Annotated in this window: 50 protein-coding genes and 1 tRNA gene (2 of these 51 only partly in view); 21 read left to right on the top strand and 30 right to left on the bottom strand. The window is 70.8% G+C overall.

Features of this window, described 5'->3' with window-relative positions; translation table 11 throughout:
• A protein-coding gene (locus ABH920_RS37000; RefSeq protein ID WP_370353934.1) for a hypothetical protein crosses the window boundary here: on the top strand, window positions 1-155 show its end. It extends 517 nt beyond the left edge of the window; only the last 155 of its 672 coding nucleotides appear in the window; the start codon falls outside the window, past its left edge; the stop codon is at window positions 153-155.
• 95 nt (window positions 156-250) lie between these two features.
• Here the strand turns inward: ABH920_RS37000 and ABH920_RS36995 are convergent, their stop codons facing one another.
• Window positions 251-937, bottom strand: a complete 687-nt coding sequence (locus ABH920_RS36995) for a YoaK family protein (protein WP_370353933.1) — start codon at window positions 935-937, stop codon at window positions 251-253.
• A gap of 90 nt (window positions 938-1027) precedes the next feature.
• Between ABH920_RS36995 and ABH920_RS36990 the strand changes: the two genes are divergently transcribed.
• Both ABH920_RS36990 and ABH920_RS36985 read left to right on the top strand, forming a co-directional pair.
• Window positions 1028-1291, top strand: a complete 264-nt coding sequence (locus tag ABH920_RS36990) for a hypothetical protein (protein WP_370353932.1) — start codon at window positions 1028-1030, stop codon at window positions 1289-1291.
• 60 nt (window positions 1292-1351) lie between these two features.
• Window positions 1352-2359 (top strand): DUF4389 domain-containing protein, encoded by a 1008-nt coding sequence (locus ABH920_RS36985; protein WP_370353931.1) that lies wholly within the window; start codon window positions 1352-1354, stop codon window positions 2357-2359.
• 5 nt (window positions 2360-2364) lie between these two features.
• Here ABH920_RS36985 and ABH920_RS36980 read toward each other — a convergent pair whose 3' ends face one another.
• Window positions 2365-2556, bottom strand: coding sequence for a hypothetical protein (locus ABH920_RS36980; RefSeq protein ID WP_370353930.1), 192 nt, complete (start codon window positions 2554-2556; stop codon window positions 2365-2367).
• A gap of 108 nt (window positions 2557-2664) precedes the next feature.
• Here ABH920_RS36980 and ABH920_RS36975 point away from each other — a divergent pair, with 108 nt between their 5' ends.
• Window positions 2665-3561 carry a helix-turn-helix domain-containing protein gene (locus tag ABH920_RS36975; protein ID WP_370353929.1) on the top strand — a complete coding sequence of 299 codons (897 nt, stop codon included), beginning with the start codon at window positions 2665-2667 and terminating at the stop codon, window positions 3559-3561.
• Between the two features lie 112 nt (window positions 3562-3673).
• Here ABH920_RS36975 and ABH920_RS36970 read toward each other — a convergent pair whose 3' ends face one another.
• The 6 genes from ABH920_RS36970 to ABH920_RS36945 all read right to left on the bottom strand — a co-directional run bounded on the left by ABH920_RS36970 (window position 3674) and on the right by ABH920_RS36945 (window position 12538).
• The gene (locus tag ABH920_RS36970; RefSeq protein WP_370353928.1) at window positions 3674-4495 is read right to left on the bottom strand and encodes an NAD-dependent epimerase/dehydratase family protein; all 822 of its coding nucleotides are present in this window, start codon (window positions 4493-4495) and stop codon (window positions 3674-3676) included.
• 15 nt (window positions 4496-4510) lie between these two features.
• Window positions 4511-5491: a 5-dehydro-4-deoxyglucarate dehydratase gene (locus tag ABH920_RS36965; protein ID WP_370353927.1), complete on the bottom strand. Its 981-nt coding sequence runs from the start codon at window positions 5489-5491 to the stop codon at window positions 4511-4513.
• Window positions 5492-5499: 8 nt separating this feature from the next.
• The gene (locus ABH920_RS36960; RefSeq protein ID WP_370353926.1) at window positions 5500-6333 is read right to left on the bottom strand and encodes a carbohydrate ABC transporter permease; all 834 of its coding nucleotides are present in this window, start codon (window positions 6331-6333) and stop codon (window positions 5500-5502) included.
• Window positions 6330-7274 carry a carbohydrate ABC transporter permease gene (locus tag ABH920_RS36955; protein WP_370353925.1) on the bottom strand — a complete coding sequence of 315 codons (945 nt, stop codon included), beginning with the start codon at window positions 7272-7274 and terminating at the stop codon, window positions 6330-6332. The genes ABH920_RS36960 and ABH920_RS36955 overlap by 4 nt, the downstream gene beginning before the upstream one ends.
• A complete protein-coding gene (locus ABH920_RS36950) occupies window positions 7271-8617 on the bottom strand; it encodes a sugar ABC transporter substrate-binding protein (RefSeq protein ID WP_370353924.1) in 1347 nt (448 codons plus the stop codon). The genes ABH920_RS36955 and ABH920_RS36950 overlap by 4 nt, the downstream gene beginning before the upstream one ends.
• A 171-nt stretch (window positions 8618-8788) precedes the next feature.
• Window positions 8789-12538 (bottom strand): fibronectin type III domain-containing protein, encoded by a 3750-nt coding sequence (locus ABH920_RS36945; RefSeq protein ID WP_370353923.1) that lies wholly within the window; start codon window positions 12536-12538, stop codon window positions 8789-8791.
• 172 nt (window positions 12539-12710) lie between these two features.
• Here ABH920_RS36945 and ABH920_RS36940 point away from each other — a divergent pair, with 172 nt between their 5' ends.
• The 3 genes from ABH920_RS36940 to ABH920_RS36930 all read left to right on the top strand — a co-directional run bounded on the left by ABH920_RS36940 (window position 12711) and on the right by ABH920_RS36930 (window position 15778).
• On the top strand, window positions 12711-13571 hold the full coding sequence (locus ABH920_RS36940) for an IclR family transcriptional regulator (RefSeq protein ID WP_370353922.1): 861 nt from the start codon (window positions 12711-12713) through the stop codon (window positions 13569-13571).
• A 198-nt stretch (window positions 13572-13769) separates the two neighbouring features.
• Window positions 13770-15224 carry a sugar porter family MFS transporter gene (locus ABH920_RS36935; protein WP_370353921.1) on the top strand — a complete coding sequence of 485 codons (1455 nt, stop codon included), beginning with the start codon at window positions 13770-13772 and terminating at the stop codon, window positions 15222-15224.
• A gap of 68 nt (window positions 15225-15292) precedes the next feature.
• Window positions 15293-15778 (top strand): DUF2000 family protein, encoded by a 486-nt coding sequence (locus tag ABH920_RS36930; RefSeq protein ID WP_370353920.1) that lies wholly within the window; start codon window positions 15293-15295, stop codon window positions 15776-15778.
• A gap of 63 nt (window positions 15779-15841) precedes the next feature.
• On the opposite strand, the gene ABH920_RS36925 is transcribed toward ABH920_RS36930, so the two are convergent.
• Window positions 15842-16213 (bottom strand): ArsR/SmtB family transcription factor, encoded by a 372-nt coding sequence (locus tag ABH920_RS36925; RefSeq protein WP_370353919.1) that lies wholly within the window; start codon window positions 16211-16213, stop codon window positions 15842-15844.
• Between the two features lie 217 nt (window positions 16214-16430).
• Between ABH920_RS36925 and ABH920_RS36920 the strand changes: the two genes are divergently transcribed.
• Together ABH920_RS36920 and ABH920_RS36915 are read left to right on the top strand one after the other, a co-directional pair.
• Window positions 16431-17825 (top strand): MFS transporter, encoded by a 1395-nt coding sequence (locus ABH920_RS36920; protein WP_370353917.1) that lies wholly within the window; start codon window positions 16431-16433, stop codon window positions 17823-17825.
• 107 nt (window positions 17826-17932) lie between these two features.
• A complete protein-coding gene (locus ABH920_RS36915; RefSeq protein WP_370353916.1) occupies window positions 17933-19297 on the top strand; it encodes a DUF2252 domain-containing protein in 1365 nt (454 codons plus the stop codon).
• 31 nt (window positions 19298-19328) lie between these two features.
• Here ABH920_RS36915 and ABH920_RS36910 read toward each other — a convergent pair whose 3' ends face one another.
• Together ABH920_RS36910 and ABH920_RS36905 are read right to left on the bottom strand one after the other, a co-directional pair.
• Window positions 19329-19844, bottom strand: coding sequence for a hypothetical protein (locus ABH920_RS36910; protein WP_370353915.1), 516 nt, complete (start codon window positions 19842-19844; stop codon window positions 19329-19331).
• Between the two features lie 128 nt (window positions 19845-19972).
• Window positions 19973-21475 (bottom strand): MFS transporter, encoded by a 1503-nt coding sequence (locus ABH920_RS36905; RefSeq protein ID WP_370353914.1) that lies wholly within the window; start codon window positions 21473-21475, stop codon window positions 19973-19975.
• Between the two features lie 207 nt (window positions 21476-21682).
• Between ABH920_RS36905 and ABH920_RS36900 the strand changes: the two genes are divergently transcribed.
• From ABH920_RS36900 to ABH920_RS36880, 5 genes are all read left to right on the top strand, one after another.
• Window positions 21683-22567: a helix-turn-helix transcriptional regulator gene (locus ABH920_RS36900; RefSeq protein WP_370353913.1), complete on the top strand. Its 885-nt coding sequence runs from the start codon at window positions 21683-21685 to the stop codon at window positions 22565-22567.
• 65 nt (window positions 22568-22632) lie between these two features.
• Window positions 22633-23211, top strand: a complete 579-nt coding sequence (locus tag ABH920_RS36895; protein WP_370353912.1) for a hypothetical protein — start codon at window positions 22633-22635, stop codon at window positions 23209-23211.
• 42 nt (window positions 23212-23253) lie between these two features.
• On the top strand, window positions 23254-25590 hold the full coding sequence (locus ABH920_RS36890) for a ThiF family adenylyltransferase (protein WP_370353911.1): 2337 nt from the start codon (window positions 23254-23256) through the stop codon (window positions 25588-25590).
• A gap of 29 nt (window positions 25591-25619) precedes the next feature.
• Window positions 25620-26318, top strand: coding sequence for a hypothetical protein (locus tag ABH920_RS36885; protein ID WP_370353910.1), 699 nt, complete (start codon window positions 25620-25622; stop codon window positions 26316-26318).
• 60 nt (window positions 26319-26378) lie between these two features.
• Window positions 26379-26981, top strand: a complete 603-nt coding sequence (locus tag ABH920_RS36880) for a hypothetical protein (protein ID WP_370353909.1) — start codon at window positions 26379-26381, stop codon at window positions 26979-26981.
• Between the two features lie 57 nt (window positions 26982-27038).
• Here the strand turns inward: ABH920_RS36880 and ABH920_RS36875 are convergent, their stop codons facing one another.
• Entirely contained in the window at window positions 27039-27998 is a 960-nt protein-coding gene (locus tag ABH920_RS36875; RefSeq protein ID WP_370353908.1) for a glycosidase, read from the bottom strand.
• A 466-nt stretch (window positions 27999-28464) separates the two neighbouring features.
• Here ABH920_RS36875 and ABH920_RS36870 point away from each other — a divergent pair, with 466 nt between their 5' ends.
• Window positions 28465-29235, top strand: a complete 771-nt coding sequence (locus tag ABH920_RS36870; RefSeq protein WP_370353907.1) for an MHYT domain-containing protein — start codon at window positions 28465-28467, stop codon at window positions 29233-29235.
• Window positions 29236-29368: 133 nt separating this feature from the next.
• On the opposite strand, the gene ABH920_RS36865 is transcribed toward ABH920_RS36870, so the two are convergent.
• The gene (locus ABH920_RS36865) at window positions 29369-31675 is read right to left on the bottom strand and encodes a glycosyltransferase (protein ID WP_370353906.1); all 2307 of its coding nucleotides are present in this window, start codon (window positions 31673-31675) and stop codon (window positions 29369-29371) included.
• A 655-nt stretch (window positions 31676-32330) separates the two neighbouring features.
• Here ABH920_RS36865 and ABH920_RS36860 point away from each other — a divergent pair.
• Window positions 32331-32954: a hypothetical protein gene (locus ABH920_RS36860; RefSeq protein WP_370353905.1), complete on the top strand. Its 624-nt coding sequence runs from the start codon at window positions 32331-32333 to the stop codon at window positions 32952-32954.
• 144 nt (window positions 32955-33098) lie between these two features.
• On the opposite strand, the gene ABH920_RS36855 is transcribed toward ABH920_RS36860, so the two are convergent.
• Both ABH920_RS36855 and ABH920_RS36850 read right to left on the bottom strand, forming a co-directional pair.
• Window positions 33099-35000 carry a hypothetical protein gene (locus ABH920_RS36855; protein ID WP_370353904.1) on the bottom strand — a complete coding sequence of 634 codons (1902 nt, stop codon included), beginning with the start codon at window positions 34998-35000 and terminating at the stop codon, window positions 33099-33101.
• Window positions 35001-35045: 45 nt separating this feature from the next.
• Window positions 35046-35765, bottom strand: coding sequence for an SDR family NAD(P)-dependent oxidoreductase (locus tag ABH920_RS36850; protein ID WP_370353903.1), 720 nt, complete (start codon window positions 35763-35765; stop codon window positions 35046-35048).
• 65 nt (window positions 35766-35830) lie between these two features.
• On the opposite strand from ABH920_RS36850, the gene ABH920_RS36845 reads away from it, so the two are divergent.
• Window positions 35831-36328 carry a MarR family winged helix-turn-helix transcriptional regulator gene (locus tag ABH920_RS36845; protein ID WP_370353902.1) on the top strand — a complete coding sequence of 166 codons (498 nt, stop codon included), beginning with the start codon at window positions 35831-35833 and terminating at the stop codon, window positions 36326-36328.
• 48 nt (window positions 36329-36376) lie between these two features.
• On the opposite strand, the gene ABH920_RS36840 is transcribed toward ABH920_RS36845, so the two are convergent.
• Complete coding sequence (locus ABH920_RS36840; protein ID WP_370353901.1) at window positions 36377-37972, bottom strand: LCP family protein; 1596 nt, start codon at window positions 37970-37972, stop codon at window positions 36377-36379.
• A gap of 84 nt (window positions 37973-38056) precedes the next feature.
• Complete coding sequence (locus tag ABH920_RS36835; protein WP_370353900.1) at window positions 38057-40345, bottom strand: AAA family ATPase; 2289 nt, start codon at window positions 40343-40345, stop codon at window positions 38057-38059.
• 171 nt (window positions 40346-40516) lie between these two features.
• Here ABH920_RS36835 and ABH920_RS36830 point away from each other — a divergent pair, with 171 nt between their 5' ends.
• Window positions 40517-42055 carry a hypothetical protein gene (locus ABH920_RS36830; protein WP_370353899.1) on the top strand — a complete coding sequence of 513 codons (1539 nt, stop codon included), beginning with the start codon at window positions 40517-40519 and terminating at the stop codon, window positions 42053-42055.
• 86 nt (window positions 42056-42141) lie between these two features.
• On the opposite strand, the gene ABH920_RS36825 is transcribed toward ABH920_RS36830, so the two are convergent.
• The 6 genes from ABH920_RS36825 to ABH920_RS36800 all read right to left on the bottom strand — a co-directional run bounded on the left by ABH920_RS36825 (window position 42142) and on the right by ABH920_RS36800 (window position 48963).
• Window positions 42142-43065 carry an undecaprenyl-diphosphate phosphatase gene (locus tag ABH920_RS36825; RefSeq protein ID WP_370353898.1) on the bottom strand — a complete coding sequence of 308 codons (924 nt, stop codon included), beginning with the start codon at window positions 43063-43065 and terminating at the stop codon, window positions 42142-42144.
• A gap of 209 nt (window positions 43066-43274) precedes the next feature.
• Window positions 43275-43877 (bottom strand): hypothetical protein, encoded by a 603-nt coding sequence (locus ABH920_RS36820; protein WP_370353897.1) that lies wholly within the window; start codon window positions 43875-43877, stop codon window positions 43275-43277.
• 97 nt (window positions 43878-43974) lie between these two features.
• Window positions 43975-45723, bottom strand: a complete 1749-nt coding sequence (locus tag ABH920_RS36815) for an MFS transporter (protein ID WP_370353896.1) — start codon at window positions 45721-45723, stop codon at window positions 43975-43977.
• 162 nt (window positions 45724-45885) lie between these two features.
• The gene (locus tag ABH920_RS36810; RefSeq protein ID WP_370353895.1) at window positions 45886-47355 is read right to left on the bottom strand and encodes an NAD(P)/FAD-dependent oxidoreductase; all 1470 of its coding nucleotides are present in this window, start codon (window positions 47353-47355) and stop codon (window positions 45886-45888) included.
• A 119-nt stretch (window positions 47356-47474) separates the two neighbouring features.
• Window positions 47475-48590: an AI-2E family transporter gene (locus ABH920_RS36805; RefSeq protein ID WP_370353894.1), complete on the bottom strand. Its 1116-nt coding sequence runs from the start codon at window positions 48588-48590 to the stop codon at window positions 47475-47477.
• A 70-nt stretch (window positions 48591-48660) separates the two neighbouring features.
• Entirely contained in the window at window positions 48661-48963 is a 303-nt protein-coding gene (locus ABH920_RS36800) for a co-chaperone GroES (RefSeq protein ID WP_370354006.1), read from the bottom strand.
• Between the two features lie 142 nt (window positions 48964-49105).
• Between ABH920_RS36800 and bcp the strand changes: the two genes are divergently transcribed.
• The 3 genes from bcp (at window position 49106) to ABH920_RS36785 (ending at window position 50749) form a co-directional block, all read left to right on the top strand.
• Window positions 49106-49594, top strand: coding sequence for a thioredoxin-dependent thiol peroxidase (gene bcp / locus ABH920_RS36795; RefSeq protein ID WP_370354005.1), 489 nt, complete (start codon window positions 49106-49108; stop codon window positions 49592-49594).
• Between the two features lie 40 nt (window positions 49595-49634).
• Window positions 49635-49708 (top strand) — tRNA-Leu (locus ABH920_RS36790).
• Between the two features lie 102 nt (window positions 49709-49810).
• Window positions 49811-50749, top strand: coding sequence for a DUF4190 domain-containing protein (locus ABH920_RS36785; protein ID WP_370353893.1), 939 nt, complete (start codon window positions 49811-49813; stop codon window positions 50747-50749).
• A gap of 81 nt (window positions 50750-50830) precedes the next feature.
• On the opposite strand, the gene rdgB is transcribed toward ABH920_RS36785, so the two are convergent.
• The 7 genes from rdgB to ABH920_RS36750 form a co-directional block, all read right to left on the bottom strand.
• A complete protein-coding gene (rdgB, locus tag ABH920_RS36780; RefSeq protein WP_370353892.1) occupies window positions 50831-51448 on the bottom strand; it encodes an RdgB/HAM1 family non-canonical purine NTP pyrophosphatase in 618 nt (205 codons plus the stop codon).
• 67 nt (window positions 51449-51515) lie between these two features.
• Window positions 51516-52112 (bottom strand): hypothetical protein, encoded by a 597-nt coding sequence (locus ABH920_RS36775; protein WP_370353891.1) that lies wholly within the window; start codon window positions 52110-52112, stop codon window positions 51516-51518.
• An 80-nt stretch (window positions 52113-52192) separates the two neighbouring features.
• Entirely contained in the window at window positions 52193-52924 is a 732-nt protein-coding gene (gene rph / locus ABH920_RS36770; RefSeq protein ID WP_370353890.1) for a ribonuclease PH, read from the bottom strand.
• A gap of 173 nt (window positions 52925-53097) precedes the next feature.
• Window positions 53098-53589 (bottom strand): indole-3-glycerol phosphate synthase, encoded by a 492-nt coding sequence (locus tag ABH920_RS36765; protein WP_370353889.1) that lies wholly within the window; start codon window positions 53587-53589, stop codon window positions 53098-53100.
• 43 nt (window positions 53590-53632) lie between these two features.
• Window positions 53633-54406, bottom strand: a complete 774-nt coding sequence (locus ABH920_RS36760; RefSeq protein WP_370353888.1) for an MBL fold metallo-hydrolase — start codon at window positions 54404-54406, stop codon at window positions 53633-53635.
• Window positions 54403-55293, bottom strand: coding sequence for a glutamate racemase (gene murI / locus ABH920_RS36755; RefSeq protein WP_370353887.1), 891 nt, complete (start codon window positions 55291-55293; stop codon window positions 54403-54405). Before murI ends, ABH920_RS36760 begins: the two co-directional genes overlap by 4 nt.
• A 507-nt stretch (window positions 55294-55800) precedes the next feature.
• Window positions 55801-56665, bottom strand: the 3' portion of a protein-coding gene (locus ABH920_RS36750) for a 3-methyladenine DNA glycosylase (protein WP_370354004.1). 104 nt of this gene lie beyond the right edge of the window; only the last 865 of its 969 coding nucleotides appear in the window; its start codon lies off the right edge, out of view — the gene reads right to left on this strand; it ends in the stop codon at window positions 55801-55803.

Genomic DNA, 56665 nt, shown 5'->3' with positions numbered 1-56665 from the left:
AGACGCTGCGCGGGCAGCGGCCGGAACCGCTGCCGCCGCGGATGCTGTGGGTGCGCGGCTGGGCGGTGCACGACCTCGGCGCGGCCGTCGTCGACGGACGGTTCACGGCCGAGGTGCCGCGGGAGCTTCGGGCGGCGCTGGCGCAGCTGAACTAGAGCAACGGAAAGCAGGAGCACCGGCACGCAGGAGCAGCGGAAGCAGCGCCGCACCAGCCGCGCCCCCTACTCCACCCGCACCAGCCGCAGCCCACTCACTCCACCCGAGCCAGCACCGCCGTCACGACCAACAACGCCAGCGCCAACCCCAGCGCCGCGCTGATGCTCTGGTGCAGCACCAGCAGCCCGCCGCACAGCGCGCCGGCGAAGATGCAGCACAGCGACAGCAGCCGGCGCATCGTCGGCTTGCCGAACGGGTCCGCGGCGATGCCGGTGACCGTCATCGTGAGCACCGTCGTGGTCAGGTCCGGGACGGCGAGCTTGCGGACCACCGCGTTCTGCACGCCGAAGCCGAAGGCCAGGATCGCGGTGAGCTGGACGTGCGTGGAGGTCTTCGCGTCGTCCTCCAGCGCGGCGATCAGGAGCGCCACCGCGACGAACGCCGCGTGCGCCGCCACCGCGTTCGCCAGCCGGTGGTGCTCGTCGTCGCCGGGGGTGCGGCGGGCCAGCCGGGTCTCGGTCCAGGCCCCGGCCGCGAAGCAGGCGATGGCCAGGCACGGGGCCCAGACCGTCAGGCCTTTGGCACCGGCCAGGGCGAAGCCGAGGAAGACCACGTTGCCGGTCATGTTGGCCACGAAGATGTGGTTCAGGGCCAGGTAGCTGACGGCGTCCACGACGCCGGTGACCAGCGTGGCGACGATCAGCGGGCCGGGGAGGACGCCGTGTTTGGCGGCCCCTCCGTCGTAGAGGCGGTCGGACAGGCGCAGCAGAGCGGCTTTCACGGAGGTGATTAGACCAGATGCCTGGCATCGCGGCCCCCGGTCGGGGACGTGTCCCGTTCACGGCGCGCGCGGGCGGGTATGGGTCAGAACGTGACGAAAGGAACAGACAGCTTCGCCTTCCCCTCCGGCGGGACCGTCGTCGAACTCGCTTCCAGCGCCGAATGCCCGCCCGAGATCCGCGAGCGGGCGCTGCGGGCGCTGGCCGCCCGGGCCCGCGACGCCGCGGACGCCCGGCTGCTGATGGAGGCCCTGGGCCTGGTGGCGACGCCGCCGCGGCTCCGGCCGACGCGGCGCCGGGGCCGCTCTGTCATCCGTTCGGTCGGCAGCGGAGGTGACGGCACGGCACCGGAGTGATCCTGGGGGCCTGTGGCGCGTGTCCGCGCGCCGAGCCCGAAGAAGGAGGCCCGAGGCCAGATGAGCGACCAGCTGCCGCCGGCCCCTCCGCCCCCGCCGGAGGACCCCAACCAGCCGCCCTATGGACAACAGCCTCCGCCGTACGGGCAACAGCCTCCGTATGGCCAGCAGCCGCCGCCCTACGGCCAACAGCCGCCTCCTTACGGCCAACCACAGCAGCCGTACGGCCATCCCTACGGCCAGCAGCAGGGCTATCCGCAGTACCCGCAGTATCCCGGCGGCGGGGATCCGTACGCCGGCATGCAGCGCGAGCCGGAGGTCCAGCTGGACGTCCACGGCCTGCGTCCGCAGAAGCGCTGGACGGTGCTGATCCGGCTGATCCTGGCCATCCCGCAGCTGATCGTCCTGTACTTCCTGCTGCTGGCCGGCTTCTTCGTGCTGATCGTGGGCTGGTTCGCGGCGCTGTTCACCGGCCGGCTGCCGGCCGGGATCCGGGACTTCCTGATCGGCATCGTGAAGTACCAGGTGCGGGTGCACGGCTACCTGTTCCTGCTGGTCGACGAGTACCCGCCGTTCGCGTTTTTCGAGGCGCCGGGCTACCCGATCCAGGTGGACGTACCGGAGGCGACGCGGCTGAACCCGGCCGCGGTGTTCTTCCGCATCATCCTGATGATCCCGGGCTGGATCGTCACGTCCGTGGTCGGCGAGGGCGCGGCGGTCGTGTCGTTCTTCGTCTGGATCATCATGCTGTTCACCGGCGTCCAGCCCGAGGCCGCGTTCGGGGCGACGAGCGCCATGCTGCGGTTCGAGACGCGCTTCATGGCGTTCTCCGGGATGCTGACGCCGACGCAGCCGAAGGGCCTGTTCGGCGACGTGCCCGGGGCCTCGGGCGAGGCCGACCGCCGCTCGCCGACGCGGCCGCTGTTCATGTCGAGCAACGCCCGGACGCTGATGATCGTGATGATCGTGATCGGGGTCATCGCCGCGATCTCCAACAGCGTGTGGAACTCCGACACCAGCAGCTCGAACAGCGGCAAGGCCCCGTACACCGTGTCGCAGCAACGGTAGTCGCCTCAGCGGCGCATCCGCATATAGAGCTCGCCGAGCAGACCGCCGACCAGGGCGGCCAGCGCGGCGAGCTCTATAGCGCTGCCCGCCACACTCCCCCGATACCAGCCACACATCCGCTGCGCCGCCGTCGAGACCGCACGCCCGAGCAGGGCGACGACGACACACGCCGCGACCGCCACAAAGATCACCACCACGGCCACCTCCTCCTCCCCAGGCTGACGCAGACCCCGCACCCCGACCAGGAACGCGCGCCGGAAGTTACGCGGACGATTAGCCGCACGTCAGCCGGGCAGACTGCCGCTGTGGAGGAGGGGGACGGCCACCCGGCCGGCTTCGCGGAGGCGATCCGCGCCTGGCGCCAGCGCCGAGGCTGGACGCAGGAGGAGCTGTCGCATGCCAGCGGCCTGAGCACGCGGGCGATCAGGAGCCTGGAACGCGGCCGGACGCAGCAGCCGCGCAGGTCGACGGTGCAGCTGCTGGCCGACGCGCTGCAGGTGCCGCGAGCGCGGTTGATGGCGGTGCGGCGGGCGGTCGCCGAGGCGGAGACGGAACCGGACGAGGCGATCGACGCGATCGATGAAGCCGGCGGCATGCCTGCCGGCACCAGCGGTCTCGGCGGGGCGAGAGGATTCGGCGGAAGCGGCGGCGGAGCCGGAAGAATCGCTCGCGGCGGGCACGGCGCGGGCACGGAAGTGTCCGGCAACGACGCCCTCGGCGGAGCCACAGTAGGCCGGGACCCGCGAATCGGCGGCGATGTGCCGCGAGAACTGCCACCGGATCTGGCCGACCCGGAGCTGGATGTCCGAGAAGTGGTGGCGGAACTGGTCGCCGGACCCACACAGCCCTATCGAGCGGCAATAGTGCGAGTCGAAGCGTCGGAAGCAGCGATCAGAGCAGCGCACCACGCCTCAGCCAAGTTTCCCGACGGCCAGCTCTACGCGAGCCTCGCGGACCCCGTCGAACCGGCCGCATTGCTTCGCAGATTCCTGCGATCACTACAGGTCGACCGGCCCGCCGAGGCCACCGGCGACGAACTCGCCGCCGTCTTCCGCAGCACCCTGGTCGGCCGCCGCATCCTGGTGGTCCTGGTCGACGCGCAGTCCGAAGCCCAGATCCGCCCCCTGATTCCGGCCGAGGCACACTGCGCGCTGCTGGTGGCGTTCGGGCCCCACCCGCGGGTGGGGCCCGAATCCGGCTAGCGAGCCGACCGCGAGATTCGCCAGCGCAATTACGGCGGTGTGCCCTCGCCCGACCTGCGCGTTGGTGCAGAACTCGACTCACGTGGTGTCGGCGAATCTCGAAGCCGGCTCACTAGTCCTCCGGCGGCACGAAGGTCGTGAACCGTCCGCCGAGGTAGCGGTACTCCGGATCCTGCGGATCCGGTTCCCGGTCCTCGGCGGCCTCGACCTTCTCGGCGAAGGCGTCCGAGTCGTCCTGCGGCTCGTAGCCGAGGCGGCGTGCGGGTTCCAGGTCCCACCACGCCGTCTTGTTCGCGGAGATGCCGTACACGATCTCGTAGCCGAGGTCCGGGGTGGTCGCCAGGGCGTCGAACAGGCGCGTGGCGTCCGCGGGGCTGAGCCACGTGTCCAGCATCCGGCGGTTCCTCGGCTCCTCGAAGCACGAGCCGATGCGGACGCAGGCCACCCGTAGTCCGTGGCGGTCGTGGTAGAACGACCCGATCGCCTCGCCGAACACCTTCGAGACGCCGTAGTACGTGTCCGGCCTGGGCCGGACGTCCACGCCGATCGGGGCGTCCCGGAAGTCCGCGCGCTCGTAGTAGCCCACCGCGTGGTTGCTGCTCGCGGTCAGGATCCGGGGCACGCCGGCGCGCACCGCCGCGTCGAAGACCTGGTACGTCCCGTCGATGTTGCTCTTCAGGATCCGGGCGAAGGTGTCCTCGACCGGGATCCCGGCCAGGTGCACCACCACGTCCACGTCGCGCATCGCCGCGTCCAGGGCGGCGGCGTCGCCGACGTCGCCGACCAGCCATTCGGTGGTGCCCGGGTCGTCCGGCCGCACCAGGTCGAACCCGCGGACCCGCCAGCCCGCCTCGGCCAGGCCGGCGCGCAGGAACGTGCCCACCCCGCCGGCCGCGCCGGTCATCAGTATCCTGCCGCGCTTCGTCTCAGACATCTGTGATCCCGCCCCTCACGCCGCCGTGTCGATCCCGTGCTCGGTCAGTACCCGGCGCCCCTCCGCGACCAACTCCGCCAGCCGCTCCACGTGCTCCGGGGCGGCGTCGGTCAGCGGCGGGCGCACCGGGCCGGCGTCCAGGCCGTCCAGGCGCACGCCCGCCTTCACCAGCGCCACCGCGTAGCCGGGGGCCTTGGCGCGCAGCTCGACCAGCGGCCGGTAGAAGCGGTCCAGGAGCGCGTTGACCAGGCTCGCGTCCCCGGCCCGGTAGCCGTGGTAGAAGGCCAGCGCCAGGTCGGGGACGAAGCAGAACACCGCCGAGGAGTAGTTCGGCACGCCGACGCCGGCGTAGGCGAGCTGCGACATCTCGGCGGTCGGCAGCCCGTTGAAGTAGTGCAGCTTGCCCTCGCCGTGCCGGTCCCGGACCGCCGAGACGATGCGCTGCATCAGGTCCAGATCGCCCTTGCCGTCCTTGAACCCGACGATGTTCGGGACCTCGGCCAGGTCGGCGACCACGTCCGGGGTGAAGGTCACGTTGTCGCGCTGGTAGATGATCAGTTCCAGGTCGGTGCTCTCGGCGACCGCGGTGTAGTGGTCGCGCAGCCCGGCCGCGCCCCCGGCGACCAGGTACGGCGGCATCACCAGCAGCCCGTCGGCGCCGGCCTCCTTGGCCGCGGAGGTGAAGGACGCGGCCAGCGCCGCCCCGTACCCGACCCCGGCCACCACCGGCACCCGGCCGGCCGCGACCTCGGCGGCGGCCCGGACGCACTCGGCGAACTCGTCCACGTCCAGCGAGTGGAACTCGCCGGTCCCGCAGCACGCGAACACCGCCGCCGGCCCGGGCCGGTCGGCGGCGTCCAGGAACGCCAGCCGCGAGCGCAGGTGCTCGCGGTAGACGTCCAGGTCGACGCGGCCGGGCTTGTCGCCGGCCGCTCGTGTGAAGGGGGTGACGGGGAAGAACAGCAAGCCGTCCAGCCGGTCCACGAGTGATTGCATCAGTACCCTTATCCCTTGAGCGATCCGCTGAGCAGGCCGCGTTCGAACAGTCTCTGCAAGGCCAGATAGACCAGCACGCCGGGCACCGCGAGGATCAGCACGGCGGCCAGCCGCACCCCCTCGCCCTGTTCCTGCGACGCCTGCAGGCTGGTGACGACGACGGTCAGGGTGTCCATCTTCGGAGTCTGCGACACCAGCAGCGGCAGCAGGTACTGGTCCCAGATCATCAGGAACCCGAACACCGCGCACGTGCCCAGCGCCGGCCGGCACACCGGCAGCACGATCCGCCAGAAGATGCGGAAGTCGCCGGCGCCGTCGATCCGCGCGGCCTCTTCCAGCTCCAGCGGGACCCGCTTCATGAAGCCGGTCAGCACGTACACCGGAAGCGCCCAGCCGACCAGCGGCAGGATCAGGCCGCCGTAGGAGTTGACCAGCGTGCCCCCGGTGAACGGCTGGGGGATCTTGCCGAGCACCTGGAACAGCGGCACCGCGATCACCTCCTCGGGCATCATCATGGTGGCCAGGATGGCCAGCATGACCAGCCCGGCGCCCTTGAACCGCTTGCGGGCCAGCGCGTAGGCCGCCAGTGCGGACACCGTCAGCTGCAGGGTCAACCCTACGGCCACCACGATCAAGGAGTTGAGCAGGCCGCGCGCGACACCCAGGTGCCAGGCCTGGGAGATGTTGGCGCCGGTCAGGCCGTGCGGGACGTTCATCAGCGCGCCGAGCCTGGCCTGCTGCTTGGAGAAGGCGGTCGCCACGACCGTCCACAGCGGGTAGACGAACACGAAGGCGACCAGCGCGTAGAGCAGCCAGACGCCGGCTCTGGTACGGATCCTCATATGTCCCTGCGCCTCCGCCACAGCAGCATCAGGCACGTCAGCAGCATCGTCACCACAAGAAGCGCCGTCCCGATGGCGGCGGCGTAACCGGTGTCGTTGTTCTGGCTGAACTGCCGGTAGAGAAAGGTGACGACGGACTCCGACGACCCGGCCGGCCCGCCGTTGGTCGAGACCCAGATCTCGGTGAAGACCCGCAGGCCCCTGATGATCCCGAGCACCAGCACGATGGTGGTGATCGGGCGCAGCGAGGGCAGCGTCACGAAGCGCAGCCGCTGCCACCAGTTCGCGCCGTCGAGGTGGCAGGCCTCGTACATCTCGCGGTCCACCGAGGCCAGACCGGCGACGAAAATCACCATGTCGTACGGAGCGTTCTTCCAGATCTGCATCAGGATCACCGACGCCAGCGCCGAGTGCGGGCTGCTGAAGAACGGCTCCGGGCCGATGCCGACCTTGCCCAGCAGCGAGTTCACCGAGCCGTAGGGCGAGGGGTAGAGCAGCGTCGTCCACAGCTCGGCGGCGGCGACCATGGCGATCACGGTCGGCAGGAACACCGCGGTCCGCAGGATCCTGATGTGCCGGGCCGGCCCCTGCAGCAGCACCGCCAGCCAGAAGCCGACGAAGATCGAGCCGGAGACCGCGAACACCGCGTCGAAGAGCGTGTGCACGACCGCGGAGCGCAGATCCGGGTCGGAGAACAGCTTGGAGTAGTTCGCGGTGCCGACGTACTGGTTGCCGAGGTAGGGCCGGACATGGAAGAAGCTGAGGTAGACGCCCCAGATCGTCGGCCAGACCTTGAACACGCCGATGAACACCAGTAGCGGCGCCAGGTACAGCCACGGCCCCAGGCGCCGCCAGAACGGTTTCGCGGGCGGACCGCCGGTACGGCGGCGGCCGGACAGCACGCTGTCCGCCGCCACCGTGCTCTGAGTCTCGGCTGTCATCCGACGCCCTGCTGCTTGAGGAGCGAGGCGACGTCGGAGTTCATGGAGTCCAGGCCGGTCTGCACGCTCCCGCAGGAGGACAGCAGCTTGTTCAGGTCGTCGGACATCTTCTGCCGCAGCTGCGTCCAGTTCGGCGCGTTGTCGTACTCGTAGTGGCCGGAGGTCGCGTAGACCTGCTGCGCCAGCTGCCAGCGCGGGTCGTTGCCGTGCACCACGGAGGCGTCGACGGTCTTGTTCACCGGCAGCCGGACCACCGTCGCGGACGGGATCGCGGTCATGCCGATCTTCTGCGCGGCCGGGGTGACCATGAACTCCTCGAGCTTGGTCACCTCGTCCTGCTTGCTGTCGGCCATCGTGAAGATGTCGGTGCCCTCGGCCAGGGTCCCGGCGGTGCCGGTCGGCCCGGTCGGCGGGGCGATCGCGATGTACTTGCCCTTGACCGCGGTGGCGTCCATCGTGGCGTAGGCGTAGGGGCCGGTGAGGTACATGCCGGCCACGCCGGTCTGGAACGCCTTGTTGGCCGCGGTGGTATCGTCCCCGAGCGCCGAGGGCTGCACGTCCTTGTTCTTGCAGACCTGGTCCTCCAGGAACTGCGCCGAGGACACGGCCTGCGGCGTGTTCAGGGTCGCGGTGAACTTGCCGGCGTTCGCCTTGAGGTAGTCGCCGCCGGCCGAGTACAGGAACGAGGACCAGAACCACGAGGTGTAGCCGCGCGAGGTGGAGCCGGGGACGGCCAGGCCGTAGGTGTCGTTCTTGCCGTCGCCGTCCGGGTCCTGCGTGGTGAAGGCCTGCGCGACCTTGGCCAGGTCGTCCCAGGTCTTCGGCGGCTGCAGGCCGAGCTTGTCCAGCCAGTCCTTGCGGACCAGCAGCACGTTCGCCTGCGCCGAGAAGGGCACCGCGTAGGTCTGCCCCTTCAGGTCCGTGGCCGAGGCCCACGCCTGGTCGGTGAGCTGGTCGGCGCCGGTGAACTTGGTCTTGTCGATCGGCAGGACGATGCCCTGCGAGACGAAGTTGCCCATCTGCGCGGCGTCGTCGATGACGACGTCGGGGAGCTGGTGCGCGGAGGCCGCGGCGGTGAGCGCGGTCTCGAAGTCGGTGAGCGTCGCCTTGCCGATGGAGACCTTGATGCCGGTCTGCGCGGTGAAGGCGTCGAAGATCTTCTGGTAGGCCTTCGGCGAGTCGCCGGCCCCCCGGATCCACACGTTGAGCGTTCCCGTGGCGGCGGCGTTCTTCGACGTGCCCGCACCGGATGAGCTGCTGGAACCGCCGCAGGCGGCGGCGGATATCGCCACGCCGGCGGCCATGAGCGCGGCGCAGATGGATCTCGCTGTTCGGGGTGTCACGGTTCGCATGGGGCCCTCGGCTTCAACGGGGATTCATGGATGTGAACGAAAGACATGGAGGTGAACATGCTCAGATGCTGGAAACGTAGTGGCGAACGTCCGAGCGGTCAAGAGGAGCCCGAGGGGCAAGAGGGAGGGGGCTCCCGGAGGAGCCCCCTCGATAGTGGGTGATCAGCTGTTGGGCGCGCCTGCGACGGTGTAGCCGTCCCAGTCGTAGAGGAAGCCCTTGGCATTGGGACCGTCGGTGGCCGGGTCGCCGTGGTCGTCCACCAGGAGCAGATCCTGGTTGAGGGCCTGGCTCACGTACCCGTGGTCGAGCTTGTACTTCAGGTCCAGCGTGCCGATGTGGAACTGCGATTCCGTGGTGGCGGCGGAGATGGTGAAGGTGCCCAACACCTCCATCGCGACGCGGGCGCCGGTGACGTTCATCCAGCCCTCGAACGTGTACAGCGCGGAGCTGCGCAGGCCGGAGGAGTCGGTGCTGTTGAACTCGTGGCCCATGCAGCACTGGCCGTCGTAGGGGCTGGTGGTGTTGTCGGCGATGTGCGCCGGGCTCACCGTGCTCTGCGCGGTCTTGTCGAACGTCGCTCCGGCGATGGTGCTCCAGATCCCCATCAGGTCGCTGGAGTGGTGGCCGGAGTAGACGAACGGCCGCGCGATCGCCGAGTTCCCGCCGCTGCCGACCGCCGCGAAGCACTGGCCGGCGTTGGTCAGCCCGGCGGCGTTCAGCTGCGAGGTGAACGACGAGTCGCTGAAGGAACTCAGCATGCCGTCCCAGGTCGAGGCGCCGAAGAACTGGATCGCCGCGATCTCGGTGTCGACGCCGCCGTCCCGGTAGTTCGGGTTGTTGGTCTTCGAGAAGTTCCCGAAGCCGCAGATCCCGGACGAGAAACTGTTGGCGTCGTTGTAGGTGTAGTTGCTGCCGTAGCCCATGGCCGCTTCCAGCAGCGTGACCTTGTTCTGCTCGGCGGAAGACAGCTGGCTCCACGCCGAGCTGTCGTTCTTGAGCAGCAGCAGGGCCTGCGCCACCGGCGCCTGGCCCCACATCTCCAGGCCGCCGTCCGCGTCCGGCTCGTGGCCGCCCGCTATCAGGCTCCTGACTTGGGTCAGCAGCGCGCTCCGGACACTGGTTCCACTGGTAGCCGCAGAACCCGGGGCGACCTTGTCGACCAGAGCCAGGTAGTAGAGCACCTTCGCCTGGTCGATGTTGGCCGGACCGGTACCGGGACGCGGGACCGAGGAGGTCGGCGCGGCCCAGTCGAACGGCGCGGCGGCGACCGCGCTGTCGATCAGCGACTGCGTGAACGGGTTCGGTCCGCCGCCGCCGGAGGTGCTGCCGGTGACCGGGGAGCTGGCCGCGGAGGCCGCACCGGAGGCGTCGACCGCCACCACCGTGTAGGTGTGGGTGCTGCCGGCCGCCAGGCCGCTGATGGTCGCGGACGTCGCGGTCGGCGAGGCCACCACCGAGAAGCCCTCCAGAACCTGGTACGAGGCGGCGGGATCGCCGTTGTTCGCCTCGGACCAGGACAGGCTGATGCTGGAGGACGTGGTGCCGGTGACGTTCAGGCCGGTCGGCGTGGCCGGCGTGGTCGGACCGCCGGAGCCGGTGGTCGCGGTGACCGGCGCGCTGGCCGCGGAGCCGTTGCCGGAGGCGTCGACCGCGGTCACCGTGTAGGTGTGCGTGCTGCCGGCCGCCAGCCCCGAGATGGTGGCGCTGGTGGTCGCGACGGTCGCGACCGGGACGCCGCCCTCGGACACGGTGTACGAGGCGGCCGGATCGCCGGTGGCCGTCTCGGTCCACGCCAGGCTGATGCTGGACGTCGTGGTGCCGGTGACGGTCAGAGCGGTCGGCGTCGCCGGGGTCGGCTGCCCCGACAGCGCGTAGGCCGCGACGTTGGTCGGCGCGATGTAGCCGCCGGAGCCGTAGTCGCCGCTGAACTGGAACTGCAGGCTGGCACCGGCCGCGAGCGTCGGGTCGGTGCTGTCGTTGGTCAGCGTGTAGTGGTTGGCGCTGGAGGCGTAGGTGACGCCCGCCGAGCTCTCGATGTTCTCGCTCTTGTCCAGATCGAACTGCACGTCCCAGCCGGTGACCGAGGAGCCGGAGGTGTTGGTGAGCGTCGCGGTGTCGGTGTAGCCGCTCCCCCAGTCCTTGGTCTTCTTGATCGTGACGGTCAGGCCGCCGCCCCCGCCGCCGGTCGTGCTGCCGGTGGCCGCGGCGCTGTGCGCGGACTCGTTGCCCGCCGCGTCGACGGCGGTGACGGTGTAGGTGTGGGTGCTGCCCGCGGCCAGGCCGGTGACGCCGGCGCTGGTCGACGTCGAGGTGGCGACCCGGTTGGTGCCCTCGTAGACGTTGTACGAAGCGGCCGCGTCCGAGTTGTTCGTCTCAGTCCAGTTCAGGGTGATGCTCGACGAGGTCGCACTGGCCACGACCACGTGTTGCGGGACAGCCGGAACGGTACTGGGGTTGGACGTGGTGCCGGTCACCGGCGCGCTCGGCGCCGAGGCGTTGCCCGCCGCGTCGAGGGCTTCGACCGTGTACGTGTGCGTACTCCCGGCGGTCAGACCGCCGACGGTGGCGCTGGTGCCGGTCGCGGTGGCGACCACGGTGGAGCCTTCGAGGACCTGGTACGACGCGGCCGGGTCGGCGTTGTTCGTCTCGGTCCACGACAGGCTGATGCTGGAGCTCGTGGTCCCGCTGACCGCCGGGTTCGCCGGCGTCGCGGGGGTGTTCGCCGAGCTCGGCGTGGTCGCCGTGGCCGCGGTGCTGTGCGCGGATTCGACGCCGGAGCCGTCGACGGCGGTGACGGTGTAGGTGTGGGTGCTGCCCGCGGCCAGGCCGGTGATCGTGGCGCTGGTGCCGCCGGCCGTCGCGACCTTCGTCGAGCCCTCGTACACGTCGTACGAGGCCGCGGCGTCGGAGTTGTTCGTCTCGGTCCAGCTCAGCGCGATGCTGGAGCTGGACGCCGCCGAGGCGTTCAGCGCGGTCGGGGTGGCCGGGCCGGTCGACGTGGGGGTCTGCGGACCGTCCGTGGCCAGGCTGAAGTCGGCGAACTCGGCGTTCTCGGTCTTCTTCGGGCTGTAGCTCAGGTCGTGCCCGCCGTGGAAGGTGGAGAAGAACACGCCGGAGTGCGCCCCGGGCATCGGCTCGGTGGCCTGGCAGACGTTCTTGCCGTCGCTCCAGATGGTGATGGACCCGGTCGAGACGTTGGTCAGCTGCTCGATCGAGTGCCACTTGCCGTCCGCGGCGAACGTCCAGTTGCCGTTGCACAGGTCGGCGCCGTAGCCGGAGCCCGACGCGGTGTAGAAGTACAGCTCGCCGTTGGGTGCGGCGGCGCTGCCGCCCTTCCACATGTAGCGGGTCGACCAGCCGCTGGCACAGTGCTGCGCACCGCTCTCGCAGCCCATGACCCCGCCGCCCCACAGGCCCGGCATCTTGCCCTGGGTCTTGCCACCGAAGTCGAAGCCGACCGGGAAGCTGTAGTCGTACTTCAGGTCCAGGCTGGGGCTGTTCGCCAGGGCGGTCTCGCCGTTGGTGGTCAGGTCCTGGTAGAACTGGCCGCCGCCGAGCACGCAGCCGCTGACCGACAGGTAGCAGCTCGGCGGTCCGCTGTTGGCGGGATAAGTGACCTTCAGCGCCTGCCCGGATCCCGGGGCGCTGGAGTCGGTGACCGGGGCCAGGTTTCCGTAGCCCCAGTTACAGCCGAATGTCCCCGAGGCACCCTGACACTGCGCGGTGTCAGACGTGGTGCCCCAGTGCGCGATCCATGGTGCGGTGTGGAAGTTGTCGAACGTCCCCGTCCACGCGGGGACCGTCGAGGCCGATGCCGACGCCGCCGCTGGTGTCGCGGCGGCGGCGAACCGGCCGGTGGCGGCCTGTCCGGCCTGGGTCACGCCGAACAGCGTGAGCGCTGCGGCGAGCATCCCGATCAGGATTTTCGTCCCCCGACGTCTTGATGGTCGCACTGGAGAGATCTCCTTTCGAACACATGTGACGTGTTGAGCGGGGGTTTCAGATATGTGAACTATCGTCAGATATCTGAAATCCGTCGCAGACGGTAATGTGGGGCAGGAGACCTGTCAACGAAGGAGTCCCATGGCCGAGACGGGCATATCCCGCGGACCGGCGGCCGGATCCGCCGCCCCGACGTCCGACGCGAGCGCGGACGGGGCCTCCGAGCTGGGCGGCGGCGACTCCGCGGCGGGCGTGAAGTCGGCCCGGCGGGCCGTGGAGCTGCTGGAGGCCTTCGGCGCGAACCACTCCTGGCTCTCGCTCACCGACCTGCACCACCACACCGGATTCCCGCGCTCCTCGCTGCACGGCCTGCTGCGCACCCTGCGCGACGTGGGCTGGATCGAGTCCGACGACGCCGGCACCCGGTTCCGGCTCGGCGTCAAGGCCCTGATCTGCGGCACCGCGTACCTGGACCGCGACCCGGTGATGCCGTACGCCACCGAGGCGCTGGAGAAGGTGCGCGAGCAGATCGGCTACACCTGCCACTTCGCGCGGCTCAACGGCCCGCACATCGTCTACCTGCAGACCCGGGAGTCGCGCACCTCGGCGCACCTGGTGTCGCGGGTCGGCCGGACGCTGCCGGCGCACGCCACCGCGCTGGGCAAGGTGCTGCTGGCCGAACTGGCCGACGACGAGCTGACCGCGGTGCTGCCCAAGAACCTGGCGGCGCTGACCGACCTGACCATCACCGACCGCGAGGCGCTGCGCTCGGAGCTGGCCTTCATCCGCGAGCGCGGGTACTCCACCGAGCGCGGCCAGAGCTCGCCGAACGTGGCGTGCGTGGCGGCCGTGGTGCCGTACCGGATCCCCGGCACCGACGCGATGAGCTGCTCGATGCCCGGCGAGCGGGTCACCGACGCCGAGCTGCAGCGGGTCGGCTCGCTGCTGCGGGACGTGGCCGAGGACCTGAGCCAGCAGCTGCGGCGCGCCGGGATCCGGTGATCCCGGCGGCCTGATCCCCGGTGCTTCCGGCGCGGCCCTGACCGGCCCCCAGCAGCGCTGATTCCCGCGCCGCAGCGGTCGGGGACGGCCCTTTAGCAGGCGTTGGCACCGTTCCCATATGTGAATGCCATCTCCTTTGCTGAATTGTTACCGGCTGATGTCTTGTCAGTCTCCTTAACCAGTGCCACGGTTCCGGCCATGGCGACTACTGCGTCCCCCGCAGCCCCGGCCGCGCGCCGTCCGGTGAACCGCGCGACCCTCTACACGTTCGGTGCCTTCGGCGGCATCCTGTTCGGCTACGACCTCGGCGTCATCGCCGGCGTTCTGGTGCTGCTCGCGAAACAGTGGTCTTTGACCGCTTTCCAGAAGGGCGCCATCACCGCGAGCCTGTCGGTCGGCGCGATGGTCGGCGCGGTCCTGGCCGGCCGGCTGTGCAACCGGATCGGCCGGCGGCTGACCATCATGACGGCCGCGGTGGTGGTCATCATCGGCACCGTCGCGTGCGTGCTGGCCGGCGACTGGCAGGTGATGATGCTGACCCGCGGCGTCATCGGCATCGGCATCGGGCTGTCCTCGGCGACGGTCCCGGCCTACCTGGCCGAGTTGGCCCCGGCCCGTGTGCGCGGCGCCCTGGGCTCGCTCAACCAGCTGTTCATCGTCAGCGGCATCCTCATCGCGTTCCTCGTGGACTACGCGCTGTCCAGCCACAACAACTGGAAGGGGATGTTCCTGGGGGCCGTGATCCCCGCGGCCATCCTGATAGCCGGGCTGCTGGTGCTGCCGGAGACCCCGCGCTGGCTGCTGAGCAAGGGCCGGGACGCCGAGGCCAAGGCGGTGCTGGCCGCGACCCGCCCGGAGGCGAGCGATGCGGAACTGGACGTCGAGGTCCAGGACATCCGCGACGTCATCCGGCGCGACTCCGAGCGCGGCCGGGTCCGCGACCTGTGGCAGCCGTGGGTGCGGCCGATGGTGCTGGTCGCGATGATCCTGGCGATCGGGCAGCAGTTCTCCGGCGTCAACGCCATCAACGCCTACTTCCCGACGATGCTGAAGTCGCTGGGCTTCGCCACGCGCACCGCGCTGCTGTCGGCGGTCGTGCTCGGCGTCGTGAAGTTCCTGTTCACGGTGTGGGAGCTGTTCGTCGTCGACCGCTGGGGCCGCAAACCGCTGCTCCAGATCGGCGCGGCCATCATGGTGGTCTCGCTGTTCGCCGCGGGCCTGGTCATCAAGAACGTGACCGACAAGAACACGCTCGGCACCATGACCCTGATCTTCCTGATCCTCTACCTGGCCGGGTACGAACTCGGCTGGGGCGCGACGGTGTGGGTGATGATCGGCGAGATCTTCCCGCTCCGGGCCCGGGCCGCCGGCACCGCCGTGGCCACCACCGTCCTGTGGGCCGCCACCGGCCTGGTGACCGCGGTCTTCCCGACGATGTCGGCGAAGAGCAACCTCGGGATCGGCGGCGCGATGTGGGTGTTCGCGGGGATCAACGTGGTGCTGCTGATCCTGGCGCGGTTCTACATCCCGGAGACGAAGGGCCGCAGCCTGGAGCAGATCGAGCGGGATCTGCGGGGCGGGAAGATGTCCGGCACCGCGGCCGGAGAGGCGGCCGAGGAGACCGGCGAGGCGGGACTGGTTTCCGAGGTCTGATCCGGTTTGCCGCCCGGCGGCGCACGAGCGTTCAAGAATTCCTGTGCGCCGCCGGGAATCCTCGGATCATGAACGACAGCACCGACAAGGACAGCACTCGCAAGGACGACACCGTCGAGGACAGCGCTCCCCACGACGGCCCCGTCAGGTTCGACACGAAGATCGCCGTGCTCCTGCGCGACGACCTCGCGGTGTGGCAGCGGCTGAACGTCACGGCGTTCCTGGTCAGCGGGATCGGATCGGCGCATCCCGAAGTCATCGGCGAGGCCTACCGGGACGCCGACGACACCGTCTACCTCTCGGAGTTCCGCCAGCCGGTGATGGTGTTCGAGGGGAGCGCGGAACTGCTCGCCGCCGCCCGAAGCAGAGCCCTGTCACGCGGACTGGATGTCGCGGTCTTCACCGCCGACATGTTCAAGACCGGCAACGACGCCGACAACCGGGCGGCGGTGCGTGCCGTGCACGGCACCGACCTGGATCTGGTCGGGATCGCGGTGTACGGCGCGAAGAACGCGGTCGACAAGGCCTTCAAGGGTGCCGCGATGCACCGCTGAGTGCCGGTGCCGACCGATCGCGCTGAGCGCCGCTGACTCCGGCGCGCAGACCCGCGCCGCGCCCTACCGCTGCTCGTGCGGTGCCAGGCGCGGCGCGCTGGTGTCCGCCAGGACCGCGTCCAGCAGGCCCGGCCAGCGGACGTCCATCAGCTCGCGGCGCAGCCGCACGTGCTTCTTCGCGCCGACCCACCACATGACGACCAGCCCGGCCTCGCGCAGCACCTTGTAGTGGTGCGACATCGTCGACTTGGTCGCGGTGAGCCCGCTCTTGTCCCAGACGTCCAGACAGGCCATCCCGCCTTCCGGGGCGAACGCCCCGACGGTGCGCACGATGGTCAGCCGTGCCGGCTCGGCCAGCGCCGACAGCACGGCGGTCAACTCCACCGCGTCCTCGCCGGGATGGCTCAGTTCGTACTGCTCGACCTGGGTGTCCATTGCCACAGCCTAAACCCGCTTGCCTTCAGTTCGATAGTCGTCGTACAGTTCGATACTAGTCGAACCGTTCGATGAGCGTCGAACTCTTTGGCTGCCGATCCAGCACTGGTCCGAGCGAATGCGATGGTGCCCCGTGTCAGCCACCACGGAAGAAGTCCTCACTCCCTTAACAACGAAGCCGGCGCCGGATTCTTCCCCCGATCCGCGGCGCTGGCGCATGCTGCCGGTGATCCTGTCGGCGATGTTCATGGCGATGTTCGACTACTTCGTGGTCAACGTCGCCGCGCCGTCGTTCCAGCACGACCTGCACACCACCGACGCCGGGCTGGAGCTGGTGGTCGGCGGGTACGGCTTCGCCTACGCGGCCGGCCTGATCACCGGCGGCCGGCTCGGGGACCTGCTCGGCTACAAGAGGATGTTCGTCATCGGCATGGCCGCCTTCACGCTGGCCAGCCTGGCCTGCGGGGTGGCCACGACCTCGACCGTGCTGATCGTCGCGCGCCTGGTGCAGGGCGCCACCGCGGCGGCGATGGTCCCGCAGCTGCTGGCCCTGATCAACGTCGTCTACCCGGTGCACGAGCGGCCGCGGGCGATGGCGTGGTTCGGCGCGACCATCGGCATCGGCTCGGTCGCCGGGCAGGTGCTCGGCGGCGTGCTGCTGGAGGCCAATCTGTTCCACTGGACGTGGCGGCCGATCTTCCTGGTGAACGTGCCGATCGGGCTGATCGCGGTGGTGCTGGCAATGCGCTGGCTGCCGGACACCCGGGGCACGCACCGTCCCAAGTTCGACCCGGTCGGCGCGATCGGCATCGCGCTGAGCATCGGCCTGGCGCTGGCCCCGCTGATCCTGGGGCGCGCCGAGGGGTGGCCGATCTGGACCTGGATCTCGCTGGTCGCCTCGGTGCCGGTGATGATCGTCGCGATGCGCTGGGAGGCCAAGCTGTCCCGCGCGGGCGGGGCGCCGATGGTGGACCTGGCGTTGTTCAAGGAGCGGACGTTCAGCCTGGGCCTGGCGCTGTCCGGGCTGATGCTGGCCATGTTCGGCGGGTTCATGCTGGCCATGACCCTGTTCCTGCAGGGCGGCATGCACATGAGCCCGGTGCGGGCCGGGCTGCTGTTCGGGCCGCTGGGCGTGGCCTTCGCGACCAGCTCGATGCTGGCCCGGCGAGTGTCCGGCCGGTACGGCTCCCGGGTGATCGCCATCGGCGCCTCGCTGAGCACCGCCGGACTGGTGTTCCTGGGCATCGTGCTGGCCTGGCGCGGCGCGGACCTGGCGTCCTGGCAGCTGCTGCCGTCGATGATCCTGGTCGGCACCGGCAACGGGTTCGTGCTGCCCTCGCTGGTCGGCTCGGTCCTGGCCGGGATCAAGTCGAAGAACGCCGGGGCGGCCTCGGGGATGCTGGTCACCTCGCAGCAGTTCGGCGGCGCGGCCGGCGTGACGATCCTGGGCACAGTGTTCTTCTCCGCGCTGGGCTCGCACCCGAGCGGGTTCGGCAGCTACGTGAGCGCGATGCGCTGGGTGGACCTGGTGGACGTGGTGTTCGTCGTGGCCATTCTGGCGATGGCGTTCCTGCTGCCCAAGCAGGCCGCGGGGATGGCCGCCAAGCGGTAGCGGCCCCAGCACCGTCGCCGGACGAATGCCCGGCCGGATCGCCTCATCAGCCGATCCGGCCGGGCATCGGCGTGCGCCCGGCCCTTCCCGGCGCCACTGTGGGACGCATGACGAATTCCAGCCTGGCCTCCCGGGTGGCGGCCGGGCGAGCGGCCCGCAAGCAGGTCACGCGCTCCTCGACCGGGGACTGGTCGGCACCGCCGGACCGCCTCGACCCGGTGGCGATCCTGGAGAAGCAGGCGGCCAGCCGGCTGCCGGGCCTGGTGCCGATCCGCTACGGCCGGATGGCGGCCTCGGAGTTCGCGTTCCTGCGCGGCGCCCCGGCGATCATGGCCGCGGACCTGGCGCACTCCCCCAACACCGGCCTGACGGTGCAGCTGTGCGGCGACGCGCACCTGTCGAACTTCGGGCTCTACGCCTCCCCCGAGCGCCGGCTGGTGTTCGACCTGAACGACTTCGACGAGACGCTGCCGGGGCCGTTCGAGTGGGACGTGAAGCGGCTGGCGGCGAGCATCTCGGTGGCCGCGCGGCAGAACGGGTTCAAGGACGACTTCGGCGCGGACGCCGCCCGGGAGGCGGCGCGGGCGTACCGCACGATGATGGCGCGGCTGGCGGGGATGAACGAGCTGGACGTCTGGTACCAGTGTGTGGACGCCACGATGCTGCTCCAGCTGGCCCGGCGCAAGCGGGGCCGGCAGGAGGTCCAGGCCTCGCTCACCGAGGCCGAGCGGCACACGAACCTGCAGGCGCTGCGCAAGCTGACCGGCCCCGGACCGGACGGCACGCCGCGCATCCGGTACCAGCCGCCGCTGCTGGTGCCGTTCGCGGAGCTGGGCTTCGACCGGGACGCCGAGGAGGAGACCATCCGCCGGGTGTTCACCGACTACCGGTCGACGCTGCAGGAGGATCGCAGGGCCCTGCTGGAGCGGTTCCGGTATGTGGAGTCGGCGCTGAAGGTGGTGGGCGTCGGCAGCGTGGGGACGCGCTGCTCGATGTCGCTGCTGCTCGGCGAGACCACGGCGACGCCGTTGTTCCTGCAGGTGAAGGAGGCCGAGGAGTCGGTGCTCGCGCCGTATCTGAAGGCCAGCCGGTACGAGCACCAGGGGCACCGGGTGGTCGGCGGGCAGCGGCTGATGCAGGCGACCAGCGACATGTTCCTGGGGTGGGCGAGCGGGCCGGAGGGGCGGTACTTCTACGTGCGGCAGCTGCGGGACATGAAGGGGTCGGCGAACGTGCCGGAGATGGACAAGGCGATGCTGCGCGCGTACGCGGAGCTGTGCGGGCAGACGCTGGCGCGGGCGCACGCGCGGTCCGGGGACCGGGTGGCGATCTCGGCGTATCTGGGCGGCGGGGATTCCTTCGACCGGGCCATGGGGCGGTGGGGCGTGGCGTACGCGGATCAGACTCGGGAGGATCACAAGGCTTTGATCGAGGCGATCAAGACCGGTGTGGTGCGCTCGGTTGAGGCTTGACGCCTCAGGTGTTCAGTCGACGCTGAGGTAGTCAGTAGCGGCGGCCGTTGCGCAGCAGGTCGTGGTCCTCGAGGAGGTCGACGAGGCGGGCCCGCTGCTCGGGTTCCATCGCCTTGTCGGGGAACGCCACGCCGCGGGTCGGCGCGGCGGCGAGTTTGAGGTGCCAGACGCCGAATCGCCGGTAGGCGCGGCGCCATTGCGGCCACGGGAGCTTGGCGATCCGGCCGGACGCCGCGTAGGTGACGCCCTCGGCGTCGAACGCGACGGTGATCGGCGCGGGGTGCAGGCATCCGGAGGCGCGGAGCTTGCGGTAGCGGCCGCCGACCACGGCGACGACGAGCAGGACGGAGATCACGGGGAGGACGACGGTCGCGTCGCGCAGCGCCCCGGCGAGGCCGGCGGCGACGAGGACGCCGACCCAGAGCACCGTCGGCAGCGCGTCGCCGAGCTCGGCGACGACCGCGGTCCGGGCGGTGCTGATGAAGGCGACGACGACGGGCGCGTCGGCGTCCGCGATCTCCTCCGGAACGCCGCCAAGATCCCCCACCCGCCACAGCATGCCCTATCAGGGCGAAGACGCGAAAGGGATTGTCGCGGTGGCGGATGAGGGAACGGCCTCGCGACGGCGGGGCCGTTCCCTGTCCCTGTGCTTCAGGCGCCGGCGGTCTCACACACTCAACGCGCGGCCCGCGTCCGCAGGCCGAACCACACCAGCGCGGCGACCACGAGCACGACGACGCCGTCGGCGCCGAGGCTGAGCCGGATGCCGCCGGCGAGCGCGTCCTTGGCCGCGTGCCCGGCGGACTTGAGGCTGTCGGAGCGGGCCGAGGCCACGGCGGACAGCAGCGGGATGCCGAGCGTCAGGCCGACCTGCTGCGAGGTGGTGACCAGACCGGTGGCCAGGCCCTGCTCGGTGTCGCCGAGGCCGGAGGTCGCGGTGACGCCGTAGGCGACGATCGCGGCGAGGTGGCCGAAGGCGGCGACGGCGCCGAACGTCACCAGCAGCAGGGTGGCGTTGCCGGTGGCGATCATGGCGAGCGGCAGGATCAGCACGCCCTGGAACAGCAGCCCGCCGACCAGGGTGGCGCGGGCGCCGAAGCGGCCGATGAGCCGCGGGGCGACCATGCCGCCGAAGGCCGCGGCGATGCCCATGACCGCGAAGACCAGGCCGGTCAGCGTCGGGGACATGCCGTTGATCTGCTGCAGGAACAGGGTGCCGAGGAAGACGACCGCGCTCATGCAGGCGAACGTCACCAGACCGCCGAGGTTGCCGATCGCGACGTTGCGGCGGCGCAGGATCCGCAGCGACACCAGCGGTTCGGCGGCGCGGGACTCGATGACGCCGAACGCCACGAGCAGCGCCACGCCGGCGACCAGACCGATCACCACGTCGGCGCGGCCGAAGCCGACCTGTGCGGCGGTCGAAAGGGAGTAGATCAGGGCCAGCAGGGCGCTGGTGACGGTGGCCGCGCCGGGGATGTCGAGCCGGGAGGCGTGCGGGTTGCGGCTCTCGGTGAGCAGCCGGGGCGCGCCGAGCAGGACGACGGCGCCCATGACGGTGTTCAGCACCATGGTGGAGCGCCAGGACAGGGCCTGGGTCAGGGCGCCGCCGAGCACCATGCCGGCGGTGAAGCCGACGGTCATCAGGGTGCCGTTGATGCCCAGGGCGCGCTCGCGCTGCGGGCCTTCGGGGAAGGACGTGGTCAGCAGCGCCATGCCGGTCGGCACGATCATCGCCGCGCCGATGCCCTGCAGGGCGCGGCCGGCCAGCAGGACGGCCGGGATCCAGGCGATGGTGGCGATCACGCTGGCCGCGGTGAAGAGCACGGTGCCGGTGATGAAGACCTTCTTGCGTCCGATGAGGTCGCCGACGCGGCCGGAGAGCAGGAGCAAGCCGCCGGAGGGCAGGGCGAAGGCGGTGGCGATCCATTGGAGGTTCGCGTCGGTGATGTGGAGGTCTTTGCCGATGCTGGGGACGGCGATGTTCAGGATGGAGAAGTCGACGGCGACCATGAAGTTCGCCGCGCAGAGCAGGAAGAGAACAAGCTTGGCCCGGGCGGACAAGCCGGAAGTCGCCGAAGGGTTGTCGATGTTCGGGTTGTCGATGTTCGCGGTGGCTGCCGCACCGGCCGAACCGGTGGGCGTCACCGGCGTGGGCTGGTCGAGGACATCTGTCATGGCATCCAGGATTCGGCGCGGCGAGCGGATGTGGGTAGCGCCTGTTTATGCTGGTGGTCCTTACACCAGGCTGAGCACCGGGGTGGATCGCGGTTCGCGGGGTAGGACGCGGGGGTGGCTGCGGGTGACTGCGAGGTGACCGCGGTGCGCTTTGCCTACGTACTCGGCCGGTGTGATCGGTGTGCTTGAGGGGAGAAAGCTGTGTCGATGACGGCCCCGGTCCAGGTGGACCCCGACTCCGTCCGGCGTGCGAACCTGCGCGAGTTCCTGATCGCCCGCCGCGCCCGGATCACCCCCGAGGAGGTCGGCCTGGCGCCCGGCGGCCGCCGCCGCACCCCGGGGCTGCGGCGCGAGGAGGTGGCCGTGCTGGCCGGCGTCGGCACGTCCTGGTACCAGTGGCTGGAGCAGGGCCGGGACATCACGGTGTCCTCGCAGGTGCTGGACGCCATCGGCCGCGTGCTCAAGCTCGACGAGCCCGAACTGCGCCACCTGTACGCCCTGGCCGGCCTCAACCCGCCGCCGATCGGCCGCATCTGCCCGGACCACGCCTCCGGCCCGGTCAACCAGGCGCTGCTCCGCCTCGTGGACACCTGGCTCCCCAACCCGGGCATGATCATCGACCGCTACTGGAACATGGTGGTCGCCAACCGCGCCGCGGAGGTGGCCCTGCTGACCAACGAGGGCAACTGGAACTGCCTGCACCAATACTTCCTCGACGAGATCTACCGCGAATCGCTGGAGAACTGGGCAGAGCTGGCCCCGCGCGTGGTGGCGACGTACCGCTCGGAGATGACGGCGTGCCCCGGCGACGAGGGCTTCCGCCAGGTCGTCGAAAGCCTGCTGCCGCAGAGCCCGGAGTTCGCCGAACTGTGGGCGCGCCAGGGCGTGGCGCACGGCGGGGTGAACATCAAGACCCTGAGCTCGCGCGTCGGACCGCTGCACTTCGAGTCGGTGACGCTCTCCGTGCCGGACCGTGCCGACCTGCGGATCGTGCTGCACAATCCGCGCGCCGGGTCGGACACGCGGGCGAAGATGGAGCGGTTGCTGGCTGAGGACGAGCGACGGAACGGGTTGCGGTTGGTGGCCGGGTAGTTTCCTATCCGGGCGGGCAGACCTACCCTGAAAAACGCACGGAAGTCCAGTGCTAGGGGTAGGCCATGTCAGATGTCGAACGTACCGATCTGAATCGCCTGCGGGACATCATCCGCAGCGCGCAGCAACAGGGTGACCAGTATCCGGTGGACCCGCGGGCCCGGGTCACGGTGGGGTCCGAGGGTGAGATCTACACCGGGCAGGCGCCGGTGGGGCGTCCTTTGAGCAAGGTGCAGCACGGGACTTTCGCGGCGCGGGTGCGAGGGCGCGAGGTCGAGGATCTGCGGTGGGCGGCGAAGCACATGCCGCGGAACACGCAGTTCATCGAGCACCGGGATGCGCGGGGGTGGTGTTACAGCTTCCTGTCACAGATGGGGCGGCCGTACACGATGTTCGCGTACTTCGACGGGGTGAGTTATCAGGTCAAGCTGGTCGAGCCCCGGTTGGAGGGGCTGGTCGGGGCGCATGCGGGGCATCTTTATGCCAACGGGCGTTTGTGCCTGAGCCAGTCCGGGGATTCGGGGCAGCCGACTTTGGAGGAGGCTTACTCGAAGTCGGTGTTGTGGGCCACGGGGATGGATGTGGTGTTGGCCGGGTATCCGTTTCCCTTCTCGACGAACAACGAGTTTGAGTACGACCTCTGATCCGGCGGCATTCGCCGCCGACGTCTTTGTGGAGGGCCGCGCATGCTGACACCCGTGCGGGTGGCGGACTTCGTGGTGGACGCGATCGCCGCGCGCATCGGGGCCGTCGAGCCGGAGCAGGGCGGGGCGCTGCTGGGGCTGCCGGGGCTGGACTACGTCACGGAGTTCATCCACGACGCCGGCGCCGCCACGACCGGGACGCGGTACCGGAACACGGACCGGCTGATCACGACGATCGGCGCGCGGGAGGCGGCGAGCGCGGCACGGTTCAAGGGGATCGTGCACTCGCACCCGCGCGGCATGCCCGTGCCCTCCAGCCAGGACCAGTCGGAGTACGCGGAGTCGCTCCGGCTGAACCCGCAACTGGCGCGCTACCTGGCGCCGATCGTGACCCACGACGTGGACACCCCGCTGGCAGGCCACGAGCTACGACTCGGTCCGGCGCGCATCTCGTTCTTCGGAGCCGAGCGCGCGGCCGACGGCTTCGTGCTGTCGCCGGTGCGGCCCGTGGTGGTCCCGGTAACCCGCATGCTGCGGCGCGCCGGCGTGCGACCGGAGGGAAACCCGGCGGCGATCGAGGTGGAGGGCGCGACGCTGCTCGCCACGCATGCGCAACTGCCGGGGTTGGGCGCGGTGACACTGCTGCTGGGGGCGGACTTCCCGGCGACGGCCCCGATCGTGCTGCCACAGGACGGCACCGGGCCGCTGGCGCTGGCGTGGGACCTCGGCGTGCCGGCGGTGGAGCGGCTGGCGGGCGCGGTGCTGACGCTGCGGCGGGGGCGCGCTCGGGAGCGGGAGGGGCGGGATGCTTCGCACCGAGGTGAGGCGGGTGGCGGAGGAGCGGCGCAGGCGGTAGGCGGGGACGGCGGCGCGGATGTGGGGAACCTCGCGAAGGCGGCGGACGGCGTAGCGGGGACAGGCAACGGCGCGGGTTCGGCGGCGGGCGGCGCGGTCGGTGCAGGCACCGAGGTAGGCGCGGGAAGCCTGGCTGGTTCGGCGGCAGGCAATGCGGTCGGTGCGGGGAACCCCGCGCAGGCGGCAGGCGTGGGAAGCCTGGCTCGTTCGGCGGCAGGTGGCGCGGCCAGTGCAGGCAACGAGGCAGGCGCGGGAAGCCTCGCTGGTTCAGCGGCGGTCGATGCGGTCAATGCGGGGAACCCCGCGCAGGTGGCGGGCGCGGGAAGCCTCGCTGGTTCGGCGACAGGCGGCGCGGTCGGTGCGGGAAGCTTGGCTCGTTCGGCGGCGGGCGGCGCGGCCAGTGCAGGCAACCCTGCGGCAGGCAACCAGACAGGCGCGAAAAGCCTGGCTGATTCGGCGGCGGGCGGCGCGATCGGTGCGGGGAGCCTCGCACAGGCGGCGGGTGCGGGAAGCCTTGCGGGATCTGGGGCGGAAGGCGCGGCGGCGGCGGGCGCGGGCGAGTTCCCGGGAGCTGGGGCCGAGCGCGGTGGCGCAAGTGGGCGAGACCCGGCGGCGCTCTTGTTTGCGCGGACTGGGGGGATTCTGTCGCCGGGGTTGCGGGATCGCAGGGTGCTGATTGTTGGGGCCGGGTCGGTCGGGTCCTATATGGCCGAGGTTTTGGCGCGGAGTGGGGTTGGGGCTTTTACGATCGTGGATCCTGATGTGGTTGAGGCCGTCAATGTGGGGCGGAGTGCGTATCGGGTGGGGGATGTGGGGTTGGGGAAGGCGGTGGCAGCTGGGGAGGTCGTGCTGTCCGTCAATCCTGGGGCGCGGGTTGGGGCTTTTGGCGCGCGGCATGAGGATGTGGATTTGGCGGCTTTGGTTGGCGACGCCGATGTGGTTGTGGTGGCTACCGATGATCCTGGGGCGCAGGCGCGGGTTGGGCATTTTGCTTATTGGGCTGGGCGGCCGGCTGTTTTTCCGGGGCTTTATCAGGGTGCTCGGGGTGGCGAGATCATTGTGGCGGCGGGTGGGAGTGCCTGCTTTGCGTGCGCGACCGGTGGGGTGCGGGCTGATGTGCAGGAGACGGGGAGTGGCGAGGTCGCCGCGCGGACTGACTACGGCACCGGGCGGTTGATCGCGGAGCCCGGGTTGTTGGCCGACGTGCATCACGTGGCGGCGATCGCGGCGAAGGCGGCGCTCGGGTTGCTGCATGAGCCGGATGACGACGTCGCGGCGGCCCTCTTCGCGTACGGCATCCTCAAGGCCGGCACCACGTACGCCGTCTTCGGGCACGAGCCCGAGTACTGGATCTTCGCCGAGCTGATGCGCGCCGCGCCTGCGCAGTACGCGTACCAGTCGCTGTGGCTGTCGGTGGCGAGCAGGAGTGACTGCCCCGTGTGCGGCGAGCCCAAGGGACGGACCGATCCGTCGGCTTACCAGGAGCCCGATATCGACTTCATCAGGGCTCTGAGGGACCAGTGATGAGTGCTCTTTATCCGGCGCCCTCCCCCGTGGCCACGACGTGGCTCGCGACGCTGCGCACGACCCTCGCGCGTCTTGCCGACCAGGTAGGGGAAGGCGTGGCGGTCGATGTGGAAACCCTTGCCGCGCAGCTGGAATCCGAATCGCCGGAGGCTGCGGAGCTCGGGGATGCGTTGAGCCCGACGCTGGAGGAGTTCGAGGACGTCATCAGTGGACTGACGGAGGCGTTCGGGCTGGCGCCGTCGACGTTGCTCATCGCGCTGGGGCGTGGTGCGGAGATCGGCGAGCTTGATCCGGTGGTCGCGGGGGCGTTGGGGGATGTCGGTGAGATCAGGGCACTGACATCATCCGGGACCGTGACCATCGAGAAGGACGGGCGGTCGACCACACTCATCGCGGCGACGACCGTTGGCGCGCCGGTCGGGCCGGTGCGGATCGCGTGGCCTGGACGGGAAGACGTGTGGCTCTGTGCCGTGGCGGGCACGCCGGTCGTCGCGGCAAGGGCAGCGCTGGAACGGATCCTGCCACACGTGGGAGTGAGCCGCGCGCACCTCAGGACGGCGCCAGCAAGACCCCGGGAAAACGCTCCCACAGCCCTCCACGCCGCTCTCCTGTCCATCGACCCCACGGCGGACCCCGACCTCGTCATGGCCCGCCTGGAAGGCTGGCGCGCCGCCCTCGAACAGCTCCACCGCGGCGCGGTGGCCATCCACTGGGAGCAGTCCTGATGGGAGCAGTCCTGATGGAGACAGTCCGGATGGAGCCGGCCCGGATGGAGCAGCCCTGACATGGCCAATGACGACATCGCCAAAATCCGCACCGCGATCGCCAAGCAGGAAGGCCGCGTCCCCCGCGCCATCGTCCGCCCCGGCCGCACCCACCGCCCGCACCTGCGCCCGGCGCCGCAGACGCGCGGCGAGTTCGCGCTGGCGCTGCTCTCGATCGTGCTGACGTTCCTGGCCCTGCTCTTCAGCCTCACCGCGGGGCAGTTGGCCGCGTTCTGGGTCGGGGACCACGCGCAGAGCGGCGGGAAGGCCTGGCCGGTCTTCAGGGCCCTGGGCTACCGACCGTGGCGGCTGGGAGGGCCCGCGTACCTGTACCACGCGATGGTGGTGGAGTTCCGGCTGCTGCCGTGGATCACGATCGTCGCGGTGCTGACCGCCGCGGTGGCCCGTCCGTATCAGGCGGTGCTGGCGGCCTTCGCGGCCGGGATCGTGGAGAACAACTGGTGGCTGCACCTGCCGAGCTACGACTTCCCGAAGTGGTTCGCCGACCTCGTCGACAAGCAGCGGACGCTCCTGGAGCACCACGACCCCTGGCAGGCCTTCGGGATCCTGCTGGCGTCGGCTCTGTTGGCCATGGCCTGGGCGGAGCGGACCCAGGCCGCCTGAATCGGTTTGGCCGGCGCGTCCGGTCGGGTTGCCCCGGAGCGCGCCGTCACGCGTTCGTCAGCCGTACTGGAGCAGGTAGTCCAGAACCTCGCTCATGGAGGCGGTGGCCATCGCGATGCAGGAGTCGGCCGCGCCGTAGTACAGCCGCAGGTCGCCGGTCTCCTCGTCGTGGATCATCCCGGTGGGGAACACCACGTTCGGCACGTCGCCGTGGGTCTCGTAGTCGGTCGCCGGGCCCAGCACCCACTGCGGGGAGCGGCGGATCACCTTGGCCGGGTTCTCCAGGTCGAACAGGACCAGGCCGGCGCGGTAGAGCGGGCCGGCGGCCATCTGCTTGACGCCGTGGTAGACGCCGAGCCAGCCGTGCTCGGTCTCGATCGGGGCCGGGCCCAGGCCCATGCGGGCCGCGTCCCACCAGGCGCCCTCGCGGCTGGCCATCACCGGTTCGGGGCTGCTCCACTGGCGCAGGTCCTCGGAGCGGGACATCCACACGTCCGCGCGGCCGTCGTGGCCGGCGTACGGGCGGTGGTACAGGCAGAACTCGCCGTTGACCCGGCGGGGCAGCAGCGAGGCGTTCTTGTCCTCCGGGGGGAGGATCACGCCGAGCTTCTCCACCGACTGGAAGTCCTCGGTGGTCGCCAGGGCGACGCAGGGGCCGGAGGGCCCGTAGGCGGTATAGGTGATCGCATATGCCGAAAGTTCGGCCACGTAGGTGATGCGGCAGTCCTCGACGCCCCACATGCTCGTGTGGTCGGCCGGGTCGTCGGCCAGCAACGGCTTGGGGTCCACGCGCCAGCCGTGCACCCCGTCGGGGGAGCGCGCGACGGTGAGGTGTGACAGGCCGCGGCGGTCCTCGACGCGGCACAGGAGCACCGTCTCCCCGTCGTGGCTCGTGGCGCCCGGGTTGAAGACGGTGTTGATCTGGTAGGGCCAGTCGTTGGCCGTCAGGATCGGATTGGCAGGGTCCCGGCGGAACAGTTCGCCGTGGGGGCTGGTGGTGCCGAGCGGGGTCGACATCTTTTGCCTCGCAGGTGGTCTGGTTGCGAACAGGTTTCGATCTTCGCAAACGGCACAGTTCGCCGCTGGAAAGCACCGACTGTAGCGCCCGTGATCACACCCTGTCTGGACAACACGCTAAACGCAGGCGTCAACAGGGCCTTTCCATTAAGCGGTCGCAATAGCAGCTCCCGGTCTTTTCGCCACGACCCGCCACGCACACGGAATCATGGGCCATGGCGGCGCCAGGGCCGATTGTGTGACGAAGGCCACAGCGCGCCGGAACAAGCGCGCCACCCCCTGAAACGCAGTCGGCCACGACCCCTATGATTACTCGGCCGTTGACGGATCGCCTGCTGATGACCCGCTCGCGAGGTCCTGGACGGCAGCCACCACGCTGTTGTCCGTCCACGCTGGGAAGAGGTGTGCGCTTTTGCACGTCAATGGTTTCACCTACGGTCCGCTCACCCCCCTATTGGCCTATTTCATGTCGTTCCTGGGCTCCGCGATCGGGCTGCAAAGCGCCTCGCGGGCCCGGGTATCCACCGGCGGGTCCCAGGCGCGCTGGCTCGCCATGGCGTCAATTGCCCTCGGCGGCACGGCCATCTGGGTCATGCACTTCATAGCCATCCTCGGTTTCACGGTGCCGGGCGTCGAGATCCGCTACGACCCGGTGCTGACGGTCGTGAGCCTGGTCGCGGCCATCGGGTTCGCCGCGGTCGGCCTGACGCTGGTGGTCCGGCGCGACGGCGACACGAAGGCGCTGCTGCTCGGCGGGTTCATCACCGGCACGGGCGTCGCCGGAATGCACTACCTGGGCATGGCGGCGATGCACATGACGCCGCGGGTCCACTACAACGTGCTGGTGGTCGCGGCCTCGGAAGCGGTCGCCGTCGCCGCCGCGACGGCCGCGCTCTGGTTCGCGCTGCGGGTCCGCGGGCTGCCGGCCACCATCGGCGCCGCGATCGTCATGGGCGTGGCCGTCACCGGAATGCACTACACCGGCATGGCCGCGGTGCACGTGGCGGCGACCGCCGCGATGGATCCGGCGGGCTGGTCGCCCGGGATGCCGGTCACCGCGGACGCGGTGCCGTCCGGGATGTCCGCCTCGGCGCTGCTGACGCCGCTGGTGCTCGGGATCAGCATCACCACGACGATCCTGCTGCTGGTGGTGGCGATGGCACCGACCGAGCGCGAGCTGCGGGAGGAGCAGCGGGCCGTGGAACTGGCCTCGTCGCTGCGGGAACGCAGCTACTAGCAACGGCGGATCAACCCCTATAACGGGTCCGGCCCTGTACCACACCGCCGCTCTCGCGAGGCGTGGCACAGGGCCGGTGTCGCCGAGACGGGCCGAAATCTCCAAGGCGCGCCTGGAGTTCCGGCCGTTCCGGTCACGCCAGGTCGGCGGACCGCAGGGCCAGCAGCGCCTGGTAGTACGCGAGCGTCGACTCAGCCCCCTGATTCGGGTTCGCGTCCGTCTCGCGCAGCCCGTCCCGGCCGCCGCCGCTGCTCGCGTCGTACAGCGGCAGGCCCAGCCGGTTGGCTCCGAGGAACCAGCCGAAGGCGCGCCGGGCCCGGTCGGCGTAGAACTCCCGGCCGGTGACGCGCCAGGCCTCGACGCAGGCCTCGACCACCGCGGCGGCGTCGATCGGCTGCTCGTCGCCCTCGTACCGGGCCGGCAGCGCACCCTTGCGCCGCCACAGGTTCCCGATCAGCGCCAGATGGCCTTCGGGCTCCTCCCCCGGACCCGAGGAATCCGCCGGGCCCGGCACTCCGAGCCCGACCTGTCCGAGGTACCAGTCCAGGGCCCGCAGCGCGTCCCGCACCACGGCGCCGTCGCCGGCCCGCTCGCCGCCGGCCAGCATCGCCTGCGGCAGACGGGCGTTGTCGTAGGTGAGCTCGTTCTCGAACCATGGCCAGTCGTCGGTCGCCGTGGCCCGGAACGCCGCCTGGAGCCGCGCCACGCCCAGCGCCAACTCGGGCGTGGGCTCCGGGACGCGCACCAGCCCCAGCAGGGCGTAGGCGGTCGAGCGGACCGTCGTCATCGCCCGCAGCGCGGGGCTGGCCTGTTCCAGCAGCACAGCCGCACGCTCGCGGTACTTGTCGGGCACCGAGCCGCCCGCGGCCACCGCGCCGAGGGACCACAACAGCCGCCCGACATGATCGCCGGTGTGCGGCTCGTCGAGCCACACACCGGTCGCGTCGCGCATATTGCGGGAGCCGAGGGCCGAGGCGTCATAGCCGGCCTCCAGGAAGCCCAGAGAGGTATCCAGCCAGTCGTGCGGGTCGGCGCCCTTCAGTTCGCGGACGGGAACGTCGCACAGTCCAGCCGCGACGATCGCCAGCCGGGACACGTCGTCCACGCAGTAGCCGGACCCCAGGTCCGGTTTAGCACGGTCGCTGAACTGGACGATGCCGCCGGAGTCGGTGACCCGGTTCAGATGCGTGAGTTTCAGCTTCGGCACGTCGACCCGCGCCATGCCGGCGGCGTCGGTGGCGACGGCGTCGGGCACGGGGCGCGCGCGCCGGGCCGCGGTGGCCCGTGCGATCCCGGCGAACCGGCGGGCCACCGCGGTCCAGTGCAACCCCGCGCCCTGGGTCCTGGCGGCCTCCCTGGCGCGCTCCAAGCGGTCCGGGTCGGACAGAAGGGTGTGCAAGGCCTCGGCGTACGCCTCGGGGTCCTCCGGCGGGACGGTGAGGCCCGCGCCGCCGGCAAGCATGTCCTCGGCGTAGAAGTACGACGTCGACACCACCGGGCAGCCCGCGGCGACGGCGAAGGTGAGGGCCCCGGACGAGATCTGCTCGCGGGAGCGGTAGGGGGTGCAGAAGATCTCGGTACGGGCCAGGACGACGGAGATCTCGGAGTCGGAGAGGAACAGGTCGAGGAAGACCACGCGGTCCTCCAGCTTCGCGCCTTTCACGGCGAGGACCAGTTTGTCGCGGTAGTTCTCGCCTTCCTGGCGCGCGATCTCCGGGTGCGTGGAGCCGGCGATGAGGTAGGTCACGTCGGGGTGCCGCTCCGCGATCCGGCCCAGGGCCGCGATCGCGGTCTCCAGGCCCTTGCCGGGCGAGAGCAGACCGAAGGTGGACAACAGGCGGCGGCCGGCGAGCCGGTCCAGGGTGGCGGCCACCTCCGGGCGGATCTCGCCGCCGCTTCCGGGCGGCGGCGCGCCGTGCGGGACGTGCACGATCCGGTCCGCCGGGGCGATGCCGGTGTCGACCGCCAGCCGGCGGGCGGTCCCGGTGAACACGGTGACGGCCGCGGCGTCGCGGCACAGCCGGTACAGGGTGTCGGCCTGCGAGGAACTCGGCTCGGAGAGCACCGTGTGCAGGGTGACCAGATAGGGGACGCCGAGCCGGTACAGCTCGGCGGCGAAGTCGGTGATCCAGGCGCCGTCCGGGCCGCCGAAGATCCCGAACTCGTGCTGGATGACGACGGCGCCGACCCCGGACGCGGCCACCTGCTGAGCCGCCCGGCGGTAGTCGGGACGCTCGTCCTGGCGGATCACCGTCCGCACCGTCGCGGGGTATGCCAGTCCGTCCCGGTCCAACGCGCAAACCTCCACGCGCACGTCCGGAGCAGCATCGTTGAGCGCGACGGCCAGGTCGCGCGAGTAGGTGGCGATGCCGCACCGTCGCGGCGGATACGTGGAAACGATCGCGAGTGTTATGCCGATGTTCGAGACAGTCCCTGCCATGACCTCTCATACCTCTCTCCGTCGTCACTAAATACGACGGAACCGGCAAGCCACTCTAACGTTACTCAGTGGACTTAATCAATACTCTTAGACACATTGCCGGTCCCGCCGCGGTGAGCAGCGCGGTTCAGGCACCGCCTTTGGCAACCCGCTGTCCGACGGAAAGCGGCCCGCCCCACCTGCGCCTGTGACGTGGGCCGCTTGACAAGCCCCCGGGAGCGGCATGGTTTAATAGCGCCATGACCGGCGCTTGCATCACGTGCTGCGCGACCTGCCATGGGACGAAAACCCATATGGCGGGCCGCGTATGCCGCATGCGCCGAATGTGCGGCCGCTGACGTCCGATAGCCCGCTGGTACGGATGACGCGAGGGTTCGCCCCCGCTTCACCCGGAGGGCACCTTCCAGCCGCCGTACTCCTGTAGAGGTAACTCTGATGACAGTCCTCCCGAGGCCCAGCCTCAGCGCCGTCACCCCAGTCCGCCGCACCCCGGATTACCGGTTGTGCCTGCTCACGCACCGGGTCCCTCCCCGGGTTCATAAAACGTGCCGCCGAATGCGCCGGGGCGTACCAGCCAACGCTGTCTGCGTACGCCCTTCCCGGACCGCCGACCCCCGTTCTGTGAGTTTCGCGAACCCGCTGAGGAGCACCCCCGATGGACCCCCGCCGCCTGGAGAAGATCTACGACACCGTCCGCGATGAGCTGGACGGCCTGGACCGCTTCGAGATCGAGCAGCGCGCCTGCGTGGCCCGCGCCCGCTGGCACGCCGCGTCGACAAGTCCCAACGCCAATCCTGAACAACGGGCCCTGGCCGGGGCCCGCGCCGCGGCCATCGGCCGGATCCTGATCCACCTGCGGCGGACCTGGACCGACGAGTACGACGCGGCGGACCACGCGGCCCGCGCGCTGGCCGCCGAGCGCGTCGACCCCGAGGTCGCCGCCGGCGTCCGGTCCGCCGGGCACCCGGTCGGCGCCCGCGTCGAGGTGGTCGGCGAGGAGCGCACCGGGGTCGTTCAGCAGATCCTGGTCTCGCGCGAAGAGGACGGGTACTACGCGCGCTGGTACGTCGTGCACGTCGCGGAACTGCAGCTCTGCCGGGCCTATGGCTGCGACGAGCTGGAGACGCTGGAGCCGGAGCAGGCTCCGCTGGCGCCGGCCGCGCAGCACTCGGCGGCGTCGTTCGCGGCGCTGGCCGAGCGGGCCGAGCGCGCCGAGCGGGGCTCGGTGACGGTGCGGCACGGGCAGCGCGGCGGCCGGCGGGTGCTGGCCGCGGCCTGAGGCCGGGCAGCGCGGGGCAGGGGTGGCGAAGCCGGATCAGGCCTCGCCACCTGGCGCCGCGGAGGCGGGAAACCGCCGGACGCCGTGCCGGGCGATGGTTTCCGGCCAGGGTCGGCGTGACGAACGACACACGCGTGTGGTCGTTCACCGCCGGAAGAAGTCCCGCACGTTCACCAACAACAACAGCAGCGCGGCGACGCCCATCGCGACGAGGAAGCCGTCGCGGGCGTGGCGTGCCGTCCACTCCAGCACGCTGATCACCACGCCGGCCGCGACCAGGATCACCGCGAGGCTGACCGCCGTGGTCAGCAGGCGGCGGCGGGCCAGGGCCTCCAGCGCGGCGAAGACGACCAGGATCCCGAGGAGTGTGGGGATCTTCTGGCGGTCGTCGGGCAGCAGCAGGACCGTCGCCACCGCCAGGAACAGCAGCGGGACGCTGACCGCGGCCCAGATCTGCAGCAGGATGCCGTGGTGCTTGCGGTCGCCGGGGACGTAGGGCTTGTGCGAGCGGGTGACGTGGGCCTGCGGGTCCTGCGGGGGGAGGCCGCCGCGTTCCAGGACGGCCAGGTGGACCGTGCGTTCCTCGGCCATCGCGGTGCGCTCCCGGACCAGGCTCATGACGGACTGCTCGGCCACGCGCGCCTCGCCGAGGCGTTCGGCCGCGGTCTTGGCGGTCTGGAATTCCGTGGTGAGGGACAGGACTTCGGCGTGGCGTTCCCGCGCTCGCTGTTGCAGGAGGCCGGTCTGCTCGTCGGCGTCGGCGATGCGGGTGTCGAGGTCGGCGACGCGGCTTTCCAGGCTCTGCGCGAGGCCGGTGTCGTCCGGGGAGACCTTGTGCAAGCCGGCCCAGCCGAGCGGGTCGGACCAGGAGAAGCGGACGGTGCCGTCGCGCTCGTAGCGCGGGCCCGCCGGGGCGCGTTCGCCGCCGGCCCAGTCGCGGGTGTCGACGCCCCACAGGCCGCGGAAGCCGCGGACCCAGGGGGTGTCGTCGTCGATCAGGACCGGATGCCATTCGCGGTCCTCGCCGGGGCCGACGCGGGCGCCGTCGCCGCGGGCGTAGTCGATGAAGGGGATGCCGAAGCCGTGGTCCTCGCTGCGGGCCCGGCGCAGCATCGTCTCGGCCGCGCGCTTCCACCAGCGGGCCGCGGTGCCGAGGAAGCGCGGGTTGACGGTGACGAGGTAGTCGCCGGCGAGGAAGGCGCCGGAGTGCGAGCCGGCGCCGGCGAAGACCACGGGGTGGGTGCCCTCGGCGACGGTCAGGTCCGGGTCGTCCCAGCGGCGGCGGAGGTCGTCGCCGGTGTAGTCGTGGGAGGAGAAGGCGACCCAGCGCGGGGACAGGGTTTTCGGGCCGCCTTCGACGGCGGCGGGGCCCTCTGCGAGGTAGACGGTCACCATCTCCCAGTCGGCCTCGTGGTCGTTGACGCCGCCGAAGGTGGAGCGCCAGTCGTTGGCCGCGTAGAAGTACCAGTACTGGAGGATGACGTAGCCGCCCTGGCGGACGACGCGGCCGTAGTAGGGGGACGAGTCCGCTCCCCCGCCGGCGTGGTACTGCTCGGCGGCCTTGGTCATCACGCCGCCAGGGACGGTGCCGCGGATCAGCAGGCTCAGGCGGAGCAGGACGTCGATCAGGCGGGCGACGAAGCCGACGGCCGCGAGGCGTCCGGTGCGGCGGATGCCGGTGGGGTGCGCCTTGCGCCAGCGGCGGACCTCGCCGCCGCCGGCCGGCTTGAGGACGTAGCGGAGGAACAGGGGGCGGTCGGGCTGTTGCTCCGACGCCTCCAGGAGGCGGTCTAGGTCGAGCTCCCCGGCCGGGACGAGTTCGGTCTGCTTGTCGCCGTCGCGCCACAGACCCGCCCCGGCGATGTAGCGCTCGATGTCGGTCGGGAGGAAGTACTCGCCCTTGGTGTAGGCCAGAATCGGCTCGTGGGTGCGGAGCAGGGCGAGGTCTTCGGAGGCCGGAGCGGGGTCGGCCGGGTGGGCGGCGAGGTTGGCGGAGTCGGCGGTGTCGGCCGGGTCGGCGGGGCGGGCGGGGTCGGCGGCAGTCATCGATGCCGACGATAGGCCACGGTGATCACCGCCGCGCGCCGGATGTCAGCGGGTGGTGAACGCGCCGCCGTTGACGTGGAGGGTCTGGCCGGTGATGTGGCGGGCACCGTCGGAGGCCAGGAAGAACACGGTCTCGGCGATGTCCCGGGGCGTGCCGGCGCGCTTGGTGTGGGTCTCGGCGATGAGCGCCTGCTCGCGGGCGTCGGTCATGGCGCCCCGGAAGAAGTCGGTGTCGGCGATGTAGCCGGGCGAGACCACGTTGGCGGTGACGCCGCGCGGACCGAGCTCGGCGGACAGGATCGCGTACCAGGCGGCGAGCGCGGCCTTGGCGGCGCCGTAGGAACCGCCGCGGCGCTCGGCCCCGATGGAGCCGACGGCGACGGCGGTGCCGCCGGGCGCGAGGACGGACTTGAGGGCGGTGGTGGTCAGAACCGCGCTGAGCAGGTTGCCGTCGAGGTCGGCGCGCCACTGGGCCAGGACGGACTCCAACTCCGTGGCGGCCGGATCCGGCTGCGCCTGACCGAGCCCGCCGGCGGCGTTGACCAGCACGTCGAGCGTGTCGAAGCCGGCCGCGAGGTCTTCGACGGCACGCGGATCGGTGGCATCGCAGACCACGCCGGTCGCGCCGAGCTCCTTGGCCGCGGCCTCGACGAGCTCGGCCCGGCGCCCGGTGATGACGACACTGGCGCCGTCGGCGGCGAAGCGCTCGGCGACGGCGCGGCCGATGCCTCGGGAGCCGCCGGTGACGAGGACGGTGCGGGTCATGGTCCCCTCCTGGTATGTTTAGGGCTAAACGTTTAGACCTTAACACGAGCCCCAGGGAGCCGCGCGTGAGCACCACCGCCGCCGAGATCGCCGAGGCGTGGCGCCGCGAGCGCCCGGGCACTCCGGTCGAGTCGATCGAGGTCTTCACGCCGATCGTGCGGCTGGCCAAGATGCTCGCCGATGACCGGACCCGGGTGCTGCGCGCGGCCGGGATCGATCGGGCGACGTTGGATCTGCTGTCGGTGCTGCGGCGGTCCGGGCCGCCCTACACGCTCACCACGCGGGAGCTCACCGAGCGGACGCTGGTCACCGCCGGGGCGATCTCGCAGCGGGTGGCGCGGGCCGAGCAGGAGGGGCTGGTCACCAGGGCGCCGGGTCTGGTGGGGCGGAAGGCGGTGGCCGTGGCGTTGACCGCCGCCGGGCACGCGGTGATCGAGCGCTCCGTGGACGCGGTGCTCGGGCGGGACGACGACCTGGTCGCCGGGCTCAGTGCCGAGGAGCGGGAGGTGCTGATCCCGCTCCTCGGCAAGCTGGAGGCCTTCGTCAGAGCGCAGAGCTCATAAGACGGAGCTCATAAGACGGAGCCCGCAAGCAAGACAAGCAGTTAGCCATCAGGACCCCGCCGCCGTCACGCACAGGTTCTGGTCCGCGGCGTTCTCCCCGGCGGCGCTCGACAAGGCCGCCGAGGGCAGCGCGCTCGGGGCGGACGATGTGGACGCCACCGGGTTGTACACGTCGCCGCTGGCGAAGTCGGCGCCGACGCGGACCACGATCGGGGCGCTGCCGTCGCCGCCCTGCTGCACCGCGGAGGCCGGGAGTTGCAGTGCGGCGGCGACCGCCTGGGCTCCGGCCTGGTGCTGCGGGCTGCTGTAGTAGACGGTCGTCGAGGCGACGTCGCCGGTGTAGCTGACGCCGGTGGCGTTCTTGAAGCCGTCGGCCTGGAGGGTGGCGGCGAGTTGGCGGGAGCGGCCGTCGTTGGTGGTGCCGTTCTCGACCACGATCGCGTCGGTCACCGCGCCGGGGCTCAGGGTGCTGGTGGTCGCCGAGGGCGCGGGGGTCGGGGCGGGGGTGGCGCCGCCGCTCGCCGCGGTGGTCGGGCCGGTGACCGACTGGTCGTGCGCGAGCAGCGAGAAGATCTGGTCGTCCACGGCGGTGTCCGGGGCCACGCGGTTGGGGTCCGGCTGGTAGGCGACCGTGGGCATGGTCAGGAAGGTGATGTTCTGGGTCGGCACCTTCTTCAGCGTGTTCGCCAGGTCCAGCAGTGCGCTGACGCTGGCGATGCCGTTGTCCACGGTCAGGGACTTGCTCGCGATGTCCATCAGGTGCGTGGCCTGGATCGGGTTGTCCAGCGTCGCCTGCGACTTCATCTTCCGGATCAGCGCCGACAGGTACTGGTGCTGCGCCTCCGTCCGGTAGAGGTCCGAGCCGTCGCTGAAGCCCTCGCGGGTGCGCAGGAACGCCAGCGCGGTGTCGCCCTGGATCACCGAGGTGCCGGCCGGCAGGGTCAGGTGCGAGTCGGGGTCGTTGACCGCCTTGGTGACGCAGACCGGGACGCCGCCGACCGCGTTGGTCAGCGCCACGACGCCGGAGAAGTCGACCATCATGAAGTGGTCGATCTTGACGTGGGTGAACTCCTCGACGGTGTCCACCTGGCAGCCCGGGCCGGCGGCCAGCGCCGAGTTGATCATGGCGATGCTCTGCGCCGGGTACTGCGTGCCCTTGGCGTCCACGCAGGCCGGGATCGGCACCATCGTGTCGCGCGGCAGCGACACCACCGTCGCGTTGCTGCGGTCGGCCGAGACGTGCACCAGCATCTCCACGTCGGAGCGGCCGGAGGGGTCGGTGTAGCCGCCGAGGCTGGCGTCCTGGCCGGGCAGGCGGGCGTCGGTGCCGATCAGCAGGATGTTGATCGGCACGTTGCCGTACGGGTCCGGGGTCGGCTGGACCACCGACAGCTGGTTCGGCGGCACGACCGCGCCGTGCAGCGGCGCGCCCTTGATGTTGTGGTCGATGCGGTAGTACCAGTAGCCGGCGTAGGCCACCGTGCCGCCGATGACCAGCACCAGCATGCCGGAGATGATCATCAGCGTGCGCTTGACCCGCCGCCGGGTGGCGCTCTGCGCCCCGGGGGTCCCGTCCTGCGAGTGCTTGGGGACCCAGGACGCGCTGGAACTGTCGTCGGCTATGCCGGAGGTGTCCTCGCTCATCGTTCCTGTTCCCCTCTCACGGCGTACCCGCTCACCCGCCTACTTCGATGACGTTCGTCCTCCGGCCTCGGTTCCACCCTCAATTCAACTTGTGGCGCGAAGCGCCTCGTTAACGGGCGGCGGTGGGAGACGGGTGGGGGATACTGTGACGAGCAACTGCGTCGCACGGGTCGCAGTCACATAGTGCGTCCGCGGGCCCATCGGCGACTCCGAGGCGATCAGGTCCGGGTCGACCAGCACCACCGCGTCGAACTCCAGGCCCTTGGACTCCAGCGAGCCCAGGACCTGCACGCGCTCCGGGACGTCGGGCACGCTGAACGCTCCGAGCCTGGTCATCGGCACGATCACGCCGACCGTGCCCTCGACCTCGGCGGCCAGCCGGCGGGCCGCCACCCCGGCCGCGGTGGCCAGATCGGCCTCGTCGGTCACCACGAACTCCGGCGGCCGTCCGGTCGAACGGACAGCCCGCGGCAGCGGCGCGTCGGGCAGGAACCGGTGCAGGAGGGTCGCGGCGTAGTCGGCGATCTCGACCGGGTTCCGGTAGTTGGTGGTGAGCTCGAACTGCCGGCGCTCGCGCGATGTGCCCAGGGCCAGGTCCATCGAGCGCCGCGCCTCGTCCAGGTCCTCCCACGAGCTCTGCGCGGCGTCGGCGACCACGGTCCAGGTCGCGTGCCGGCCGCGCCGGGCCAGCATCCGCCACTGCATCGGGGACAGGTCCTGGGCCTCGTCGACGACGATGTGCCCGAACTCCTCGGGATCCGGCTCCTCCTCGTAGCCGCCGCGCTGTGCCGCCCGGCGTTCCCCGATGGTGGACAGCTCGCGGAAGCCGCCGCCCTCCGGGTCCGAGCCGTCGTCGGTCTCCTCGCCGGTGAGCAGGTTCACGCCGTCCACGACGTACGGGTTCGCCGCCGCGACCGCCCGCGCGGTCCGGGGCCCCTCGCCGAGCAGCGAGTCGAGCTCGTCCAGCAGCGCGATGTCGGAGTAGGACAGGCCGGCGCCGTCCTCCCCCACCGCACGCCAGGACTCGGCCAGCAGCTGGGTGTCGGCGGGGCCGAGCACGCCGCGTGAGACCTCGGCCAGGTACACCGGGTCGCCGAGGGAGCGCAGCACCTCCAGCGGGGAGCGCTGGGGCCACCAGGCGGTGACGAAGTCCGCGAACGGCCGCTCGGAGCGCAGCTCGGACAGGAAGGTGCGCCTGTCGTCCTCGAACAGGTCCGGGTACTCGTCGTAGGGCGAGGCGTCGCCGGCGGCGCGCTTGGCGTCCTGGTAGGCGTTCCAGGCGGCGTCCTGCAGGGCCCGGATGACGTCGGCGCGCACCGCGTTGGGCCGGCGGCTGCCGCCGCGCAGCATCCGCTCCCGCAGCGCGACCAGCTGCGGCGCGTCCAGGCTGAAGAAGGTGCCCTGGTAGATCAGCCGCACGTCCTTCGGCGCGCCCCACGGCGCGTCGTTCGCCGCCTTGCGCAGGATCCGCACCATGCGCGGGGAGCCCTTCAGCTTGGCCCGCGCGGCGTCCTCGTGCCGCGCGGCCTCGACGCCGTTGACCACGTCGCCGAGCGAGCGCAGCGCCGCGCCGCCCTCGCCGAGGGAGGGCAGCACCCGCTCGATGTACTCGGTGAAGCGCCGGTTCGGCCCGACCACCAGCACGCCGCGCGAGCCGAAGCGGCGCCGGTGCTGGAACAGCAGCCAGGCCACGCGGTGCAGCGCGACCGCGGTCTTGCCGGTACCGGGGCCGCCGGTGACGACCACGCTCACGTCGGCGGGCGAGCGGATCACCACGTCCTGCTCGCGCTGGATGGTGGCGACGATGTCGCGCATGTGGCCGGTGCGGGTCCGGGCCAGCGCGGCGATGAAGGCGCCGTCGCCGACCACCGGCAGGCCGTCCGGGGCCGCGTCCGGGTCGAGCAGGTCGTCCTCGATGTCCAGGACCCGGTCGCCGCGACAGTGCAGCACCCGGCGGCGTACGACGCCCCTGGGGTCCTCGGGGGCGGCCTGGTAGAAGGCCGCTGCGGCCGGTGCGCGCCAGTCCACGACCAGCGGCTCCAGCTCCTCGGTACGGACCCCGAGGCGGCCGATGCGGTAGGTCTCCAGCTCCTCGCCCGGGATCTCGGGCTTGAGGTCCAGGCGACCGAACACCAGTTCGTTGTAGGCGTTCTCCAGGGACCGCTCCCAGATGGCCGCCTCCATCACCTGGACGTCCCGGTCGACCAGGGCCGAGTAGGTCCCGCCCTGCGCCACCTTGTAGCTCTCGCGCACGCGGCTCGCGGCCTGCTCGCGCATCTGGGCCAGCCGGGCGTACGCGGCATTCACGGCCTCCTGCTCGACCGCGATCTCGCGTTCCTTGACGTGCGCCGAACCGTCCTGCTGAGGTGACACCCCGCGACCTCTCATCGTTTACCGACCGGTCCGCTGAACCGGCACAACCGCACGATCATCCAAGACCGAGCCCACCCGGGCAAACGCCGTCCGCCCCGGAAGTGTTTGCATTCCGTTTGAATCAGCCGTCACAGGGTCCTCACTCACACCGTCCGGCCCTATGTTCAGACCGTGTCGGGGACTCTTACTCAGGCGCCCAACCGCAGTACAGCGCACCGGGCAGCCACCAACGGAACAAGTTTCAGCGATCATCTCACTCACATCCCGCACGCACCTCGCGGGACCACGCCGAACATCCTGCGCGCGGCCGTGGCCGCCGCCGGGGTTCTGGCAGTCATCGCCGCCGTCGTCCTGACGAGCGCGGCTTCGGGGGCCCGAGACCAGATCAGCACCGTCGGCAGCACGGACGCCCCCAGCGTGCGCGCCACCGACGACTTCCTGTTCCGGCTCCAGGACATGGACGCGCAGCTGGTCAACGCGCTGCTGGTGAACGGCGACACCCAGGTGCACGTGCCCCGCGCGGCCAGCGAGGCGCTGTACGACACCGACCGCAGGACCGCGGACCTGGACCTGGAGAACGCGACGGTGGCGCTGGCCGGCGACCAGTCGGCACTGGACCAGCTGCACACCGTGTCCGACGACTACGGCCAGTACCAGGCGCAGGCCGCCCGCACTCTGGCCGACGACGAGCGGCTCGGCGGCTCGGCCGCCGGGGCCGCGCCGGCCGCGGTGTTCACCGACTACCAGAACGGGCACGATCTGCTGTTCGGCACGGACGACAAGGGCGGGCTGATGAAGGCCGCCACGGACCTGGAGAAGTCCAGCAGGAACGCCATCGACTCCTCGGCGTCGTCGGCGAACGGCTCGCTGGTCACCGTGATCGTCGAATTCCTGGTCTTCGGGGTGCTCCTGGTGGGCGGTCTGATCGTCCTGCAGGTGTACGTCGTCCGGCGGTTCAAGCGCAGGGTGAACCCGGCGCTGGCCGGCGCGACCGTGGCCGCGCTGGTCCTGCTGATCGGCGGCGCCGCAGGCACGGCCGTCGCCGCGGGCGACTTCCACACCGCCAAGAGCGACGCCTTCGACTCGGTGCTGGCGCTGAGCGAGGCGAACGCCACCAGCGCCGGGATCAACGCCGACGAGAGCCGCTGGCTGCTCGCGCACGACACCCCCGCGCAGCGCGGCGAGTACGAGCAGTCGTTCTTCCAGGCCGAGAACGCGATCGCCGACGTGCCCGGCGGGACCGACATCCCGACCTACGCCGGGACGGTGTACCAGGAGCAGAAGGCCCGCACCGTGGACGACCTCTCCCAGACGCCGATGACCCGGAACAGCAGCTTCGGCGAGGAGTTCCACAACATCACCTTCCCGGGCGAGGCCGAGGCGGCGCTGAACGCGTTCAGCGCCTACAACACGTACCTCCAGGACGACGCGCACCTCCGGAGCATGCCGCTGGACACCCCGGCGGGGCTGGAGGCCGCGATCGACTTCGACACCAACGCCACCACCATCGGGTCCTCGGACCAGGCGTTCAACGCCTACAGCCAGGCCCTCGGAGACGTCATCACGCTCAACGAGGCGCAGTTCGAGAGCTCGATGCCGGCGGCGGAGAGCGGGATCGGGGCCTGGACGTGGCTGCCGTACGTCCTGGCGGTGCTGCTGATCGGGCTGACCGTGCTGGGGCTGCGGCCGCGGCTCAACGAGTACCGCTGACCGTGCCGTGAAAACCCTCTGAAACGCCCTCGGGCCGCCACACCGCTCGTGCGGGTGGCGGCCCGGAGTGCTCGCGGCACGGAAACTCAGTGGTGGACCGTGAACCAGACCAGCGAGACGGCTCCGGCGATCACGCAGTAGACGCCGAACGGCCGCAGCGAACGGTTCTCGAAGTACCTGGTCAGGAAGCGCACCGAGATGTAGGCGGCGATGCCGGCCAGCACCGAGCCGGCGATGGCCGGGCCCAGGATGCTGTGGTTCGCGGGCTTGGCCAGTTCAGGGGCCTTGTACACGCCGGCGGCCAGGATCACCGGGGTGGCCAGCAGGAACGCGAAGCGGGCCGCGTCCTCGGTCTTCAGGCCGCGGGCCAGGCCGGCGACCATCGTGATGCCGGAGCGGCTGATGCCCGGCAGCAGGGCGAAGGCCTGCGCGCCGCCTATGCCGGCGGCGGACTTCCAGCCCAGCCGGGCCAGGCGGCGGTCGGCCGCGATCTCCGGGGACTCGCCGCGGCGCGGCGGGACGTTGCCGTCGTCGGCGTGCCGGCCCTTGGACGCGCTCTTGAGCATGGCGTCGGCCAGGAAGATGACGAAGCCGTTGATGAGCAGGAAGGCCGCGGCCGGCACCGGTTTGCCCAGATGCGTGCGCAGCGCCTTGTCGGCCACGATGCCGACCAGGCCGACCGGGATCGTGCCGATCACCAGCAGCCAGGCCAGGCGCTCGTCCGGGCCCTCCACGCTGCGGTGCCGGATCGAGGTGAACAGGGCCCTGATGATGCGCACCCAGTCCCGCCAGAAGAACGCCACCAGCGCCAGCGCCGTCGCCACATGAGCCAGCACCAGGAACGCCAGGTACGGCGAGTCCTTGGCGGTCATGTCCAGGTCGGCCTTCCAGCTGCCGCCGATGAAGGCCGGCAGGAGTATCGAGTGGCCGAGGCTGGATATGGGGAACAGCTCGGTGACGCCTTGGACCAGCCCGATGGTGCAGGCTTCGAGATAGTTGAGGCCGGACAACTCGTACCCCTGTCGGAAAATGGATGCAGTCTGCCGGAGGATAGTAGGGGCGTCCGGCGGCGCGAGGAAACAGACGGTGAACGTAGGGCAAAGCAGCAGCACACGAGCCCGGCCCGAAGCGTTCGGCAGGATCCGCCACCCCGGTCACGGACACCGGGGACAGCCTACGACAAGCTGTAGCAGTTATGCGCCGGAAAGGCCGCCGCGGCTTACGAGGTCCGGCCGGCGTACCAGCCGTCCAGATCCGCCGGCTGCACCCGCAGCACGGCCGCCAGCTGTTCCCGGGACAGGGGTTCGGGACCGGACACGGCCATGTTCAGCACCGCCTGCAGCATGGCGTTGAGCACGCCGCGGGCCTTCATCAGGGACTCCAGCGCGTTCTCGTACGAGCCCTGGTCCACGGCCCGGGTGACCATCGGCAGGCCGACGTTCACCAGTCCGTTGATCCGGCCGCGCAGTTCGGCGTCGAGCTCCCCGGGCAGCAGCGCGCGGCCGTCGGCGTGCACCTCGGCCAGAGCCAGGCCGGCCTTGTCCCGGATCATCGCGCGCACGCTGTGGTACGCCCCGTACCGCAGCGCCGGGGAGTGCGCCTCCCCGTTCGGCTGGGCCACGTGCTCGGCGAAGTCCCGCAGCCGCGGGACCATCGCCAGCACGTAGTCCTTCAGAGCGTCCATCCCGTTCAGCGGAGCGGGATCGACGACGTCCACCGCGGCGGTGGCCCACTGAGTCACGCCGGCTGCGGCCTCGGCGGGATCGGGGTGCGCGGTGAGAACGTCGTACTCCACCCGCTCCGGGCGGAACTGTCGCGCCATGCCCCCGAGTCTGGTCGATCAAGGCGAACCCCCGGTGAACATCCGGAAAAATCCGAACGCCCACGGGGGCAGCAGTAGGCTTGTGAGCTGGGGTTTGTCAGTGGGCGAACACAGGTGCGAGATCTTCGGAACCGGCGTCGCCACCGGCTCCCGAAGCGCCGTCCGGGCCCTTGGCCCGCACGTTCTTCGGCAGGAAGAACATCAGCAGGAAGACAAGGAACTGTCCTCCGGCGACGAACCACAGCGTGGTCTCGTACCCGTTGATCATGGTCTGCTGACCGGTCTTGACGCCCTGCGCGGCGAGGATCTTCCCGACCGCCGGCGACTGGTTCGGATCCGGGTGGGCCGGGTTCGGGCAGGACGCTGGCAGGGTGCTCGGGTCCTTCTCCTTCGCGCGGTCCACGGCGCACTGCTTGAACGAGGCGAAGACCTGCTCGGCCTGCTGCGCCGGCACCCCGGCGGCCACCAGCTGCTGCGTGACGGCCGGCTTCTGGTCGTCCACCGCCTTCGTGGCGTTGGTCCCCATCATGTTGAAGAACACCAATGCGGTCAGCGCGATACCGAAGGCCTGGCCGAGCTGCTGGCTGGTGTTCAGCAGGCCGGAGGCCGAGCCGGCGTCGCGGGTCGGCACGTCGGTGAGGATCAGGTCGAAGATCGGGGCCACCACCAGGCCCATGCCGACGCCGGTGATCAGCAGCGGCAGCGCCATCTGGAGGGAGTTGAAGGACTGGTCCAGGTGCTTGGCCATCTCGATGTACAGCACCAGGCCGCCGCCCATCAGCAGCACGCCGAACTGCACCACCTTGCGCCCGAACCTGGGCACCAGGAACTGCACCGACATGCCGGCCGCGGCCGAGACGCCGATGGAGAACGGGATGCCGGTCAGGCCGGCGTGCAGCGGCGTCCAGCCCAGGCCCAGCTGCATGTACAGCGACCACACCAGGAAGAAGACACCGAGCGTGGTGGCGAAGGTCAGGTTGGTCAGGATGCCGGAGGCGAAGGAGCGGAAGCGGAACAGGCTCAGCTCCACCAGCGGCGAGTCCCCGCGCAGGCCCTTGCGGCGCTCGTAGAGCACGAACAGGGCCAGCACCGGCACCGCGGCGGCCATCATCAGCCAGCCCCACAGCGGCCAGCCCAGGTCGCGGCCCTGCATCAGCGGGAAGACGAGCATGAACAGGCCGAGCACGGACAGCCCGACGCCGGGCAGGTCGAGCTTGGTGGCGTGCGGCGCCTTCGACTCGGTGATGACCCGGAAGGCGACGATCAGGCCGAAGATCCCGACCGGCAGGTTCACCAGGAAGATCGGGCGCCAGTGCAGCCCGAGCAGGTTCCACTGGACCAGCAGCCCGCCGACGATCGGGCCGGCGACCGCGGCCGAGCCGACGATGCCGCCGAACATGCCCATCACCTTGCCGCGCTCCTCGGCCGGAAAGGTGACGTGGATGATCGCCATGACCTGCGGCACCATCAGCGCCGCCATGCCGCCCTGGAAGACCCGGGCGCCGATGAGCATGCCGGGCGTGGCCGCCACGCCGCACAGCGCCGAGGCGATCGTGAAGCCGGTCATGCCGATCAGGAACAGCCGCTTGCGGCCGAAGATGTCGCCGAGCCGGCCGCCGGTGATCAGCACGACGGCGAAGGCCAGCGCGTAGCCGGCGGTGATCCACTGGATCGCGGAGTAGCCGGCCTTCATCTGGCTCTGGATCGACGGGATCGCCACGTTCACGATCGTCACGTCGAGCAGGTCCATGAACGCCGCGGACAAGATCACCGCCAGCGCGAGCCAGCGCTTGGGATCAGGAGTCGAAATCCCCGTTGTCTCCGTGGATATGTCAGGTTCAGCCATGCCTCGTCAGCCCCCTCAGGCTTTGGACTCAATCTCAGATTGGGTCCAGGCTAGAGGAGGCCACCGACAATATGCCGAGGTGAGAGGCGTCTGACGGCTCACAATGCGCTGTGACACGGATACGGTGTGACCCGTGTCACAACGACAAGTAACGAATTCAGCTCAGCTCTCGACGACGTGCTGCGCGAACCGGTCCCGGGCCTCGGCCCACATCCGCGCGTCCCACTCTCCGTTGCCGAGGGCGTCCGCGGCTTCGTAGCCCATCATCAGCGCGTGGTGCGTGTTGTCCGGCGTGAACAGGCCCAGCCGGCCGAACGTGGTGACGTGCGGCAGCGACTCGACCCAGCCCTCCAGGTCGGCCAGCGCCTCGCGGTAGCCCTTGTGATAGATCGGGTACACCTGGCGCATCCGCTTGACCTGCACCCACTCCAGGTTCAGCTGCGGCAGGCCCAGGCGGCGCACCGTCTCCCGGATCAGGTTCGCGAGCTGGTCCTCGTCCGCGGCCCACAGATCGTCCCCTATGTCGCAGGGGATCTCGAAGCAGAGCACGGACCGCTCGGTCGGGTCGTCCGGCGAGAAGCGGTGGTTCGCGGGCTCGGAGATGCGCGTGACCGGGGTGTCGCCGTCCGGGATGTAGTGCACGTCGCAGCCGGTCCAGCGGCCGCCGGCGTGGACCGCGTAGACCAGCAGGATCGCCCGGAACTTCAGCTTGCCGCTGGCCTCCACGGCCTCGTACGGCGCGCCCGGCGAGGTCAGCCGGGCCAGCAGCGGCACCGGGATGGTCGAGAAGACGTGGCCGGCCCTGATGTCCGAGCCGCCCTCGGCCCAGTGCTGCTCCCCGGACCAGCCGCCGCGCTCGGCCGCCGAACCGTGGAACTCCGAGCGGGCCAGGGTCACGCTGACCCCGTCGCCGTCCACCGCCAGGTGCTCGGCCGCGGCGCCCAGCCGGATGCGCGCGCCGGCCTCCATCGCCGCGTCGGCGAGGGATTCGCAGAGCTGGCCGAAGCCGCGGCGCGGGTACAGGTACGCCAGCGACTCGCTGGCGATGGAGTTGCGGACGCTGCGCACCAGCGCGCTCAACATCGTCTGCGAGCCCGCCTTGCGCCGGGCCTGGTCGATGTCGATGTCCTCGCCGGCCACGCCCCAGAGCTTGGCGGCATAGGGCTCGTAGACCTGCTTGTACATCGTCGGCCCGAAGCCGGCCCGCATCAGCTCCGCGTAGGACTCGGCCGCCGCGATCTGCTTCTTGCCGCGCCAGGTGGTGGCCAGCGCGTCGAAGGCGGCCCGGGCCATCGGCACCGCCGGCATCGACTTGGCCAGCTCCCGCGGCTTGAACGGGTAGGTCACCCAGCGGTCCCCGACCAGCAGCCGGCCGTTGCGATAGCGGGTCTGCAGATCCGAGCCCATCAGGGCTCTGAGATCGGCGAGGATGTGCTCCGGCAGGTCCGGGTTCAGCCGGTGGCTGCCGAAGTCCACGCGGAACCCGGCGACGTCGAACGACGCCGCCATCCCGCCCACGGTCTCGGCCCGCTCCAACACGTCCACGGACAGGCCGCGGCGAGCGGCGCGCCACGCGGCGGCCAGGCCCGCGGGACCCGCGCCGAGCACGACGAGATCAGCCCTACCGGTCATCGCTGGTATCCATCAGAACGCCCACAGTAGTAGTCCCACCCCATTCCCGGAACGCGCCGCGCATGCTGCGTCTCGGGTCTCACCCGATAGGGGAGATCATGCCGTATCCGGGGGGTGTATCACATCTCGTCGATGCGCGGCAGAAGCACTTCGGTGGCGATGAGCCGGATCGCCACCGCCGCCGGGATCGCGACCAGGGCCCCGACGATGCCGAACAGCGCGGCGCCGATCAGCACGGCGACGATCGTGACCATCGGGTGCACGTCCACCGTGCGCCGGTTCACCCGGGGCGCGACCAGGTAGTCCTCGGCCAGGCGCGCGGCCACGTAGTAGGCCAGGGTGAAGATCGCCACGTTCAGCGAGACGGTCAGCGCCACCAGCGTCACCACCGCGCCGCCGATCGAGGAGCCGACCACCGGCACCAGCCCGAACAGCGCGACCACCAGGCCGAGCGCGGCCGGATAAGGGATCGACCACGCCATCGCCCAGATCCAGGTGAAGAACCCGCCGATGGAGGCGATGATCATCTGACCGATCACGTACTTGCCGACCTGTGCCAGGATCCGGTCGGAGAGCTCGGACACCCGCGGCCGGCGGCGGACCGGCACCAGGTGGTAGGCGAAGTTCTTGATGCCAGGCATGTTCGCCACGAAGTAGAAGGTCAGCGCGATCCCGGCCAGGGTGCCGGTGAGCAGCGAGAACACGGCCTTGCCGGCGCCCAGGATGCCGTTGAGGTCCAGGGTCCCGGCCTTGTTGGCGTTGATCCAGGACTTGACCTTCTCGATCAGGTGGTACTTGTTCTCCAGCTTGCCCAGGTACGTCGACTTGTTGCGCAGGTCGTTCAGGTAGCCGGGGATGGCGTTGATCAGGGAGTTGACCTCGCGGTCGATGGGCGGGAAGATCACCGCCACGAACCCGGCGAACAGCGCCAGCACGCCCAGCGCGACGATGAAGACCGCCAGGCCGCGGCGCAGCCCGCGGTTCACCAGCGCGGTCACCATCGGGTCCAGCGCGGTGGCGAAGAACACCGCGAGCATCAGGATCGACAGCAGGCTGCCCAGGCCCGAGACGACGTGCACCAGGGCGTAGGCGGTGATGCCGCCGGCGGCGAGCCAGAAGGCGAAGGCGAACCAGCCGCCCGCGGGCATCGCGGACAGCGACGGCGGATCGTCGGAGGTCGCCCTCGACGGCTCGGAGTGCGGGGCGCGCGTCGAGGTCGCCTGGTCACCAGCCATGCCCACGACCTTAGGGGACGCGGGTGGTCTACGGGTAACCAGTCGGTGGCCGGCGAACTCAGGGCTGAGATCAGAGGTACAGGCCGGGTTCGCCTTCGCCCTCGGCGAGCCGCTCGGCCGCCACGGCGTGCACGTCGCGCTCCCGGAGCAGGACGTAGTCCGTCCCGCGCACCTCGACCTCGCCGCGGTCGGCGGGATCGTAGAGCACCCGGTCGCCGACCTGGATCGTGCGCACGTTCGCGCCGATCGCCACGACCTCCGCCCAGGCCAGGCGGTTGCCGATGCGCGCGGTCGCGGGGATGAGGATGCCCCCGGACGAGCGCCGGTCCCCGGCTTCGGGGTCCTCGCGCACCAGCACGCGGTCGTGCAGCATCCGGATCGGAAGCTTCTCTCCTGAACTCACGCTTGTGACGCTATCGCAAGAGCGCGCGGTCGGGCGCGCGGGGAAGAAACGAGCGCCGGCGGTTCGGCGGCACGCGGCTCGCGGCAGGTGGACCAGGGCGCGGAGAGCTAGCCTGGGACGCGTGAAACTCAACTCCGGAGACACCGCCCCCGCCTTCACCCTGACCGACGACCACGGTGCGTCCGTGAGCCTGGCCGACTTCGCCGGCCGCAAGGTGATCCTGTACGTGTACCCGGCCGCGATGACCCCGGGCTGCACGAAGCAGGCCTGCGACTTCCGCGACAACATCGCGTCCTTCCAGAAGGAGGGCTTCGCGGTCCTGGGCCTGTCCCCGGACAAGCCGGAGAAGCTGGCGAAGTTCCGGGAGCGCGACGCGCTGACCTTCCCGCTGCTGTCCGACCCGGACAAGGCGGTGCTGGAGGAGTACGGCGCGTTCGGCGAGAAGAAGCTGTACGGCAAGACCGTGGTCGGCGTCATCCGCTCCACGTTCGTGCTGGACGTGGACAAGAAGGGCGTCGCGAAGGTGGACGTGGCGCAGTACAACGTGAAGGCCACCGGGCACGTGGCGAAGCTGCGGCGGGATCTGGGGCTGGACAAGTAGGTCGCGTGCGGCTCGGGTCGCCGACGCGATAGCCTGCGGTGGGGCCGTAGCCCAATGGCAGGAGGCAAACGGTTTAGGTCCGTTACAGTGCGAGTTCAAATCTCGTCGGCCCCACTCCAAAATCTTGTTCATGTCGGCCGCCGTCCGGCTGCCGGCCGCTAGGCTCCCCGGCGACGGTTGAAGATCGACGCGACGAAGCCTGGGGGATGCGCGACCGTGAGCACACCGACCAACGAACCCAACCCGTTCGGATACGACGGCCCGCCCGCTCCGCCCGGACAGGCACCGCTGCCGGGCCAGTTCGGGGCGGCCGGTGCTCCGGGCCAGGGGTACCCGGCGCTGCCCGAGCAGAGCTACCCGACGGAGACCGCGCCGGCGATCGGCGAGGGGCAGCCGGGGCCGGGTGCGCAGTACGCGCCGGCCGAGCACGGGCAGGGCGGGATGGCCGGGGCTCCGGGAGCGCCGGGGCCGCAGTTCGGGACGGGTGCTCCGGGTGCTCCGGGTGCTCCAGGTGGGTTCGGCGGTCCGGCCGGGCCCGGCGGTCCGGGCGGATTCGGCGGTCCGAACGGCGCGCCGGGGCCGATGCCAGGGCCGGGCGGAATACCGGGGCCGGGGCCGGGGCCGATGCCGCCGCTGTACGGCTACGGATATCCTCCGCCGCGCCCCACGGCGACCAGCGCGGTCGCGATCGTGGCGCTGTGCCTGTTCTGGGTCCCGCTGGCCGGCCTGGTGCTGAGCATCATCGGGATGGTGAAGACCGCCAAGGGCAAGGCGCGCGGCCGCGGCCTGGCCATCACGGCGCTGGTGCTGTCCATCCTGGTGACCGCCGGGGCCGGGATCCTGGGAGGCGTGATCGCCTCGAAGCCCTCGGTGCTGGACCCGGGCTGCACGCGCGGGAAGACGGCGGTGCTGGAGCAGTCGAAGCAGATCGAGGCCGACTCCAACAAGGGCGACCAGAACGCGGTCCAGAACGACCTCACCACGCTCATCAGCGACCTGGCGACGGCCGCGAACGACGCCAAGCGCAGCGACGTGCGCTCGACGGTGCAGGCCGTGCACGACGACTACGCCGCGATCGCCGCCGGGAGCGGCGACCAGACCAAGCTCCAGTCGGACCTGCAGCAGATGGACCACCTCTGCACGTACGGGAAGTAGCCCTCGCGGGAACGCAGAAGCCCGCTGCCGACCGGGATACGGTCGGCGGCGGGCTTTTCGGTGTGTCAGTCCTTCAGACCGTCAGCCCTTCAGCAGCGGCACCAGCGCGCGGAAAGCCCGTCCGCGGTGGCTGATCGCGTCCTTCTCCTGAGGGCTGAGCTCGGCGGTGGTGCGCGTCTCGCCCTCCGGCACGAAGATCGGGTCGTAGCCGAAGCCGCCGTCGCCGCGCGGGGCGCGGATCAGGTGCCCGGTGACGATCCCCTCGACCACATGCTCGGTGCCGTCCGGCTGCACCAGAGCTGCCGCGCAGGTGAAGTTGGCGCCCAGCGCCTCGTCGGGGACGTCCGCGACCTGGTCCAGGACCAGCTGCAGGTTCGCCACGTCGCGGCCGGGGCCGGACGGCAGGTCGCCGAAGCGGCCGGACCAGCGCGCGGACAGCACGCCGGGCATGCCGTTCAGCGCCTCCACGCACAGCCCCGAGTCGTCGGCGACGGCGGGCAGACCGGTGGCGGCGGCCACCGCGCGCGCCTTGATCAGCGCGTTCTCGGCGAAGGTCAGGCCGGTCTCGGGGATCTCCGGCAGAGCCGCGTAGGTCTCGGGGCCGGCGAGTTCGACGTCGGTCAGGCCGGCGGCGAGCAGGATCCGCTCCAGCTCGGTGATCTTCTTGGCGTTGCGGGTGGCGAGGACGATCTGGCGCATGGGCGCCAGTCTAGGTGTAGGTCTGGGGCGCCGCGGTCGGCTCGGGCGCGCTGGGCCGCGCTTGCCCTCACGGCTGCGAGCAGATGTTGCCCATGATCTGGAAGTCCTGCTTCACCGGGCCCTTGTCCGGCGTCTTGCCCTGCTGCGCCTGGCTGTACATCGCCTGCAGATCGGTGGCCAGCTTGGTGATCGGCTGGGTCGCGGCGGGCTTCTTGGTCTGCTGGGCTCCGGCGCGGATCTTCGGGAGTGCACCGGGGATCGCCGCGATGCCCTGCGCCGGGCCCTGCTCCTGCGCGTAGAGGTAGGCGCTGAAGCCGGCCAGCGCGGTCTTGCAGCCGGGGTCGGTCCACAGGGTGTTGAGCGTCTTCAGCGACGAGGCCAGGGCCGAGGGGTCCTGCGAGCTCGGCGCGGCCGGGGCGGAGCTGGCCGGGGCGGAGGGCGCCGAGGAGTCGGTGCCGGCTGAGGAGGGGGCGCCGGTGGTGCCGGTCGCGGAGGTGTCGCCCGCCGGAGTCGAGCTCGCGGCCCCGGGCAGCGGACCGCCCGCGGCCCCCGCCGCGCTCGTCCCGATCGTGCCCTGTGAAGCGCACCCCGCCAGCGCCAGCGTCAGCACGCTCGCGCTCGCTGCCAGTCCCGGTATCACGCTCGCGCGCAGCCGCACGGTCATGGCCCACCCCCCTGTGGAAGACGTTCGGAGCCCCGGCTCGCGCGGGGCTGCCGAACAATATAGGAGGTGGTGACCCGGATTCAGCTCAGCAGGGACTTGACCTGGTGTGAAGCCAGCTCGCGGCAGCCGGCCGCGGCCAGGTCGAGCAGCGCGTCCAGCTCGGCGCGGTCGAAGGGGGCGCCCTCGGCGGTGCCCTGGACCTCGACGAACTTGCCGTCGGCCGTGCACACGACGTTCATGTCGGTCTCGGCGCGGACGTCCTCCTCGTAGCAGAGGTCGAGCATCGGCACGCCGTCGATGATGCCGACGCTGACCGCGGACACCGAGCCGGTCAGCGGCTCCCTGGTGGCCTTGATCATCTTCTTGTCGCGCATCCACGTGACCGCGTCCTGCAGCGCCACGTAGGCGCCGGTGATGGCCGCGGTCCGGGTACCGCCGTCGGCCTGCAGCACGTCGCAGTCCACGATGATGGTGTTCTCGCCCAGCGCCTTGGTGTCCACCACGGCGCGCAGCGCGCGCCCGATGAGCCGGGAGATCTCCTGGGTGCGCCCGCCGACCTTGCCCTTGACCGACTCGCGGTCGCCGCGGGTGTTGGTGGCCCGGGGCAGCATCGCGTACTCGGCGGTGACCCAGCCCTTGCCGCTGCCGCGCAGCCAGCGCGGGACGCCTTCGGTGACGCTGGCGGTGCACAGCACCTTGGTCTGGCCGAACTCGACGAGGACGCTGCCCTCGGGATGGATCGACCACTTGCGGGTCAGGGTGACCGGACGGAGCTGGCCTACTTTGCGGCCGTCGACGCGTGCTGCTGACATGTGTAGACCCTAGCCCACCCCCGGGGCGGGCGTGGCCGGCGGTGCGGGGCGCGCGGCTGGCGGGGGTGGGGTCGGCGTCGTGGCGGCGTGGCGTTGAGCAGCTTCGATACTCGCCGGTGCGCGCCGGAGCGGCCGGGCCGGCCTGGCTGGTCGAGCTGGTGGAGCTGGTCGAGCTAGTCGAGCTGGACGTGCGCCAGCAGCCGCAGCGTCGGCAGGTCAGTGGCCTTGCGCAGCCGGGAGGCCAGGTCCCGGTGGAAGAATTCCTCGACCAGGTGCGGCACGGTCAGCACGATGATCTCGTCGACGACGTACTTGGCCGCGATCTGCTTCAGACCCTCGACCGGCGGCCCGGCCAGCAGCTCGCCGGTGGCCTGCTTGCCGGCGTTCTGGAAGGCCTCGACGGTCGCGGTCATCACCGCGCGGGCGGCGACCACGGCCTCGTTCAGCGGTTCGTCGTGCGAGTCCTCCTCGGCGCCCTTGAAGTTGCCCAGGGCCAGGTCGTCGAGGGTGGCCAGGACCTTGCCGTTCTCCTTGCCGACCGGGACCACGACGATGTAGTTCTCGGCGGCCATGCCCTCCTCGACGTTGTCGGCGTGCAGGCCGACGACGTACTCCAGGTCGTGCTGGTTGATCGTCTTCTCGACGATGAGCATGGTGGTCGGCACGGTCGGGGTCCTTTCCGGTGCTGCTGTTGGTCCCATCATGGTCTCAGATCTGGAACACCGCGCCGGGCGTGGCCAGATTCACCGGTCCCTCGTAGGCGGCCCGGGCGGCGGTGAGGTTGAGCTCGGCGTCGGTCCACGGCGGGATGTGGGTCAGCACCAGGCGCCCGACGCCGCCGGCCGTCGCGCTCTCGCCGGCCTCGCGGCCGTTGAGGTGCAGGCCCACCAGGCCGTCGTCGCGCGGCTCCTGGAACGAGGCCTCGGCCAGCAGCAGGTCGGCACCCTTGGCCAGGTGGTCCAGGGCCTCGCAGGGTCCGGTGTCGCCGGAGTAGACCAGGGTGCGGCCGGCCGCCTCCAGGCGGATCGCGTAGGCCTCCACCGGGTGGTCGACGCGGGTCACGCGGACGGTGAAGGGCCCGGTCTCGAAGCTGTTCCCGGTCGCGCCCTCGGGGGCGCCCTCCAGCACGTTGCGGAAGTCGAAGACCGACTCGCACTCGGCGTCGTCGGTGTCGTAGGCCTTGGCGATCCGCTCCCGGGTCCCGGACGGGCCCCACACCGGCAGCAGCGGCAGCGGCACGCCGCCGGGCCGGTATTTGCGCGCGACGTAGTACCCGCACATGTCGACGCAGTGGTCGGCGTGCAGGTGCGACAGGATCACGGCCTGCAGGTCGTAGACGTCGCCGTACCGCTGCAGCTCGCCGAGCGCGCCGTTGCCGAAGTCGAGCAGGATCCGGTGGCCCTCGTGCTCGACCAGGTAGCTCGAACACGGGTTGCCGGGGCCTCCGAAGGACCCGGAGGAACCGATCACGGTGAGCTTCATGAGGACTCCGCAACTGTGGCATATCGAGGTTCGGTGGCGTCTTGCGGCGCGGCCGGGAGCAGGCCCTGGTGGACGTGGCCGATCTCGGGTCCGAGGAAGCGCTGCCCGATCTGCAGGAACTGGTCCGGGTCGCCGGTGGTGGTGAAGGTGTGCACGGGCTCGGGAAGGTCGCCGGGGCGCATCAAGGCGTTCTCGGCCAGGACGCGGTAGACGTCCTTGGCGGTCTCCTCGGCGCTGTTGATCAGGATGACGTCGTCCCCCATGACGTAGGAGATGACGCCGGTGAGCAGCGGATAGTGGGTGCAGCCCAGGATGAGGGTGTCGACGCCGGCCGCCGCGACCGGGTCGAGGTACTCGTGCGCGACCTTCAGCAGCTCCTCCCCCGCGGTCTCCCCCGCCTCCACGAACTCCACGAAGCGCGGGCACTCCTGCGTGGTGAGCTGGATCTGCGGCGCGGCGGCGAAGGCGTCGACATACGCCATCGAGCGCCGAGTGGAGCGGGTACTGATCACCCCGACGTGCTGGTTCCGGGTGGCGGCCACGGCCAGCCGCACAGCGGGCCGGATCACCTCCACCACCGGGATCTCGTACCGCTCGCGGGCATCCCGCAACACCGCCCCGGAAGCCGAGTTGCACGCGATGACGAGCATCTTCACCCCGGACTCGACGAGCTTGTCCATGCACTCCAGGGCATAAGCACGCACCTGCGCGATGGGGCGCGGCCCATAGGGCTGGCGCGCGGTGTCGCCGAAGTAGCTGACGGCCTCGTGCGGCAACTGGTCCAGCAACGCGCGGACGACGGTCAGCCCGCCGAAGCCGGAGTCGAAGATGCCGATGGGCGCGTCCCGGGATGCCGGGTCGATGAACGGAGGCGGTGGTGCGGCCATGAGGGAAAAGAGTACGGCTCCCCGCGCAGAGCGTCCGCGATTGGGATGGCGGATGTGGCCACTGTCTCAGCGGTGGTTTTGGTCACGGGGCGGTTGACGTGCGACGGAGCGCGGGTGGGGCGGGAGCGGGGTGGGTGGTGGGGGCGCGGAAATTTGCAGCGGTGGGCAGGCCGGGAGGGGGCTGCCGGGGAGGTGGCGGCGGGCGCGGTGGCAAGGGTGCCGGACAGAAGCAGGCGCGGTCAGAGCGGAGGCAAAAGCAAGAGCTGTCGCGGCGGAGGTGCCGGATCCGATGAGAGCAGTGGCAGCCCTAGCCAAGGCGGAAGCAGAAGCAAACGCGGCCGGGCCAGCGAATGTGGCGGCGGCAAGCGCGGCGAAGGTGCCGGATCCGATGAGAGCACCAGCAGGCGCGAAGGAGGCAGCGGGCGCGGTCTAGGCCGAGGCGGCTGGCGCGATAGCTGCGCCGGCGGCCGGAGCTGCGGCAGAAGCGGCGGCCTCGGCTGGCGCGGTCTAGGCCGAGGCGGCTGGCGCGATAGCTGCGGCGGCGGTCGAAGCTGCGGCAGAAACAGCGGCCTCGGCGGGCGCGGGCCAGGCGAGCAGCGCGTCGCAGACCTCGATCAGGCGGCGGCGGAGTGGGGCACCTCGGCGGGCGAACTCCGCCTGCATCGCGGCGTACTCGGCGCGGCCGGCGGGGGTTTCGATGGTGATCGGGGTGTGGCCGAGTTCGGTGAGGTCGTAGGGGCTGGCGCGCATGTCCATTTCGCGGATCTCGGCGGCGAGGGCGAAGCAGTCGGCGATCAGCTCTGAGGGCACGAAGGGGTCCAGTTTGTAGGCCCACTTGTAGATGTCCATGCCGGCGTGGAGGCAGCCGGGCTGCTCGTTGGCGATCTGCTCCTCGCGGGTCGGGCGCAGGGTGTTGAGCGGTTCGGCTTCGGGGGTGAAGAAGCGGTAGGCGTCGTAGTGCGAGCAGCGGATGTTCTGGGTTTCGACGACCTCGTCGGTGCCCTCGGAGCCGAGGCGGAGGCGGCGGGCCGAGTGCCGGATCTGCTCGGGTTCGAGGCGGTAGACCATGGCCCACTCATGGAGGCCGAAGCAGGCCAGGCGGGGTTCGCGGCCGGCCGTCGCGGTGAGGAGCGCACGGATGAACTCCGCGGTGCGGCGGCGGGCTTCGGTGAACTCGGCCGGGTCCAGGGTGACGCCGTCGGGGGTCTCGGTGTAGCCGCGCCAGGACAGGCGCTCGCGCGCAGCGTCGCCGGACAGGGTCACGCCGATGCCGGGGTGCCAGCGCAGGAGGCGCGCGGGGCGGTGCGAGTAGTACGTGAACAGGAAGTCCATCACCGGGTGCGCCTCGTTGTCGGCGCGGCGGCGCAGGTGG

It is taken from the genome of Catenulispora sp. EB89 (assembly GCF_041261445.1).
Taxonomy (GTDB): Bacteria; Actinomycetota; Actinomycetes; order Streptomycetales; family Catenulisporaceae; genus Catenulispora.
Note: the sequence above shows the minus strand (reverse complement) of the source record. Positions and strands in the feature narration are given on the sequence as shown.

Excerpts from the sequence above, each read along its gene's own strand:
- ABH920_RS36805 (WP_370353894.1), bottom strand. The coding sequence starts at position 48,590 with ATGGCTGGTGACCAGGCGACCTCGACGCGCGCCCCGCACTCCGAGCCG.
- ABH920_RS36840 (WP_370353901.1), bottom strand. The coding sequence starts at position 37,972 with ATGAGCGAGGACACCTCCGGCATAGCCGACGACAGTTCCAGCGCGTCC.
- ABH920_RS36890 (WP_370353911.1), top strand. The coding sequence starts at position 23,254 with ATGCTGACACCCGTGCGGGTGGCGGACTTCGTGGTGGACGCGATCGCC.
- ABH920_RS36905 (WP_370353914.1), bottom strand. The coding sequence starts at position 21,475 with ATGACAGATGTCCTCGACCAGCCCACGCCGGTGACGCCCACCGGTTCG.
- ABH920_RS36895 (WP_370353912.1), top strand. The coding sequence starts at position 22,633 with ATGTCAGATGTCGAACGTACCGATCTGAATCGCCTGCGGGACATCATC.
- ABH920_RS36965 (WP_370353927.1), bottom strand. The coding sequence starts at position 5,491 with ATGCAATCACTCGTGGACCGGCTGGACGGCTTGCTGTTCTTCCCCGTC.
- ABH920_RS36820 (WP_370353897.1), bottom strand. The coding sequence starts at position 43,877 with ATGGCGCGACAGTTCCGCCCGGAGCGGGTGGAGTACGACGTTCTCACC.
- ABH920_RS36860 (WP_370353905.1), top strand. The coding sequence starts at position 32,331 with ATGGACCCCCGCCGCCTGGAGAAGATCTACGACACCGTCCGCGATGAG.
- rph (WP_370353890.1), bottom strand. The coding sequence starts at position 52,924 with ATGTCAGCAGCACGCGTCGACGGCCGCAAAGTAGGCCAGCTCCGTCCG.
- ABH920_RS36865 (WP_370353906.1), bottom strand. The coding sequence starts at position 31,675 with ATGGCAGGGACTGTCTCGAACATCGGCATAACACTCGCGATCGTTTCC.
- ABH920_RS36970 (WP_370353928.1), bottom strand. The coding sequence starts at position 4,495 with ATGTCTGAGACGAAGCGCGGCAGGATACTGATGACCGGCGCGGCCGGC.
- ABH920_RS36920 (WP_370353917.1), top strand. The coding sequence starts at position 16,431 with ATGCTGCCGGTGATCCTGTCGGCGATGTTCATGGCGATGTTCGACTAC.
- ABH920_RS36915 (WP_370353916.1), top strand. The coding sequence starts at position 17,933 with ATGACGAATTCCAGCCTGGCCTCCCGGGTGGCGGCCGGGCGAGCGGCC.
- ABH920_RS36985 (WP_370353931.1), top strand. The coding sequence starts at position 1,352 with ATGAGCGACCAGCTGCCGCCGGCCCCTCCGCCCCCGCCGGAGGACCCC.
- ABH920_RS36940 (WP_370353922.1), top strand. The coding sequence starts at position 12,711 with ATGGCCGAGACGGGCATATCCCGCGGACCGGCGGCCGGATCCGCCGCC.
- ABH920_RS36850 (WP_370353903.1), bottom strand. The coding sequence starts at position 35,765 with ATGACCCGCACCGTCCTCGTCACCGGCGGCTCCCGAGGCATCGGCCGC.
- ABH920_RS36810 (WP_370353895.1), bottom strand. The coding sequence starts at position 47,355 with ATGACCGGTAGGGCTGATCTCGTCGTGCTCGGCGCGGGTCCCGCGGGC.
- ABH920_RS36900 (WP_370353913.1), top strand. The coding sequence starts at position 21,683 with ATGACGGCCCCGGTCCAGGTGGACCCCGACTCCGTCCGGCGTGCGAAC.
- ABH920_RS36935 (WP_370353921.1), top strand. The coding sequence starts at position 13,770 with ATGGCGACTACTGCGTCCCCCGCAGCCCCGGCCGCGCGCCGTCCGGTG.
- ABH920_RS36870 (WP_370353907.1), top strand. The coding sequence starts at position 28,465 with ATGTCGTTCCTGGGCTCCGCGATCGGGCTGCAAAGCGCCTCGCGGGCC.
- murI (WP_370353887.1), bottom strand. The coding sequence starts at position 55,293 with ATGGCCGCACCACCGCCTCCGTTCATCGACCCGGCATCCCGGGACGCG.
- rdgB (WP_370353892.1), bottom strand. The coding sequence starts at position 51,448 with ATGCGCCAGATCGTCCTCGCCACCCGCAACGCCAAGAAGATCACCGAG.
- ABH920_RS36875 (WP_370353908.1), bottom strand. The coding sequence starts at position 27,998 with ATGTCGACCCCGCTCGGCACCACCAGCCCCCACGGCGAACTGTTCCGC.
- ABH920_RS36955 (WP_370353925.1), bottom strand. The coding sequence starts at position 7,274 with ATGACAGCCGAGACTCAGAGCACGGTGGCGGCGGACAGCGTGCTGTCC.
- ABH920_RS36775 (WP_370353891.1), bottom strand. The coding sequence starts at position 52,112 with ATGACCGTGCGGCTGCGCGCGAGCGTGATACCGGGACTGGCAGCGAGC.
- ABH920_RS36930 (WP_370353920.1), top strand. The coding sequence starts at position 15,293 with ATGAACGACAGCACCGACAAGGACAGCACTCGCAAGGACGACACCGTC.
- ABH920_RS36800 (WP_370354006.1), bottom strand. The coding sequence starts at position 48,963 with ATGCTGCACGACCGCGTGCTGGTGCGCGAGGACCCCGAAGCCGGGGAC.
- ABH920_RS36945 (WP_370353923.1), bottom strand. The coding sequence starts at position 12,538 with ATGCTCGCCGCAGCGCTCACGCTGTTCGGCGTGACCCAGGCCGGACAG.
- ABH920_RS36960 (WP_370353926.1), bottom strand. The coding sequence starts at position 6,333 with ATGAGGATCCGTACCAGAGCCGGCGTCTGGCTGCTCTACGCGCTGGTC.
- ABH920_RS36815 (WP_370353896.1), bottom strand. The coding sequence starts at position 45,723 with ATGGCTGAACCTGACATATCCACGGAGACAACGGGGATTTCGACTCCT.
- ABH920_RS36760 (WP_370353888.1), bottom strand. The coding sequence starts at position 54,406 with ATGAAGCTCACCGTGATCGGTTCCTCCGGGTCCTTCGGAGGCCCCGGC.
- ABH920_RS36855 (WP_370353904.1), bottom strand. The coding sequence starts at position 35,000 with ATGACTGCCGCCGACCCCGCCCGCCCCGCCGACCCGGCCGACACCGCC.
- ABH920_RS36925 (WP_370353919.1), bottom strand. The coding sequence starts at position 16,213 with ATGGACACCCAGGTCGAGCAGTACGAACTGAGCCATCCCGGCGAGGAC.
- ABH920_RS36880 (WP_370353909.1), top strand. The coding sequence starts at position 26,379 with ATGGCCAATGACGACATCGCCAAAATCCGCACCGCGATCGCCAAGCAG.